42 protein-coding genes (1 of these 42 cut by a window edge) are annotated in these 40,527 nt (G+C 69.4%); 18 read left to right on the top strand and 24 right to left on the bottom strand.

Translation table 11 applies throughout. The annotated features are described in order from the left end of the window. Nucleotides 1-233 precede the first annotated feature (233 nt). Complete coding sequence (locus LWC35_RS19675; protein WP_232871615.1) at nt 234-428, top strand: hypothetical protein; 195 nt, start codon at nt 234-236, stop codon at nt 426-428. A 1,298-nt stretch (nt 429-1,726) separates the two neighbouring features. Further along, complete coding sequence (locus LWC35_RS41005; protein ID WP_372463070.1) at nt 1,727-2,044, top strand: hypothetical protein; 318 nt, start codon at nt 1,727-1,729, stop codon at nt 2,042-2,044. Between the two features lie 495 nt (nt 2,045-2,539). Here LWC35_RS41005 and LWC35_RS19670 read toward each other — a convergent pair whose 3' ends face one another. From LWC35_RS19670 to LWC35_RS19650, 5 genes are read right to left on the bottom strand one after another with little or no spacing between them, the layout of a single operon-like run. Next, complete coding sequence (locus LWC35_RS19670) at nt 2,540-2,683, bottom strand: hypothetical protein (RefSeq protein WP_232871614.1); 144 nt, start codon at nt 2,681-2,683, stop codon at nt 2,540-2,542. A gap of 35 nt (nt 2,684-2,718) precedes the next feature. Then, on the bottom strand, nt 2,719-4,137 hold the full coding sequence (locus LWC35_RS19665) for a phytoene desaturase family protein (RefSeq protein ID WP_232871613.1): 1,419 nt from the start codon (nt 4,135-4,137) through the stop codon (nt 2,719-2,721). 20 nt (nt 4,138-4,157) lie between these two features. Next, nucleotides 4,158-4,928 carry an SDR family NAD(P)-dependent oxidoreductase gene (locus LWC35_RS19660; protein ID WP_232871612.1) on the bottom strand — a complete coding sequence of 257 codons (771 nt, stop codon included), beginning with the start codon at nt 4,926-4,928 and terminating at the stop codon, nt 4,158-4,160. A gap of 34 nt (nt 4,929-4,962) precedes the next feature. Then, a complete protein-coding gene (locus tag LWC35_RS19655) occupies nt 4,963-5,733 on the bottom strand; it encodes an SDR family NAD(P)-dependent oxidoreductase (RefSeq protein ID WP_232871611.1) in 771 nt (256 codons plus the stop codon). Then, nucleotides 5,730-7,205, bottom strand: coding sequence for a class I adenylate-forming enzyme family protein (locus tag LWC35_RS19650; protein WP_232871610.1), 1,476 nt, complete (start codon nt 7,203-7,205; stop codon nt 5,730-5,732). Before LWC35_RS19650 ends, LWC35_RS19655 begins: the two co-directional genes overlap by 4 nt. A gap of 145 nt (nt 7,206-7,350) precedes the next feature. Between LWC35_RS19650 and LWC35_RS19645 the strand changes: the two genes are divergently transcribed. Together LWC35_RS19645 and LWC35_RS19640 are read left to right on the top strand one after the other, a co-directional pair. Next, nucleotides 7,351-8,589, top strand: coding sequence for a PucR family transcriptional regulator (locus tag LWC35_RS19645; RefSeq protein WP_232871609.1), 1,239 nt, complete (start codon nt 7,351-7,353; stop codon nt 8,587-8,589). A gap of 269 nt (nt 8,590-8,858) precedes the next feature. Next, nucleotides 8,859-10,670 carry a DUF3556 domain-containing protein gene (locus LWC35_RS19640; RefSeq protein WP_232871608.1) on the top strand — a complete coding sequence of 604 codons (1,812 nt, stop codon included), beginning with the start codon at nt 8,859-8,861 and terminating at the stop codon, nt 10,668-10,670. 884 nt (nt 10,671-11,554) lie between these two features. Here the strand turns inward: LWC35_RS19640 and LWC35_RS19635 are convergent. Beyond that, nucleotides 11,555-12,079 (bottom strand): TetR/AcrR family transcriptional regulator, encoded by a 525-nt coding sequence (locus LWC35_RS19635; protein WP_232871607.1) that lies wholly within the window; start codon nt 12,077-12,079, stop codon nt 11,555-11,557. Between the two features lie 158 nt (nt 12,080-12,237). Between LWC35_RS19635 and LWC35_RS19630 the strand changes: the two genes are divergently transcribed. Further along, on the top strand, nt 12,238-12,975 hold the full coding sequence (locus tag LWC35_RS19630; protein ID WP_232871606.1) for an SDR family oxidoreductase: 738 nt from the start codon (nt 12,238-12,240) through the stop codon (nt 12,973-12,975). A 543-nt stretch (nt 12,976-13,518) separates the two neighbouring features. Here the strand turns inward: LWC35_RS19630 and LWC35_RS19625 are convergent. Both LWC35_RS19625 and LWC35_RS19620 read right to left on the bottom strand, forming a co-directional pair. Beyond that, the gene (locus LWC35_RS19625; RefSeq protein ID WP_232871605.1) at nt 13,519-14,379 is read right to left on the bottom strand and encodes an EamA family transporter; all 861 of its coding nucleotides are present in this window, start codon (nt 14,377-14,379) and stop codon (nt 13,519-13,521) included. Continuing rightward, complete coding sequence (locus LWC35_RS19620; RefSeq protein ID WP_232871604.1) at nt 14,379-15,254, bottom strand: MurR/RpiR family transcriptional regulator; 876 nt, start codon at nt 15,252-15,254, stop codon at nt 14,379-14,381. The genes LWC35_RS19625 and LWC35_RS19620 overlap by 1 nt, the downstream gene beginning before the upstream one ends. Before the next feature lie 23 nt (nt 15,255-15,277). Here LWC35_RS19620 and LWC35_RS19615 point away from each other — a divergent pair, with 23 nt between their 5' ends. Continuing rightward, nucleotides 15,278-16,174: an oxidoreductase gene (locus tag LWC35_RS19615; protein ID WP_232871603.1), complete on the top strand. Its 897-nt coding sequence runs from the start codon at nt 15,278-15,280 to the stop codon at nt 16,172-16,174. Nucleotides 16,175-16,277: 103 nt separating this feature from the next. Here LWC35_RS19615 and LWC35_RS19610 read toward each other — a convergent pair whose 3' ends face one another. Then, a complete protein-coding gene (locus LWC35_RS19610; protein ID WP_232871602.1) occupies nt 16,278-17,195 on the bottom strand; it encodes an alpha/beta hydrolase family protein in 918 nt (305 codons plus the stop codon). A gap of 144 nt (nt 17,196-17,339) precedes the next feature. Between LWC35_RS19610 and LWC35_RS19605 the strand changes: the two genes are divergently transcribed. Continuing rightward, nucleotides 17,340-17,930, top strand: coding sequence for a TetR/AcrR family transcriptional regulator (locus LWC35_RS19605; protein ID WP_232871601.1), 591 nt, complete (start codon nt 17,340-17,342; stop codon nt 17,928-17,930). 378 nt (nt 17,931-18,308) lie between these two features. Here the strand turns inward: LWC35_RS19605 and LWC35_RS19600 are convergent, their stop codons facing one another. From LWC35_RS19600 to LWC35_RS19550, 11 genes are all read right to left on the bottom strand, one after another. Continuing rightward, nucleotides 18,309-18,623, bottom strand: coding sequence for an LLM class oxidoreductase (locus tag LWC35_RS19600; protein WP_232871600.1), 315 nt, complete (start codon nt 18,621-18,623; stop codon nt 18,309-18,311). A gap of 406 nt (nt 18,624-19,029) precedes the next feature. Next, the gene (locus LWC35_RS19595; RefSeq protein ID WP_232871599.1) at nt 19,030-20,046 is read right to left on the bottom strand and encodes an LLM class flavin-dependent oxidoreductase; all 1,017 of its coding nucleotides are present in this window, start codon (nt 20,044-20,046) and stop codon (nt 19,030-19,032) included. Beyond that, entirely contained in the window at nt 20,043-20,768 is a 726-nt protein-coding gene (locus LWC35_RS19590) for an ABC transporter ATP-binding protein (protein ID WP_232871598.1), read from the bottom strand. Before LWC35_RS19590 ends, LWC35_RS19595 begins: the two co-directional genes overlap by 4 nt. After that, on the bottom strand, nt 20,768-21,523 hold the full coding sequence (locus LWC35_RS19585; RefSeq protein WP_232871597.1) for an ATP-binding cassette domain-containing protein: 756 nt from the start codon (nt 21,521-21,523) through the stop codon (nt 20,768-20,770). The genes LWC35_RS19590 and LWC35_RS19585 overlap by 1 nt, the downstream gene beginning before the upstream one ends. Then, nucleotides 21,516-22,532 (bottom strand): branched-chain amino acid ABC transporter permease, encoded by a 1,017-nt coding sequence (locus LWC35_RS19580; RefSeq protein WP_232871596.1) that lies wholly within the window; start codon nt 22,530-22,532, stop codon nt 21,516-21,518. Before LWC35_RS19580 ends, LWC35_RS19585 begins: the two co-directional genes overlap by 8 nt. Beyond that, nucleotides 22,529-23,404, bottom strand: a complete 876-nt coding sequence (locus LWC35_RS19575; RefSeq protein WP_232871595.1) for a branched-chain amino acid ABC transporter permease — start codon at nt 23,402-23,404, stop codon at nt 22,529-22,531. Before LWC35_RS19575 ends, LWC35_RS19580 begins: the two co-directional genes overlap by 4 nt. 37 nt (nt 23,405-23,441) lie before the next feature. Continuing rightward, nucleotides 23,442-24,659, bottom strand: coding sequence for an ABC transporter substrate-binding protein (locus LWC35_RS19570; protein ID WP_232871594.1), 1,218 nt, complete (start codon nt 24,657-24,659; stop codon nt 23,442-23,444). Nucleotides 24,660-24,773: 114 nt separating this feature from the next. Further along, nucleotides 24,774-26,786 carry an oxidoreductase gene (locus LWC35_RS19565; RefSeq protein WP_232871593.1) on the bottom strand — a complete coding sequence of 671 codons (2,013 nt, stop codon included), beginning with the start codon at nt 26,784-26,786 and terminating at the stop codon, nt 24,774-24,776. After that, complete coding sequence (locus LWC35_RS19560) at nt 26,783-27,592, bottom strand: NAD(P)-binding domain-containing protein (protein WP_232871592.1); 810 nt, start codon at nt 27,590-27,592, stop codon at nt 26,783-26,785. Before LWC35_RS19560 ends, LWC35_RS19565 begins: the two co-directional genes overlap by 4 nt. A gap of 19 nt (nt 27,593-27,611) precedes the next feature. After that, the gene (locus tag LWC35_RS19555) at nt 27,612-27,863 is read right to left on the bottom strand and encodes a nuclear transport factor 2 family protein (RefSeq protein ID WP_232871591.1); all 252 of its coding nucleotides are present in this window, start codon (nt 27,861-27,863) and stop codon (nt 27,612-27,614) included. After that, a complete protein-coding gene (locus tag LWC35_RS19550; protein ID WP_232871590.1) occupies nt 27,860-28,036 on the bottom strand; it encodes a nuclear transport factor 2 family protein in 177 nt (58 codons plus the stop codon). The genes LWC35_RS19555 and LWC35_RS19550 overlap by 4 nt, the downstream gene beginning before the upstream one ends. 360 nt (nt 28,037-28,396) lie before the next feature. Between LWC35_RS19550 and LWC35_RS19545 the strand changes: the two genes are divergently transcribed. Together LWC35_RS19545 and LWC35_RS19540 are read left to right on the top strand one after the other, a co-directional pair. Next, nucleotides 28,397-29,350 (top strand): SDR family NAD(P)-dependent oxidoreductase, encoded by a 954-nt coding sequence (locus tag LWC35_RS19545; RefSeq protein WP_232871589.1) that lies wholly within the window; start codon nt 28,397-28,399, stop codon nt 29,348-29,350. Nucleotides 29,351-29,697: 347 nt separating this feature from the next. Continuing rightward, nucleotides 29,698-30,879: an LLM class flavin-dependent oxidoreductase gene (locus tag LWC35_RS19540; protein WP_232871621.1), complete on the top strand. Its 1,182-nt coding sequence runs from the start codon at nt 29,698-29,700 to the stop codon at nt 30,877-30,879. A 69-nt stretch (nt 30,880-30,948) separates the two neighbouring features. On the opposite strand, the gene LWC35_RS19535 is transcribed toward LWC35_RS19540, so the two are convergent. Next, a complete protein-coding gene (locus LWC35_RS19535; protein WP_232871588.1) occupies nt 30,949-31,635 on the bottom strand; it encodes a GntR family transcriptional regulator in 687 nt (228 codons plus the stop codon). A 204-nt stretch (nt 31,636-31,839) separates the two neighbouring features. Between LWC35_RS19535 and LWC35_RS19530 the strand changes: the two genes are divergently transcribed. The 9 genes from LWC35_RS19530 (at nt 31,840) to LWC35_RS19490 (ending at nt 39,063) form a co-directional block, all read left to right on the top strand. Beyond that, nucleotides 31,840-33,099: a cytochrome P450 gene (locus tag LWC35_RS19530; protein WP_232871587.1), complete on the top strand. Its 1,260-nt coding sequence runs from the start codon at nt 31,840-31,842 to the stop codon at nt 33,097-33,099. 4 nt (nt 33,100-33,103) lie between these two features. Further along, entirely contained in the window at nt 33,104-33,307 is a 204-nt protein-coding gene (locus LWC35_RS19525) for a ferredoxin (protein WP_232871586.1), read from the top strand. Between the two features lie 111 nt (nt 33,308-33,418). Beyond that, the gene (locus LWC35_RS19520; protein ID WP_232871585.1) at nt 33,419-34,474 is read left to right on the top strand and encodes a zinc-dependent alcohol dehydrogenase; all 1,056 of its coding nucleotides are present in this window, start codon (nt 33,419-33,421) and stop codon (nt 34,472-34,474) included. A 71-nt stretch (nt 34,475-34,545) separates the two neighbouring features. Beyond that, nucleotides 34,546-34,965 carry a cupin domain-containing protein gene (locus LWC35_RS19515; protein ID WP_232871584.1) on the top strand — a complete coding sequence of 140 codons (420 nt, stop codon included), beginning with the start codon at nt 34,546-34,548 and terminating at the stop codon, nt 34,963-34,965. Next, on the top strand, nt 34,962-35,387 hold the full coding sequence (locus LWC35_RS19510) for a hypothetical protein (RefSeq protein WP_232871583.1): 426 nt from the start codon (nt 34,962-34,964) through the stop codon (nt 35,385-35,387). Before LWC35_RS19515 ends, LWC35_RS19510 begins: the two co-directional genes overlap by 4 nt. Beyond that, nucleotides 35,384-36,559, top strand: coding sequence for an NAD(P)/FAD-dependent oxidoreductase (locus LWC35_RS19505; protein ID WP_232871582.1), 1,176 nt, complete (start codon nt 35,384-35,386; stop codon nt 36,557-36,559). The genes LWC35_RS19510 and LWC35_RS19505 overlap by 4 nt, the downstream gene beginning before the upstream one ends. Before the next feature lie 155 nt (nt 36,560-36,714). Next, on the top strand, nt 36,715-37,509 hold the full coding sequence (locus tag LWC35_RS19500; protein ID WP_308194599.1) for a fumarylacetoacetate hydrolase family protein: 795 nt from the start codon (nt 36,715-36,717) through the stop codon (nt 37,507-37,509). Between the two features lie 13 nt (nt 37,510-37,522). Continuing rightward, on the top strand, nt 37,523-38,446 hold the full coding sequence (locus LWC35_RS19495; protein WP_232871581.1) for a VOC family protein: 924 nt from the start codon (nt 37,523-37,525) through the stop codon (nt 38,444-38,446). Between the two features lie 329 nt (nt 38,447-38,775). Further along, nucleotides 38,776-39,063, top strand: a complete 288-nt coding sequence (locus tag LWC35_RS19490) for an AMP-binding protein (protein WP_232871580.1) — start codon at nt 38,776-38,778, stop codon at nt 39,061-39,063. 198 nt (nt 39,064-39,261) lie between these two features. On the opposite strand, the gene LWC35_RS19485 is transcribed toward LWC35_RS19490, so the two are convergent. The 3 genes in view from LWC35_RS19485 to LWC35_RS19475 are tightly spaced (at most 46 nt apart) and all read right to left on the bottom strand, a layout consistent with a single transcriptional unit that may run on beyond the window. Beyond that, on the bottom strand, nt 39,262-39,420 hold the full coding sequence (locus LWC35_RS19485) for a hypothetical protein (RefSeq protein ID WP_232871579.1): 159 nt from the start codon (nt 39,418-39,420) through the stop codon (nt 39,262-39,264). Nucleotides 39,421-39,466: 46 nt separating this feature from the next. Next, nucleotides 39,467-39,955 (bottom strand): hypothetical protein, encoded by a 489-nt coding sequence (locus LWC35_RS19480; protein WP_232871578.1) that lies wholly within the window; start codon nt 39,953-39,955, stop codon nt 39,467-39,469. A gap of 10 nt (nt 39,956-39,965) precedes the next feature. Continuing rightward, nucleotides 39,966-40,527, bottom strand: partial view of an N-acyl homoserine lactonase family protein gene (locus LWC35_RS19475; RefSeq protein WP_232871577.1) — the 3' portion only. 212 nt of this gene lie beyond the right edge of the window; the window shows 562 of its 774 coding nt (coding positions 213-774); its start codon lies off the right edge, out of view — the gene reads right to left on this strand; it ends in the stop codon at nt 39,966-39,968.

Here is a 40,527-nt window from a genome sequence, read left to right as displayed (position 1 = left end):
AAGCAGCTCCGCCGCGGAGTGCACAAGAACCTGCACGCCCTCGAACGTGACATCCGAGCCTGGATCTCAGCCTGGAACGACCACCCGCGCCCGTTCGCCTGGACCAAAACCGCCGACGAGGTCCTGGAACGACTCGCCGCATATCTTGACCGAATTCCTGGCGCAGGACACTAGAACGCGCCGGTATCCGCGGGCTCTACCGCGTCGGCGACTGCTGGGCTCCCCGACAGCAGGTGGCCGATGCCATCTTCGACGGCCACCGACTGGCCCGCGAGATCGACTCCGACAACCCCCGCTGGGCCCTCCCCTACGTACCAGAGGAGCGAATCCTCCGCATGACCGACGCGGGCTACGACGCCATCATCGACGCACACCGCGATGATGCAGCCCGCACCACGCTCCTCAAGAATGATCGGTTCGCGTACTAGGACGTGTCCATAAAGGTCTTCTGGCGAGGGCGCGGAGCCAGATGTTGATCGCGGCGATGTGCAGGGTGGCCTCGTAGCGCAGGGCGAGCTTGTCAAAGCGGGTGTTGATCGCCCGGTGCTGTTTGAGCAGGTCGGTGCCGCACTCCACGGCGTGGCGCGCCGGTAGACCTCGGGGTCGAACGTCGGCGGGCGGCCTCCGGCCGAGCCGCGGGCCTGCCGGTGGGTCTGCTGATCGGCCTTGACCGGGATCGTGGCAGCGATCTTGCGCCGGCGTAGGTAGGCGCGGTTGGCCCGCGAGGAGTAGGCCTTATCGGCCAGCGCCCGGTCCGGTCGGGTCTGCGGCCGCCCACCCCGAGCCGGGGCACGCGGATCGACTCGAGCACCGGGATGAACTGCGGGCTGTCCCCGCGTTGGCCGGCGGTCAGCAGCGCGGCCAGCGGGCGGCGGCCCTGCTTACAGGCGAGGTGGATTTTCGTGGTCCAGCCGGACTTTGACGATCGCGGCCGTCATTCTCTTCTTTCAGCGCAGGCGCGATGCGCGCGTACCGGGCCCTGGACTCGGAGTGCGACATGGTCCTCACAGCCCCACCTCCGCTCGACGTACGTAAAACTGTACGCGTCATGGGGTTGAGGCGCCGGCAGGATTCCCTGTCCCGCGACCGCGGGCCTGCGGATCGTGACCGTGAACGGTTTACCCTCAGCGGGTCAGCCGGAGTAACCAGCTGCGATGGTCCGGAGCACCCAGGCCCAGTAGCGGGCGACGGACCGCCGACCGAGACTTCCTGGACGGACAGACTCCGGCGCGGTTCAAGGCCCACGGCTTCCAGTCCTCCTCGCTCCTCGGGACCGTCGCGGGGGATGGTGACCGCCGCCCGTCTGCGGCGGACGGACGTGGACACCGCGCTCGACGCCGTCGGGCTGACCGAGAGCCTCGCGTCCGGGCTGATGGAGTTCCTGGAATCCGGCGATGACGCCAAACCGCTGCAGGTCGAGTGGGCGGCCCAGTCCGCACTGTTCGCCCTGGACCTCGCGCTCGCGGGCCGGCGGGCCGCCCACGGTGCTCGCGGGCCGCTTCGGCATCTTCCGCTCCTTCGCGGGCCACGAGCTGGCAACCCGTCTCGACCCATGGCACGGCTACTCCGTGCTCGGGCTCGCGATCAACCCCTACCCCGTCTGTCACGGCATCCACGGCCCGGCCGACCTCTGGGCCGAGATGGTCGGCGAGCTGCGCGCCCGGGATCGACCCCGTCGACGACGTCGCCGAGCTGACCTGCGTGGTCGCCCCCCTTCACGGCCCGCCTGACGCTGGACCCGATCGAGCCGAAGAGGCGCCCGTCGACCTCGCACCAGGCGCGGTTAAGCATGCCCTACTGTCTCGCCCGGATCGCCCTCGACGGCGTCCTCGACGTGGCGAGCCTCGCCCCTGAGGCCGTGCGGGACCCGCGAGCGGCCGCCTTCTCCGACGGGTCAGGTTCGAGGTCGCCGAGGACGCGCCGCCCGGCACGATACACACCCGGTTGCGCGTGCGGACGACCTCGGGCGAGACCGTCGAGCGCGAGCTGGTGCGCAGTCACGACAGCCGCCCGGGCCTCGTGGGCCCGGCGGAGCTCGGGCTGAAGTTCGCCAGCAACGTGGCGACGAGGTGGCCGGGGACCGCCGGGGCCGCCAGCACCGCCGCCGCCGAGGCGGTGTGGGACGGCGACGAACACTCGCCGGGCTCGGTGATCCCTGCCTTGCGGTGGACCTCACGGCCCGTACGGCGCGCCGCGTCGGTCAGCAGCCGGCCACCCGCCGTTGAGTCGCGTGGTGGCCTGACCCCATCTGCTGATCACCGCGCGGGGCAGAGCGCCCGGCGCGCGGCCCCTGTGAGTGGTCCACGGGACTGTCGAGCGAGGCTCTATCTGTCGGCGGCGGGTCCGACCGGCTCGTAGAAGCGCAGGATCGGGCCTTGATCCCCCATACATCGATGGCGTCGGTCAGGTCGAGGGTGCCGTCGCCCAGGGCCTCGGCCAGCCGGGCCGCGAGTGCGGGCAGGTCGTCCGTCCGCAGCTCGTAAACCGAAAGGTAGCGCCGGGTCGGCAGTTCACCCTCGGGGACGAGCTGGGGCCGGAGTCAGCCGACAGCGGTTGCCGCCGACCACACCCGGGCGCGTTCCACGGCCTGCGGGATGTGGATCTCGTCGTACCACCTGTTGAAGGCATCCTCGTGCTTCGGGGAGGTGGGCGGCACGTAGCCGAGTAGCTGGGCACCGGGCATAGGTCTCTCCTGCGAGGCAGTGGGATGTGCGGGGTTCAGGTGGAGGCGCCCAGGTGAGTGAGCGCCCGACGCGCGGCATGGGCGCCGCACATGCCGTGCGCGCCCGGCCCGGGCGGGGTGGCCGCCGAGCACAGGAAGTGCCCGGGGACCCCGGTGTCGTACGGATACAGCGTGGGGCGTGGCCCGAAGACCAGCTGCGGGATGTCCTTGGCGCCGGTGAGGATGTTGCCACCCACGAAGTTCGGGTTGGCCGCGAACGCGGCCGGGTCGGTGACGAGCGTGCCGATGACGCGGTCCCGGAATCCGGGAGCGAAGCGCTCGATCTGCGCGGTGATCACCTCGGTGGCGTCGCCCGCGTAGCCGCGCGGGACGTGGGCGTAGGCGTAGACGGGGTGGATGTCACCCACCGAACGCCCCGGGTCGGCCAGGTACTGCTGGCCCACCAGCACGAACGGTCGCTCGGGCATGCGTCCGGCGTGCACCTCGCGCTCGGCCAGCGTGTTCTCCGCCGCCGACCCGACGACGTGCACGGTGCCGGCGCGGCGGGCGGGCTCCGCTGTCCAGGGGATGCCGCCCTGCACAGCGAAGTCGACCTTGTATGCGGCGGGCCCATAGCGGAAGCGTCGGTAGGCCCGCGCGATCCGGCCCGGCAGCCGGTCCCCCAGCAAGGACGGCAGCTGGTCCGGGCCGACGTCCCAGACCGTGACGTCCGACGGCGGGAGCTCGGCCGCCGACCGGACGAGGACTCCGGTCTCGATCTTCGCGCCGTGGTCGGCCAGAACCCCGGCGAGAGCGTCCACGATCGCCTGCGACCCGCCCTCCGCGACACCCCAGCCGTGCCTGTGGCCGGCGGTGAGGATGCCCATCCCGATCGCCGAGGACAGCGGCCGGTTCAGCGGGCGGAATGCGTGCGCGGCCGTCCCGAGGAACAGCGCCCGCCCGCGCTCCGTGCGGAAGGCCCTGGCCAGGACCTCCGCGGGGAGCGCGGTCGGGGCGCCGAATCGCGCGAGCAGAAGCGGATGGCGGGGCACGCCGAGCAGCGGCCCGAGGATGTCCTCGGCGAGTGCGTCGTAGTGCCGCGACGGGCTGTCGAACAGTGCCCGCCACAGCCTGCCGTCGGCGCCGAGCCCGGCCGCGGTGTCCTCGACGGAGCGGTACAGCACCCCCGCCTCGCCGTCGTCGAGCGGGTGGGCGCAGTCGACCTCGGACAGCCGCCAGCGGAGCCCGTACCGGTCGAGGCCGAGCTCGCGCAGGACCGTGGAACCGACCGCCATTGGATGCACGGCCGAGCAGTGGTCGATCACCAGCCCGGGGACGATGCCCTCGACGGTGCGGGTCCCCCCGCCGATCTCCGGGCCCGCCTCGAGCACGGTGACCTCGACCCCTGCCCTCGCGAGTACGGCCGCGGCGACGAGCCCGTTTGGGCCCGCCCCAACGACGGTCGCGGTGCTCATACGTCCTCCCGTGCCCGGGCTCAGCCGACAGACAACAGGGTGGAACCCCCGCCGTCCAGGTTGTACTCCGACCCGGTGATGTACTCGGCCTCGTCGGACGCCAGGAAGGTCAACAGGTTTGCGACGTCAGCGACGCCGGCCAGCCTGCCCAACGGCGAGAGAGCCGGGCCGAGCTCGTCCACGGTGGTGCCCAGGGTCTGTGCCCCGTAGTCCGCCATGGCCGTCTTCACATACGTCGGGTGCACTGAGTTCACCCGCACGTTCGCGGCGGCGTACTCGGCCGCGACGTCCTTGCTCATGGTGCGGACGGCGCCCTTGCTGGCCCCGTAGAGGGTGTGGCCCGCGACGCCGACGAGCCCCGCGATCGAGGACAGGTTGAGCACGGCCCCGCCGCCGGTCTCGGCCATGCCGGGCACGACGTGCTTCATCCCGAGGAAGGTACCGGTGACGTTGACCGCCATCAGCCGGTTCCAGTCCTCGACCGTGGTCTCGGCGAGCGGCGCGATGATGTAGATGCCGGCGTTGTTGACCAGCACGTCGATCCGGCCGTGCGTGGCACGCACCTGGTCGGCGAGCTCCCGCCAGCGGTCCTCGCTCACCACATCCTGCACGTGGAACTCGGCGCGGCCGCCCGCCACGGTGATCCGTTCGACGACGGTCTTGCCGCCGAGCTCGTCGACGTCGGTCGCCACCACGACCGCGCCTTCCGCGGCGAACCGCTCCGCCACCGCCGCACCGATCCCGGTGGCGGCACCGGTCACCAGCACGACCTTGTCCTGCAGTCGGGTCATCTCTCTCGTTCTCCTCGTCGACGGGGATGGGACATCAGATGAGCGAGGCGTCCAGGCCGCCGTCGAGCACCAGCGTGCTGCCCGTGCAGAAGGCGGAGCGGTCGCTCGCAAAGAAGAGTGCGGCCTCGGCCACGTCCTGCGGCGTCCCGTAACGGCCCTGCTTCTGCTCGATCAGCCCGTCGAACCCGCCCGCGGGCAGACCGAGCGCGGCCTCGAAGTCGGGGGCGGCGGCGGTGACGAGGTCGGTGGCGATGAAGCCCGGCAGGAGGGCGTTGACCCGCACGCCGTGTGGGCGGAGCTCGGTGGCCGCCGTCTTGGTCAGGTTCACGACCGCCGCCTTCGCCGCGGCGTAGTGGCCGATCAGCGGCGAGCCCGTCGTCGCGGTGACCGAGGCGAGGGTGACGATCGTGCCGCCGCCGGACGCGATGATCGCGGGCGCCGCGTAGCGGATCGAGAGGAAGACGCCGTCGAGGTTGACCGAGGTGACGGCCCGCCAGGCTGCGAGGTCCATCGCCAGCAAGGCCTGCGGCCGTCCGACGCCGGCGTTCGGCACCATGATGTGGAGGCTGCCGTGCTGTTCGAGGGTCTGCGCCACCAGCGCCTTGACCTGCTCCTCCTCGCGGACGTCGCAGGCCAGGGCCGTGGCGCCGGTGATGTCAGCGGCGACCTTCTCGGCGGCAGGCAGGTCGATGTCGGAGACGACGACGGTCGCCCCTTCGGCGCCCAGCCGTTCCGCGATGGCCCGGCCCAGGCCCTTGCCTGCGCCGGTGACGATCGCGACCTTGTGGTCCAGTGCGGTGCTCATGGGCTTCTCCTCGTCGAGAATGCGGACGAGCGGGTCGGCACTGCCGACCGGCGGAGGGTGGGCTTGTCGATCTTGCCGACGGGGTTCTTCGGCAGGGCCTCGACGAGCAGGACGCGAGCGGGGACCTTCATCCGGGCGAGCCGCCCAGCACAGTGGTCGATCAGCTGCTGCTCGGTGGTGTCGCTCCCGGGGTACAGGGCGACGTGTGCCACTGGGACCTCGCCGAGCACAGGGTCCGGGGCTCCGACGACGGCCGCCTCGAGCACCGCGGGGTGGGTGTGCAGGGCGTTCTCGATCTCCTTGGGGTACAGGTTCTCCCCACCCCGAATGATCATGTCCTTGATCCGGTCGACCAGGACGAGGTATCCGTCCGCGTCGAACCGCCCGACGTCACCGGTGTGCAGCCAGCCGTCCCGGATCGTCTCCGCGGTCGCCTCGGGCTGGTTCAGGTAACCGCGCATCACGTTCGGTCCGCTGACCACGACCTCGCCGGGGCCCTCGTCGAGCAGGGTGCCGTCCGGCCCCATCAGCGCGACGCGCTGCCCCGGCAGCGGCAGCCCCACGGTGCCGGGTCGGCGCGGACCGGCGGCCGGGTTCAGCGTCGAGGCGCACGTGCCCTCGGAGAGCCCGTACCCCTCCAGGACCGGCACGCCGTACCGCTCCTCGAACCGGTGGATGAGCTCGGCGGGCATCGGCGCGGCACCACAGATCGCCCGACGCAGGGACCCGGTGTCCGGCACCACGTCCGCGGGCAGCGCGGCGAGCATCGCGTAGATCGCCGGGACCGCCGAGAAGTAGGTCGGCCGGACTCCCTCGACGACGTCGAAGAAGCCCGACGCCGAGAACCGTCCGGCGATCGTGGCGCGGCCACCCGCGAGCAGCGGCGAGAGCACCGACACCACGATCCCGTTGACGTGGAACAGCGGCAGGACCAGCAGGCTGTGGTCGTCCGCGGCCAGCCCGATCCCGGCGACGATCATCTCGGCCATGGCGAGCAGGTTCGCCTGGGTGAGCATGACACCCTTGGGTCGCCCGGTGGTGCCGCTGGTGTAGATCAGCAGCGCCAGCAGCTCGGGGTCCGCGACCGGCTCGGGGACCGGGCCCGCGCCCGTGCCGAGGTCCGCGATGTCGAGCGTCACGAGCTCCGAGGAGCCCTTGTCCCCCACCACGACCAGGGCTCCGGCATCAGCGATCTGGAACCCCGCCTCGTCGGCGGTGAGACCAGGGTTGACCGGGGTCACGACGGCGCCCAGCCGCCAGGCGGCGAACAGCGTGACGACGAGCTCGACCCGGTTCGGCAGCACGACCGCGACCACGTCGCCACGCCCGACGCCCGCGCCGTGCAGGGTCGCGGCCGCGGCCTCGACCCGGGCCGCGAAAGCCGCGTTGTCCAGCGAGGTCACGTCGTCCGCGAGACACGGCGCCGCGGGTGCGGTACGCGCACGCGCCTCGGGGAGCACAGCGATGTGCATCGAGTTCCTCTCCTCCGACAGGGCTGAACAGGCCCCGAAGTTAGGAGCCGGCCCCGGGCTACGACCATGGGTGTTCGCGATGAAGTCCTGGCCGGTCGTTGTGCCGCCAGCACAAAGGGTCGAAGACGGAGGTAGGTTCTCCGCCATGCTCGCCGACGCCGACGGGGCGGACGTCCTGACGATGGTCGCGGCCGTCGCCCGCGACATCGACGCCCGCCTCCCGGGGCTCACCGTGGAGATGACCGACTGGTTCGCCGAGGTCATCCCCGAGTTCCGACACGACGAGACGGTCCGCCGGCTGATGGTGGCCAGCACCTCGGCCAACCTCACCGAGATCGTCGACATGCTGGCGCACTCGATCCCCCTCGAACAGATCGCCGTGCCCGCGGCAGCGGCCGAGTACGCGCGCCGCTTCGCCCAGCACGAGCTGTCCCTGGAGGCGCTGCTGCGGGCCTACCGGCTCGGCGAGCAGATGTTCGGCCAGTGGGCTCTGGCCAGCCTGCGCAGGCTCGGCCTCCACGACAGCCCATGCGTGCTCGACGCCGTCGCCGAGCTCAGCAGCCGGACGAACCGCTACATCGACCAGGTGATCGAGGCCCTGATCGACATCTACGAGACCGAGCGCCGGCGGTGGACCACACGCACGGGGGCGGGCCAGGCCACCCGGGTGCGGATGGTGTTGGAGACCGAGCAGCTGACCGACGAGGCGGCAAGCGAACTGCTCGGCATCCCGATGACCGCCTGGCACCGCGCCGCCGTCGTGTGGACACCAGCGCCCGCCGACGCGACCTTCGACGACACCGTCCTGCAGGTCGGCGCCCGGGTGCTGCAGGAGGCCTCGGGCAGGTCACCGCTCGCGGTGCTCGCGGACAGCCGCACCCTGTGGGTCTGGCTGTCGGCCGCAGAGCCCCCGCCGCTGGACCTGGACCTGCTGCGGGCCCGGACCCCGGCCCGGCTGCGCATCGCACTGGGGGCGCCCTCCCGCGGGCTCGACGGGTTCCGCGGGTCGCTCGCCGAGGCCCGGCGCGCCCGGACGGTGGCCGAGACCGCCGAGGACCGGCCCGTCGTGACGGACTTCGACGACGTCGCCGTCGCGGCTCTGCTCACCGACCACTCGGGCGACCTCCGGCACTGGGTCGACCGGGTCCTGCCGGGCCTGACCGGGGACGACCCCGGCATCCGGCAACTGCGGGAGACGCTGCAAGTGTTCCTGGAGTGCAACGGGAGCTACACCCAGGCCGCGGCCCGGCTGCACCTGCACAAGAACACCGTGCACTACCGGGTCCGCAAGGCCGAGGACCTGCGCGGCCGCCCGGTGGGCGCAGACCGGCTCGCGGTCGAGGTGGCGCTGCGCGCGGCGGCCCAGCTACGCGGCAGGCTCTGACCGCCGTTGTGCCCCGGGCACAAGCCCGAATGGCCGATTGGTGGCGCTGTCCCATGGCGCCGGTCACAGCACCGTTCCTAGGGTTCCTCCCACGTCGTCGTGCGGCCGCGCTGCCGCCGGCGTCGTCGGGTCCGCACCGGTGCGGGAGATCCCCGCGCTCCCGGTCCGGGAACACCCGCAGACCAGACGCGCACCAGACCGACCGGCCCCGTTCCGGGTCGGTCGGTCCGTTTCCACCGCGCACCGCGCGGAGGAGAGGGGACTGAACGATGGGGTTCAAGACGGGGGCCTTCCCTCCGGTCGATCTCGAGACCTTCTTGGACAAGCCGCTGTTCGAGCGGATCAGGGCTCTGGCCCTGCACTGGGTGGAGTACGGCTTCGGCTCACCGAAGATGATTCCGGCGACCTACGTCGTGAAGCTGCTGTTCCTCTACATCCTCGTGGGCACCACGATGATCACCTGGACCTCCGGCGTCGGCCCGTTCTGGGACGTCGCGGGCTGGTGGAACCAGCCGGTCGTCTACCAGAAGCTGGTCCTCTGGACCGTGTTCCTGGAGGCGCTGGGCGTCGCGGGCTCGTGGGGCCCCATCGCGGGGAAGTTCAAGCCGATGACCGGCGGCGTGCTGTTCTGGGCGCGCCCGGGCACGATCCGGCTACGCCCGTGGAAGGCGGTCCCCGGCACGAACGGGGACACGCGGACCGTGTTCGACGTGGCGATCTACCTGCTGTTCCTGGCGTCTCTGCTGCTCGCGGTAGTGCTCCCGGGCGTGCCGAGCGCGTCGCTGTCGGCGGTACTGCCAGAGAACACCTCCGGGCTCGTGGCGCCGTGGCTGATGATCGCGCCGATCGCGCTGCTGATCCTCTGCGGTCTGCGGGACAAGACGCTGTTCCTCGCCTCCCGCGGTGAGCAGTACCTACCTGCGATGGTCTTCTTCGGTCTGCTGCCGTTCGTCGACCTGATCATCGCCGCGAAGCTGCTGATCTGCATCGTCTGGATCGGGGCCGGGGTGTCGAAGTTCGGCCTGCACTTCACCAACGTGGTGCCGCCGATGGTGTCCAACAGCCCCTGCATGCCCGGTCGCTGGATCAGGCGCGCCCACTACCGCGGCTTCCCCTCCGACATCCGCCCGTCGAAGCTCGCGGCCTTCATGGCCCACGTCGGCGGGACCACCGTCGAGGTGATCACCCCGCTGGTGCTGCTGTTCTCCACCAACCACTGGGTGAGCCTCGCCGGGGTGGTGCTGATGGTGGTGTTCCACCTGTTCATCACCTCGACCTTCCCGCTCGCGGTGCCCCTGGAGTGGAACCTGCTGTTCGGCTACCTCGCCGTGTTCCTGTTCCTCGGGTTCCCCAACCAGTCCGGGTTCGGCATCACCGACATGAGCTCGCCGTGGCTCACGATCGGCATCGCCGCGGCCCTGGCGTTCTTCCCGGTCCTGGGGAACCTGCGCCCCGACCTGGTGTCGTTCCTGCCCTCGATGCGCCAGTACGCCGGCAACTGGGCCTCGGCACTGTGGACGTTCACCCCCGGTGCCGAGCAGAAGCTCAACACACTGGCGCACCGGCCGACGAAGAACCAGGTCAACCAGCTGCAGGCCATGGGCTACCCGCCCGCGGTCGCCGAGATCACGATGCAGCAGACGATCGCCTGGCGATCGATGCACTCCCAGGGCCGTGGGCTGTTCTCCGTCCTCGCCGCCCGGCTGGACGACCTGGAGTCCCGCACCATCCGCGAGGGCGAGTTCGCCTGCAACTCGATCATCGGCTTCAACTTCGGCGACGGCCACCTGCACAACATCGACCTGATCAACGCCATCCAGCGCCGCGTAGGCTTTGCACCTGGCGAGTTCGTCGTCTGCTGGGTCGAGTCACAGGCCATCCACTCGCGCGTCCAGCGCTACCAACTCATCGACGCCGCCCTCGGCGTCGTCGAGCGGGGCGAGTGGAAGGTGGCCGACGCCGTCGAGCAGCAGCCCTGGCTGCCGAACGGGCCGATCCCGCTGAAGGTGACCTGGCGGGCCCCCCACCGGGTCACGACGTCCGTCGGCGACCCGGCCGGCGAAATCCGTCAGGGCACCTGACGGCCAGTGCTCCCCTGGCCCCGCCGTCCTGCGGTGGGGCCAGCTCCCTCGAACATCGGCGAGTCCTCGGCCCGCCTCCGGTGGAGCAGGTGGCGGCCGTCCCGGGGATGGTCGCGATGATCGCGGCCGGTTCTCAGAGGTTCTTGGTGCCATCCTTGTCATGCCGCCAGCCCACTCGGGCTGTGCGCGGGCGGGTCGACTGGCGCGATTGTGCGAAGCGCATTCAACGCAGCCGGTTTGCAGCTCGGCGGGCGTCGGTGAGCGCACGCAGCGCGAACGGCGAGAAGGTTTAGACCGATGGCACCGAGGGCGAAGACCCACCGCCATGCGCTGGGTCCCGTAGGAGCGATCAGCGCTGCGATGATCGACGTTCCAGGCGCACCAAGGGTGCCAAAGAAGACGAACATCGCGAAGAATCAGCCGCGCGAAAGTCCCGGGAACATCTCGCTGCGTAAACGAGTACGGCCCGGTTGTCGCATGGAATCCGACTCTGGTTAGCACTCTGCACTGCGAAGAGGATCGCAAAGTTCGGCGCGACCACACAGATCACTCTGACTGCAGAGTAGGCGAGAGATGCCCAGATTAAGACCGTCCTGCGTCCGACCCGGTCGACGAGACGGCCTCCCACCGCGGCGCCAATCGCCATACCGCAGAACAGGCTGAAATCAGCACGCCAACTTCCGGGATGGATCGGCCCAACTGCAGGCGAATAGCTGGAGCGAGGTATCCGAAGATAGTATTGTCGAAGGTCTTGATGAGGTAGCCAGCGCCGAGCAGGAGGACCCGCATGATGTGCGTCCGGGTGGTTGGAGGCCGATCCATCCGGCACGAGATCATGTAAGGACATCCGGGACTTGATCGGCCCGGGGTCCCAGGGTTCAGCGCTACTCATGATGGACATCCCGGCATGGCGCGGCTTGCTGGTGGGGGCGGCTGGCCGTCAGCCCGTCCATGACAATGTCCAGCAGGTGGGGGATCCGGGCGTGCTGCCGAGTGTCGAGGTGCCACAGGAAACTGACGAGCGGCAGTAACTCGTCTGCGCGGACGTCCTGACGTATCTCCCCTCCGTCCACGCCTGCCTTCAGGAGACTCTCGATGGCGGCCAGGATCCGGTCGTAGTGCTCACTGTGTAGTTCCTCGCGTGTAGCAGCCTCCAGTACCTCGGCAAGTGCGCGCTTCTTGCGACCGAAGACCGCCAGCTCGTCGAGCCACCGACGCAGAGCGACCGACGGACGAAACCCGTCAATCAGTCCTTGCGCGGCGTTCACTAACTGAGAGAAGTCTTCCTCATAGACCTCGAGCAGCAGAGATTCTCGTGTTGGGAAGTGCCGATACAGCGTTCCCTGACCAACTCCCGCAGCCTTCGCGATCGCTTGGAGAGTCGTCTCGCCGGAACTCTCAAGCGCCACTCTGGCCACCTCGAGGAGGCGGCGCCGGTTCTGCTCGGCGTCCGCACGTCGCTGCCGCCTCCGCGGACCAGCACTGGATTGCGAAGTGGACATGTGTCCGCTAACCTCTCCGTCGATCCGGACATGTGTCCACAACAGCGTACGGTAGAGGAGCTCGGATGGATGGGGTTGCAAACAAGGTCGTGGTAGTCGCTGGGGCCAGCAGTGGCATCGGCGAGGCAACGGCGGTGCAGCTGGCGCGGCGGGGGGCAAGGCTTGTACTTGGGGGGCGGCGAGTGGAACTCCTCAATGAGCTGGCTTCGCGGGTCGCAGATCTCGGCGGGGTAGCCGTCCCCGTACAGGCTGACGTACGGCGAGGAGAGGATGTCGCCCAGCTTGTGAGTGCCGCTCAGCAGGAGTTCGGTCGGTTGGACGTGATGTTCAGCAATGCTGGGAGCATGGCGGTGTCGAGCTATGACGAACTGCGCGTCGATGACTGGGAGCTAATGGTCGACACCAACATCAAGGGGGTGCTCCATGGCATCGCAGCTGCGCTCCCCGTGTTCCGCAGCCAGACGACCGGGCATTTCGTCCACACAGCATCTACGGCGGCTTACAAGGTTGTCCCATCACAAGCCGTGTATGCAGCGACGAAGTCGGCAGTGAAGGTTCTTACAGAAGGTCTCCGTCAGGAAGCTGGGCCAAACCTCCGTGTGACTCTGGTGTCACCGGGCTTCACCCACACAGAGGGCATCGGCAAAGGGGGCAGCCCGGCGACGGCCACGGACCTCATCGCCATGCGCGACGCGATCGCCATGCCGCCGGATGCGATTGCCCGTGCCGTCGCATTCGCGATCGAGCAACCGCCTGGTGTCGACGTCGGCGAGATCGTCGTGCGACCGACTGCGCAGGGCTGATGGTGCAAGTACGACGCTGGCCGGTGCTTGTCGCGTGCGAGCGCGATCTACCAGGTGCCGGTTGATCGCGAGCGGAGAGGGGACCGAGCACTGATGATCTCCTGTATCGGGTCACCTCGAGTAGTGGCTGAAGGCTTCGCGTGCGCAGAGAGCCCGAGGTGCCACGACGGCGAACTCTATTTCGCTGACATGTACGGCCGCAGTCGTTGCTGTGACCGAAGCTGGCCGTGCCTTATCGTCGCCGAGGCCGCTGAGCGTGCCGCTGTTCACCGGGTACGGGCTCAGCGGTGGGGCGTTCCTCAGCTCCAAGGCGGCCGCGTCGCTCCTGCTCTACAGAGCGAAGATGGTGACCGTCGGATCTCCGGCGCGCTGACCACGCAGGTCGTGACGAGGGCCTGCTGATCGGCGTGGCCCTGCTGACGGGGTCGCTGGGCGCCCGCCGGATCGTGCGCCGCCTGACCCCAGCGACTTCGCCTGTCTGATCGGCGGCGTCCTCGTCGTCGCCGCCGCGGGATCGTGCTCGGCTTGGCGACGTGACGTGGTTCAGATGCAGATCGCCGCGATGCCGGCCAGGACGATCGCGGTGCCTGCGAGCTTGCGTGCGAGGTGACCCTCGCCGAAGAGCCGCCAGGCCAGCAGCGACCCGACGACGATCGAGGACTCCCGCAGTGGCGCGACGAGGGCGACGGGCGCGCTCTGCATGGCCGTCAGGACCAGGATGTAGGCCAGGGGGGAGAGGACCGCGACGGCGAGGACGGGCCACCGGTCGAGGCGCAGGGAGCCGGGGACGTGCTCGCGCCTGCGGAGGGCGCCCGGGGTCAGGAGCAGGCTCTGCACCAGGTACGTACCCAGGAAGTAGGTCACGGGCGCCAGGTGCAGCGTGGTGACCGAGTGGTCGTCCCAGAGGGTGTAGCCGGCGATCGTGGCGCCGGTCGCGGCGCCCCAAAGGACACCCCGCACCGGACGGTCGCCGTCGGTCCGCCCGGGGTTGCCCGCCACGACAAGGATGCCCGCGACCACCGCGACCGCGCCGAGCGCCACGGTCACGCCGGGACGCTCGGCGAGGAGGAGGACGGCGAACAGCATCGTCAGGAGCGGTCCGGTTCCGCGGGCGACGGGATAGACAATCCCGAGGGCGAAGCGGTCGTATCCGGTCTGCAGGATCATCGAGTACGCCATGTGCAGCACGGCCGACACGAGCGACGCGGCGAGGAGTGACCAGGTCAGCGGCTGGGAGCCGGTCAGGACCGGCACCAGGCCGACCGGGACGCAGACCAGCGCCATCGCACCGGTGTAGGCCCAGACGAAGACAACCGTGTCGCCTTGCTTGTACTTCGAGACCGTGTTCCACACCGCGTGCGCCACCGCGGCGACCAGGACCAGGGCGACCGTGCCGGCCGGCATCAGACGATGTCGGGGAGATCGATCCCGGCATGCTCGGCCCGCCGGCTGCGATCCGGGTCCCGGAGCGAGAGCCCAGTCACCAACGCGTCGACGACGACGAGGTGGGCCAGCCGACTGCCGCCCGCCGCCACCTGGGTAGACAAGGGGGCGCCCCCGACGACCAGGGCGATCCCGGCGAGGGCCGCGAGGGGGGTGTCGTACTGGTTGGTGATCGCGACGAGCGTCGCTCCGGCGGAGGTGGCGGCGTCGGCCACGGCGAGGGTGGTGGCGGTGCGGCCCGTGGAGCTGACGGCGAGGACGACGTCGCCGGACCCGAGCAGGCGGGTCGCGATCATCGCCGACTCGTGGTCGGCGATCCGGACCACCCGCACGCCGAGCGTGCGCAGCCGGAAAACGGCGTCGGCCGCGACCGCGGCGGAGGTGCCCGCCCCGGCGACGAGGACCTGGCCCGCGCCCCGCAGCGCGTCGACCGCGGCCTCGAGGGCCACAGGGTCGAGGGCCCCGACGAGGGCGGTCAGCGCGTCTGTGCCGGACCGCACGGCGGTCTCGACCACCGTGGCCATCGGGGCGTCCCGAGCGAGCTCCCCAGGCGGCGCGAAGAACTCGGTCGTCCCGCGGGCCCGGGCGATCTCGAGTTTGAGCTCGGTGAACCCGCTGAACCCGATCGCGCGCGCGGCACGCACGACGCTCGGCGCTGACACCCCGGCGCGGTCGGCGACCTGCGCGGTGGTGCTCGTCCCGACGAACAGCGGGTCGGTGAGCAGCAGGCGCACGACCTTGGACTCGCTCGCGGGGAGGTCAGCGCTGCGGGCCTGGACGGTGCCGAGCCAGCGGGTGAGCGCTGTCGAAACCTGGTTACTCAGATTGCTGCTCACCTGAAATACGATAACATTCGACCATGGTGTCTGCAGAACCCTTTCAGAGCGTGGCGGTCGTGGGCCCGGGAGCCATCGGGACCACCGTCGCCGCGGCGCTGCACGAGGCGGGCCGGACACCCCTGATCTGCGGCCGGACCGCGCGGGACCGGCTCGAGCTGAGCACGGATGACGGCGACGTCGTGGTGCCGGGCCCGGTGCGGACGGATCCCGCGACGCTGCCGGGACCGGTGGATCTCGTACTCCTCGCCGTCAAGGCCACGCAGGTCGAAGCGGCGACGCCGTGGCTGACGGCGCTGTGCCACGAGGAGACCGTGGTCTGCGTGCTGCAGAACGGCGTGGAGCAGGAGGCGATGGTCGGCCCGCTCGTGCCCGGCCCGGTCCTGCCGTCCGTGGTCTGGTTCCCAGCCCAGGCCCGGCCCGACGGGTCGGTGTGGCTGCGGGCCGCGCCGCGCCTGTCCGTGCCCGACGTCCCGGCCGCCGCGATCGTCGTCCGGGCGATGCTCGGCACCAGGTGCGCGATCGAGGCCGCAGCCGACTTCAGGACCCTCGCCTGGCAGAAGCTGCTGCAGAACGCGGTCGCCGGGCTGATGGCGCTCAGCGGCCGGCGGGGCGGCATGTTCCGCCGGGACGATGTCGACGAGCTCGCCCGCGCCTACCTGCGGGAGTGCCTGGCCGTCGCCCGCGCAGAGGGCGCTGACCTGCCGGACGCGGTTGCGGCGGAGATCGTCGGCCGGTTCCGCAGCGGCCCGCCGGACATGGGGACCTCCATCCTCGCGGACCGCGAGGCCGGGCGGGCGCTGGAGTGGAGCGTCCGCAACGGGGTGATTCGCCGGCTCGGCCGGGCTCGTGCGATCCCCACCCCGGTCAGCGACGTCGTGGTGCCGCTGCTCGCCGCCGCGAGCGAGGGCCCCGGCTGATCCGCCGTCAGGACACTGCGACTGCATTTCCGGCGCGCTGAACACCAGCCCTACCGCCGACCGGCGCACATTCGGGAGCTGAGGGCCGCCACGAGCCGGGTGTTCACCTTGATTCGACGGCAACCTGCGGATCGTCGGCCAGCGCGGCGCGGACTGCGGGCCACGCGTTGTCGTCGAGTCCTAGGGCGGTGCGCAGGTACGCGGTTGTCGCCTGCTGCACGATCGCGACGCGTTCGGGGCTCTCGTCGGTGGTACGAGTGTCGTGCGCGCCCTGGATGCCGCCGAGGCCGTGCTCGCCGCCGGCCAGGGTCACCAGGTCCGTGGCGCCCGGCGCGAGGCGGTAGCCGTCGGTGAACCACTCTGGCCCGCGCACCGACAGTGGCGACTGGTCCTGATCGCCCGCGACGATGAGGCTGGGCGCCTTGAGATCAGTGAAGTCGGGGCTCATGAACGGGAAGTACTCCGCCCCCATCGGGGAGAGGTCGGCACCGCCGGTCCCCGGCAGGCACAGCAACACCGCCGCCCGCACTCGGGGATCGGTCATGCTCTCCCCCGCCACCCCCTGGGAATCGAGGACCCGGGCACCGACGAGCGTGCTCGCGGTCTGTGCGCCCCAGGAGTGGCCCGCGACCGCAATGCGGTCGCGGTCGACACGACCGTCGAGCCCAGGCACGGCGGCCTCGATGACGTCGAGCCGGTCCAGGATGCCGGTCAGGTCGTCGGTGCGGATGCGCCAGATCCGCGGGGTGCGCGGATCCGCGGGCGCGAGCCCGAGCGAGTCGAGGTGGGTCGGTTGGACGACCACGAAACCACGCGCGGCCCAGTAGGCGGCCAGCGGCACGTAGTCGTCCTGGGTCAGGGTCATGCCGTGCGAGAACACCACGACCGGCAGGCCGTCACCGGCCGCCGGGACCGTTACCCGCACCTGCAGATCGTCGCCGCGCTCCGGCGCCGCGATCGTCACCGGGCTCATCGACAGGACCGGAGCGGGCGCGGGCAGGACCTCATCGGGATGAGACATTTCTTGCTCCTCGAGAGTGGTGGAATGGCCCACGCCTGCTCAGGCGGGGGGCAGTATGCGAGCATCGGAGAGCGGATCAGCGATCCGATAACCAATATACGGAGCACCGTTCCGCTTCGCAAGTGTGCGACGGGAGGAGGCGCAATGCCCGGGAAGACACCGGCGACGAGCGGAGCAGGACCGAGGAAGCGGTCCGACGCCCGGCGCAACGAGCAGGCCCTGCTCGACGCGGCTGCCGCCGCCTTCGTCGCGACCGGTATCGACGCGACCGTCCGCGAGATCGCCTCGCGGGCCGGCGTCGGCATCGCCACGATCTACCGCCACTTCCCCACCCGGGCCGACCTCGTCGTCGCCGTGTTCCGCCACCAACTGGACGCCCTCGCCGCCGCGTCGGACGGAGCCGATGGTGGGACGCCGCTCGACGCGTTGCGCTCCTGGGTGGGCAGGTTCGCCGACTTCCTGATCACCAAACACGGCCTGGCCGAAGCCCTGCACTCCGACCAGGCCGGATTCGAGAGTTTGCACGCCGAGTTCGTCGACAGGCTGCTCCCCGTCCTCGACGCCTTGCTGCAGGACTGCGCCAAGAACGGGCAAGTCCGTGAGGACGTCCGCGCCTACGACCTCATGCTCGCGATCGGGAACCTCTGCATCGGCGCCGACACCTTCCCCGACTACCGCTCCCGGGACATGATCGACCTGCTCCTGACCGGCCTCACCGCACCGGGCGGCCACTGACCCGATCGACCGGGCACGATCACCCGCCATGCGCGACCTTGATCGAGGCCATCGCGTCAGTCGCGTCGACGGCCTCAGCCCCGTGCTCGACCGCCCACGCCCGGCGGTGATCGATAGGGTCCGCCGCCAGCACCCGGCACCGTCCCCTCCCTGCCGAGGCCGTAGTGGACGTCCTCCCACCCTCTGCCGGTGGCTGAGCCAGAGGTACCAGCGTGCGACTGCCAGGCGCCTGTTGCCCACAGCGGGCGTGGGAGACCAACTCGTCCAGCTGTTCCTCGAACGGCTTCGCGGTGCGCTCCGCCGCGGGCCGGACGCAGTCGACTACTGGCTGTCGCCCTCCGAGAGCTCGACCTAGGTGTGCTGTCCGGGATGGAAGGCTCACAACATGCCGAACTGCTCGGCCAGCACCAGAGACGAGTGGTTCGGTAGGAGCACGCCACCGGAGCGAGGACCCTGATCCGCTCGGTCAGCGAGACGATCCGCTTCGATGATCACGCTGGTTGCCGAGCCGGCTACTCCCGGCATGCCGTGATGCCCCGGGACCCAGTAGCGCCGGTAGCCGAGTCGGCCCGCACGCTGCGCCAGGTCGAGCGTATTCGCGAGGGCTACTCGGGCAGTCGATCCCTCGACGATGGGCACGGTGTCGAGCACCGAGCGCGGCACGCTAACCGGTCGCGGGAAGATCACCGGCACCCTCCTCCACTTCGCCGGCGCTGGCCTTTTCGAGCTCGCGGCCGACCCTGGCACGAGAGGCCTTGCCCCTTTCGGGGCCTCCGCCGTGCTCGAGCCCGGAGCCCTACAGCCCGCGACGTCCTCCGGCTCGTGGAGCAAGCACGCCGGTCGACTCGCTGCGATTCATCACGAGCGCGTCCGCGGCACCAACCGAACTGCCCTCGCGGAGGGGCTCGCCGTCAGCAGCGACACCTGGCCAGGATTCCACCGTGCTCGGCTCCAGTTCTGGTCCTCGGAGACCTTGGCGGGAACACCTTCGACCTCGGCATGTCGGGAGATCGCCACGCCGAGGCCGTCAAGCTCAGGCTCGCTTACGACCGGACACCGACGCAGTCACGAGCCGCTGAGGATGCCGTGGAGAACCCGGTCAAGCGAGGCTCTCTGCGATCGCAACCACATTCGCTGAAATCTCGTCGGCCGATGCACCCTCCGTCGGCGTCATCAGCGCCAAGGAGTCGACCACGCCGTCCCACCGGCGGATCGCTCGGCGTACGTCGTCAGGCGTCCCCGCTAGCGAGAACGTCTCAACCATCTCGTTGGAGACCGCGGCCACCGCGCCGTTGGGGTCCCCTCGATCCCACGCCGCGGAGATTACCGCGGCCTCCGCGCCGAAGCCGTGCATCTCGGCGATCCGAGCATGGGCGGGGAGACGCGCGTACCAGGCGATGCTGCGCCGAGCTCGCTCCCGGGCCGCTTGACGGTCGGAGTCGATCGAGCAGCGGGCCACTGCGACCGTCCGGACCGGATGACCGGCAGCCGCTCGGGTCCGCATGAGCTCGCGATATGGCGGATGGACGACGTCTTCGGTGTACCGCGGTGTCGCCGAGGGACTCAGAACGACGCCATCAGCACCGGTGAAGGCGAGCCTGACCATCGCAGGTCCCATTGCCGCCAGTAGGACGGGCGGCATCGGGTGTCCGGCGAGGTCGGCCCCGGAGAAGTTCTGCACGTTGAAGGAGTGGCCGTCGAACGACAGCGGCAGGTCAGCGCTCGCCCGCCAGGAACCCTGGACTATCTGCAGGTACTCCCGCATCCGACCGACGGGCCGGGAGTACGGCGTGTCGTGGTGGTCGCGGCTCGACGCCTCGGTCCCGACGCCGAGGCCGAACACGAAGCGTCCGCCCGACCACCTTTGGATCTCCGCGACACGCATCGCCGTCGCGACGGGCGTGGAATGCCACAGCGAGACGCAGGTACCGACATCGATGCGCGTCGTGTGCTGCGCGACGCACGCAGCGCGGACCTGCGAGTCTCGTGACAGCTCGTAGCACCAGATGGTCGAGAAACCCGCGTCCTCGGCCAGCCGGGCCGCGCGGATGTCCTCGTCGACCGGCTGGTCATCCGGGAGGACGAGCCCGAGCTTCGGAGCGCGCGGTCCGGTCATTCGGGTCGCCCCTGCTCCACGGGGGAGTCCAGGCCGAGCAGTGCGCGGTACTGATCGCCCAGCGCCTCGTGCCCCTCCACGAGGGTCGTCCGGCCGCGGAGCATCACGGCGCCGTGCGCGACCTCGTCGGGGACGGCATGCATCGACGGCTCGACGATCAGCACACCGACGCCGTCGTCCTGGAGCGCGACGATCGTCCTGAGCAGCTCACCGACGATCACGGGCGCGAGCCCCAGCGTCGGCTCGTCGAGGACCAGGATCCGCGGTCGGCACATCAGCCCGCGCGCCAGGGCCAACATCTGTTGCTCGCCTCCGGACAGCACTCCCGCGAGCGCACCGTGCCGGGTACGCAGGATGGGGAAGCGATCGAGGGCCTCGTCAACCACTCCCCGGTCGAGGCGCAGGGCGTCCGCGATCACCTTGAGATTCTCGACGACGGTCAGGCGCGGGAACAGCTGCCGTCCCTGCGGCACCAGCGTCAGCCCCAGCCTCGAGCGCTCGGCGACCGAGAAGCCTCGTAGGTCCTCACCGTCCAGCGTCAGCTGCGTGGCCTCTCCCGGGACAGCCCCCACCAGGAACCTGACCAGTGAGGACTTCCCCGCACCGTTCGGCCCGACGAGTGCGCACAGATCCCCGGCCCGCACCGTCAGCGTGGCCCCGGCGACCGCCCTGGCGCGTCCGTAGGTCACGGTGGCGCCGGTGACGCTCAGCTCCGCACTCATCACGCGACCCCGATGTAGCGATGACGGAACACCTGACTCGCCATGCAGTCCTCCACGCTCCCCTCGATCGCGACCTCGCCCTCCGCGATCAGCACCAGCGAGTCGGCGATCGAGGCGACGATGTCGACGTTGTGGTCCACGAGCAGCACGCCCTTCCCCTGCGCGCTCAGCTCGCGCAGGGCCGCGAGCACGCCCGCGACGCCGTCGTCGTCGACGCCCGGGAACGGCTCGTCCAGCATGATGAAGTCCGGTTGCTGCACCAGCGCGCGAGCCACCTCGGTCAACCGGAGATCGCCGAAGGACACCGTCCCGGCCGCGCGCTCGAGTCCGGACAGTCCGATCGACCTCGACACTTCCTCGACCAGGCCCCAATCCGTGGTGTCGTGCACCGCCGAGTGGAACCATTCGGCTGCGAGCCGGTAGGGCGACCGGAAGCGGGGTGCGGCGAGGCCGCACGCGATGTTCTCCCGCAGTGACAGGTCGTGCGCGACCTGTGGCAGCTGGAAGGTGCGTGAGATGCCCGCCCTGGCCCGCTTGGCGGGTCCGCCGCGGACTTCGGCGCCCCTCAGGTGGACCGCGCCGCGCGACTGGCGGGTGTTGCCGCTGATGATGTCGATCAGCGTCGACTTGCCTGCTCCGTTCGCGCCGACCAGGCCGACGATCTCGCCCGCGTCGACCGCGAGGTCGATCTTCTTCAGGGCCACGACGCCGCCGTAGAGCTTCCCGATGTCACGACACGCCAGCAGCTCAGTCATCGAAGCTCCCCCTCGACCGCCTCGCCCATGTCGACCATGTCGTCGCCGCGATGCCGAGGAGCCCGCCCGGCAGCAGGATGAGGATGAGCAGCGACGCCCCACCGAAGATCAGCGGTCCCGGCCCCTCGAGGAGTGACGAGGCCTCGTTGAGCAGGACCAGCAGGGCCGCACCGATGACGGCGCCCCAGGGGCTGGCGATGCCGCCGAGCATCGGCAGGAACAGGATCAGGAAGACGATGTCGTGGGAGAACGAGTCGGCCAGGATGAACTGGTTCATCAATGCGATGAACGTCCCGCCGAGGGAGGCGATGGCCGCCCCGGACATCAGCGACATCAGCTTCATGGAGCGGGTGGGGACCCCGGCGGCCTCCGCCGCGGCGGGCGACGCGCGGTTGAGCCTGACGGACAGACCAGGCAGTGCCCGGCGGAACCGGCTCAGGCACAGCGCGACCAGCCACACCGCCAGGAAGCCCACCGCGACGAGGAGCTCCCGGTCGAACTCCACCCCAAGGACCTCCAGCCGCGGGATGCCGCCGATCCCGTCCGCTCCGCCGGTGATCTCCGCGCCGGTGCTGCTGATCCACCGGTAGACGGCCAGGCCCGCCAGCATCGTCGCGAGGGCGAGATGGAATCCGGACAGATGAGTCGTGGCGAGGCCCACGACGAGCGCGAGCACCGCAGCGATTAGAGCACCGATCGGCACCGCCACAAGCAGCGGCAGGTGCGTACGGGCACCGACCAGGGCGACCGAGTAGGCCCCGGCCGCGTAGTAGGCGTTGTAGGCGAGGTCGATGTTCCCGCCGAGGAACAGCGGCACGTACATGCCCAAGGCCAGCAGCGAGTACATCGTGAAGGTCATGGCGATGTCGAGCCGGTAGGGCGAGGTGACCGCAAACCCGAAGTAGGCCAGGGCGAGGGCCGCGAGAGCGACGGCCGCTACGGTCCAGGTCTGAACCCCGAGCACTCTTCGGTCGCGCGGAAGAGCCGTCGCGATCTGCGTGGAGGTCATGTGGTCCTCACTCTCGTACTGAACAGTCCTTCGGGTCTGATCGCGAAGACCAGCAGCACAGCCGCCAGCATCAGGTAGTCGCGGCTCGCGCTGCCGAAGATCAGCGACGCCCCCGCCTCGAGGACGCTCAGCACAATCCCGCCGACCAGCGGGGCGTAGGCAGTGCCCGTTCCTCCGATCACGAGCGCGATGAATCCCACGATCGACAGCGTGACGCCCGACTGGATGGTCAGCCCGGCCTGCGGCGCGGCCAGCGCGCCCGCGAGCCCGGCGATCCCGCCTGCGGTGCTGGCCGTGAGCATGCGGATTCGCTGCACGGGGATCCCGAGGGCCCTCGCGGCGTCCTCGTTGTCACCGATGGCACGCGTCATCCGACCCGAACGGCCACGGGCGACCCACAGTCCGACGAGCACGACGACGGCCAACGACAGCACGATGGTGATGACGTCGTGCACACCGACGGTCTGACCCGCCACGGTGAAAGCGGAGTCCGTGAGCGGCCTCGCCACGACGGCCCGTCGGCCGAAGAGCATCCCCGCGAGTTGCTGCAGAACGAACAGCAGCGCCGCGATGGCCAGGACTACCACGAACTCGTCGCGGTGCCGGGCCGCGATGGGTCGGATCACAAGTGCCTCGGTCAGGCTGCCGAGTGCCGTCGCGACCACCACGGCCGCGACCAGCGCCAGAACCGGGGGCACGCCCACTCGGGTGACGACGCTGCCGTAGAGCAGACCCGCAACCATCGCATAGCCGCCGATCGCGAAGTTGATGGTGCCGGTGGTCCGCGCGAACAGGAAGTATGCGAGCGCCAGCAGCGCATACATGAGGCCCACCCGCACGGCCGAAAGAGCATCGATCCAATGAATGGCCATGAACGACTCCTTTGTCTGGGCCTGGAAGCGCTCCGCCCTACTGGGGCATCTGTTCGTCCTTCGCGACGACGGTGTGCTCGTTCTCGAAGACGACCGGGACGATTGCCCGCGCACTGGCGCCGTTGTGGTTCTCCGCGCTGAACGAGACGGTGTAGCCGGGCTGTCCGTGGGCGACCGGGAAGTCGCGGATGCCCTCGATCTCCTGGACCACTCGCGGCCCCTCGTCGGTGCCCGCGCTCTCGAACGCCCGCTTCAGCAGCATCACGGCGTCCCAGTGGGTCAGTGACGTCCAGGCGAGGTGACTGTCGCCACCCTGCGCCCGGGCGAATCCCTCGGCGACCTCCGTGGAGTACTTGTTGTCCGGTGACCGGAGATCCGCCGCCTTGGCCCCGTTGATAGCCGGGCCTGCGATCTCCACTGTCTCATCGGCCAGGGTCAGGTTGTTGGTGCCCCACTTAGGGGTCGTCGCCAAGCGGTCGCCTGCGTACTTGTAGAACAGGCCCTCCTCGGGCGCTGACGAACAGGTCGTGAAGACGACGGCGGGTGCCGCCGCGGCCACCCGTGACACCTGGGCCGTGGCATCCGTGCTGCCGACCGGGATCACCTCCTGCGCGACCACGGTCATCCCGGCCCCCTCGAGAGCGGCACGATAAGCGTCGGTCACTGCCTTCGACGACGGAGTGCTGTCGGCGACGAAGGCGACAGTCCGGTAGCCCTTCGCCTTGAAGAAGGAGCTGTAGACGGCCGCAATGAGCGTCGAATTAGGGGAGATCGTGAAGACGAAGTCGGCGTTCGGGTTCTTCACGATGTCCGCCGATGCGTTCGCCGACGCGATGCACGGAATCTCCTCCTCCTGACACACGACGCGTGCCTGGATGGTCGAGGCCGAGCTCGACGTGGTGATGATCGCCTTGGCGCCTGCACCGACGAGCTTGCGGGCTGCTTGGACCGCCCGGTTGGGGTCGTTCCCGTCGTCCTCGGTGACGAGCTGGATCGGTCGGCCTGCGACACCTCGGCTGTTGGTACCGAAGAGAGCCGCGATCTCTGCGGGGTACTCGCCCCGGTTCACCTGCTCCGCGGCGTACTCGATCATCCTGACGCCCTGTTGGGAGTAGAACGACGCGGCGCCCGAGGTGTCCTCGATGACGCCGATCACCAAGGGGTCCCCGGTGAGCCCTTCGGCTCCGGCGGGACTCGGTGACGCGCCGCAGCCTGCCAGCACCGCGATGGACGATGCCAGGGCCCCGACGAGCACCCACAACCTGTTTGATCTCATGATTCGGCCTCTTTGCCTCTCGCTGTGCCCCGGCGCGACTGTGGAACCACCCGCCGACGGCGGGCGGCGACGTTCACGGACTACGGCGCTGCCTCAGGACGGCACGCGATCTGCAGTTCGAGTCACCGTCGTCATGTGGTCGACGGCGTGGAAGCCGTCCCAGATGGCGTTGTCGAGTCGACGAGGCGCCAGACAGTCGCCGATGCGGACGACGCGCGGGTCGTCGCTCATCTGCCGATACAGGTCGTCGTTGACGACGTTCCCCGTCGCGAGGACGACGGTGTCGAACTCACCCAGGTCGACGGTGTCGCCCGCGAAGACGTCGTAGGCGTGCACACCCCGGTCCTGGATGGCCGAGATCCACGTATGGGGCCTGAGTTCGATGCCGGCCCGGCGCAGACGCTTGTACAGGAACTCCTGGTTGGGCCCGCTCCACAGGCCGACCGACATCGACCTCGACACAACGGTCACAGCGCGCCCGTGCTGGGCGAGGAACTCGGCCGCGGTAGTCGCCTGCCCCTGGAACTCGTCCTCGACGACGAGGACCCGAGCCCCGACCAAGTCCGGTGCCTCGAGGACATCCCATACGGACTTCACGTGGGGGAGATCATGCCCCTGCAGGGCCAGGACATCGGGGCGGGCGGTGGAGAAGCCGGTGCGCAACGGCCGCGATCCGGCCGCCAGGAGTACATGGTCGAATACCCTGAGGTCTGCGACGGTGGCGGTGACACCCAGCCGCACGTCGACCCCGAGGTCCGCCAGCCGACGGCTGAGGTGCTCGACGATCAGGTGGAGCTCCGCGCGGCTCGCGCAGCGGGAGGCGAGTTCGATCTGTCCGCCCAGTCTCGGACCGGACTCGAAGAGCACCACCTCGGCACCGGCCTCGGCGACCGTGACTGCCGCCTTGAGACCCGCCGGTCCCCCGCCCACCACCCCGACGGACCGATGCGGGAGGGCACCGTGGAACGGTATGTCCTCGAAGCCCACCCGTGGGTTGACCGTGCAGCTCATCGCCGCGCCCATCGCGCTCCGACCCACGCAACCCTGGTTGCAGCTGATGCACGGGACGGCACTGCTGAGTCGCCCATCCGCGATCTTCTTCGGCAGTGTGGGATCGGCGATCAGTGCTCGGTTCATCCCCACCAGGTCGGCCTCGCCGTCGGCCACCAACCGCTCAGCCATAAGCGGGTCCTTGACACGGGTAGCCACCATCACCGGCAGCGACACCGCATCTTTGATCATCTGCGCAGCGCTGACGAAGAGTCCGGCGTCGTGGGACATGTCGGCGATCCACAGGGGATAGTTCTCGTTGCTCGCCCCGCTGACGTTGAGGTAGTCGACCCCTCCCACCTGCTCCAGCAGTCTCGCGGTGATGACGGCATCGGCCGGCGTGACACCACCGGGGATCATGTCGTCGCCGTTGATGCGCACGCCCACGAGGAAGTCCGCAGGGACGGCCGTCCGGATGCGGCGCACGATCTCGCACACGATCCTCGCCCGACCCTCGTGCGACCCGCCCCACCCGTCGGTGCGGCGGTTCATCTGGGGCGAGACGAACTGGGCGAGACCGTAGCCCTGGGCGGCGAGGAGCTCGACGCCGTCCCAACCCGCTTCGGCCATGAGCCCGGCCGACCGCGCGAAGCTCGCGATCATCTCCTCGATCTCGAACGCCTCGAGCTGTTTCGGAGTCTCGCGGACGACCGGATCCGGAAGCGGTGACGCCGACAGCAGGGGCAGTCTGCTCTGCAGTGACGAGCCCTGACGTCCGCCGTCCCAGAGCTGTGCGACCATCAGCGCGTCGTGCGCCTGCACGGTCTGTGCGAGTCTACGATGCCCTTCGAGCGCCTCGGGGGCGAAGGCGTAGTTCTGAGCGCCACCGGTCTTCGAGCGGTCCCATGCGGCGAAGTTCCCCGCAACGATCATGCCGACGCCACCGGCGGCGCGTTCGGCGTAGTAAGCGATCTGGCGGTCGGTGACCAGGCCGCCGGCGGCGAAGTAGGTGCCGTGGGGCGGCGAGACGATGCGGTTCTTCACGGCGCGCGACCCGATCCGCGTGGGGCTCATCAGGTGCGGGAGCACCGTCCCGTCCCGCCATTCCTCGATCATAGCTGGTCTCCTTCCGACGTGGCGCTCAGCAGCGCACGTGCTGCGACGACCCTCGGCTTGATCTCGTCGACGCTCATGTCCGCGAACGGCGAACCCATCAGCTCGTCGCTGAGCAACTGCAGGTCCTTCACCAGCAGATCCACCTGGTTGTCCGAGAGCACGGCCAGACCGTCTCCGATCACGCTCGATCCCGAGGACGTCCGAATCACGCTGCACGCGACCGACGCGTCGATTCCACCCTCGTGCGCCGTGGCGAGCGCGACCGCTGCGGCCAGCGCATTGTGGGTCGCGAGACCATTGTTGATCAACTTGAGCAGGGAGGGCTGACCGACCGCATCGAGAGTGAAGGTCCTCGCGAAGAGATCACGGAGGAGGTCGCGCTCGAACTCGTCCGGCTCTGGGCCGGCGAGGAGACCGGTGAGCTCCCCCTGCGCCGCCTTGACCTCTCCGCCCGAGACGGGGAGCTCGAACAGGCGGAGACCTGCGGGCCCGCCGCCGATCACGGCACGTGCTGCGGACGGTGTCATCGTGGTGACGATGAAGACGCTCGCCCCGTCCACGAGGACCGAGGACACCTCCGGGCGGGAGAGCACCGATTCGACCTGCGGTGCCGTACGCACCGCGATCACGACGCAGCGGACGGTCTGCCAGTCGATGTCCTCGAACACGGAGACTGCGGGAGTCCCCGAACTCGCGCTCCACGCGCCGGCCCGCAGGGCGTCGACATCGAGTCCGACGACGTCTCTGTCGCAGTCGGCGAGCCGCCGGGCCATTCCGCCGCCGATCCCTCCGAGCCCGACGACCACGATCCGGGTCCGGTCCACGTCATGATCGTCCGTCAACGAGCACTCCCTCTCCGCCTCCGCGTCGAGGCGCTGCCTGCGGATTGATGTAGTCCTGTAGATGCGTGACCTTGCCGTTCCGACGGGTGATGAACCAGATGTAGTGCAGGACCACAGGCGTTCCGTCGAGGAGCCTGTGGTGGCCGGTGGCGCGCACGACGGTGTCGTCGCCAGCCTGAAGGGTCTGCACGTCGCGGAAGGTCCCGATCTCGAGGCGTTCGGCCAGTCGACTCATGTGGCGCGCATCGCCGCGTGGCCTTCCAACCTGCGAACTCGATGCTCGGGCGCCCACGGCAGTTCGTGGACGCCGTCCGGGGCGAACATGGCCAGCCATCCGTCGAGATCGCCGCCCGAAAGGGCGTCGATCGCCGTCGCGAGCCATCCCGGAAGTGTCGATTCCGTACTCATGACGGCCGCGCTATTCGGCGGCAAGCGCTTCGACACGCTCGCTGTGGAAGCGGATGGCTCGCGAGTGGTACCGGATGAGCTCGTCCGACCTTGCCCTCGAGACTCGCCACCTCAGTGACCTCCGTACGGACACCGCAACGTGTCCTCGTCGGGATGGGCGCGCCCGGGACTGGGCCCGGGGACGCGGCCGAGCGTCATGCTCAGCGGATGTAACCAGTGAGTTGGCAATCCAACTGCTAGGTCAAATTAGGGTGCGGCTCGCGCTCCTGTCAACAGCCGCAAGCGGACGACGGGCAGCGTCTTGACACCCCCCGCGCCCCGCATCACGATGACCAACCACGCGTTCAGTAAGCCGACCATGTGGTCAAAATCGGCCGGGCCGGGCTGAACGCGTTCGATCCCGCCACACCGACGAGGGAGAGCGCGGTGCCAGGTCGCCTGGAAGGCAAAGTCGTCGTCATCACCGGAACCGGAATCGGGATGGCCAGGCAGGTCGCCCTCCGCTGCGTGGCCGAAGGCGCGTCCGTCATCGGATGCGACATCCTGGGCGAGGACGCCCAGGAGACTCTCGACATCGTGCGAGCGGCCGGAGGAAGGATGGAGTCACTCCATCCGATCGACCTGACCAACGAGCAACACGCCCACCACCTACTGGAGTTCGCCGCCGACAAGTTCGGTGGCGTGGACGTCGTGCATCACAATGCAATGCAGATGAGACTGGGAGCAGTCGAGGACTCGAGCCTGGACGATTGGCAGTTCACGATCGACCACACCCTGCTGATCCCCTTCCTCGTCTCCAAGCACGCCATTCCTCACCTTCGGGCGCGCGGCGGCGGCAGCATGAGCTACATGGGCTCCGTCGCCGGCGCGAACCTCGGCACCGGCTACCCAGGAAACCTGCCTCTTCATCCCGCCTACTCGGTGGCAAAGGCCGGGGTGATCCGACTTGCCTCCTACCTGGCGCACGAGCTGGCACCATGGAACATCCGGACGAACACCATCTCCCCCGGGTGCGTCGCCACGCCAAGAGGCCTGAACTTCTACGGCGCAGAGGGAACCGCCGACCGCCAGGTGGTCATGAACGCCCACCTGACCAAACGCCTCGGTGAACCCGACGACATCGCGAGCGCCGTCGTGTACCTGGCTTCCGACGAGGCGTCCTGGATCAACGGCCTGAACCTCGCCATCGACGGCGGCCACCACACCTCCGGAGGCGCAGGAACAGCAGACCCGAACGACGTGGCCGTCTACGCCCCGAAGATGAAGGCGTGGTCGACAGTGGACCACTGGGAGACGTCGGGCAAACGCGCCTAGCGGAACGACGCATGACACCGAGTCCGAAACCCCAGAAGCAGTCCCATCGCTGAGTCGAGGATCGAGTCAGCTGATCAAGATCAGCTGACTCGGCCAGGTCGACCGCAGCGATACGGCGGCGCGTCGACCAACTTGCGAGGCAGGCTATTGAGTCCGTCACGCGGCTGGTTCCGGTGGCGCGAAGGACCCGGAGACCTCCACCTTAGACTGACTGATCAGTTGGTAATCCTACCGGATGGTCGCCCTCTTCGGCATCACGACGCTGCAACAGAGGTCGACCTCCCGCGGAGCCCCGACGAGCACTGGGCGGGTTGCCGGGCAGTCAGAACACTGCTAACTTGACGATTATGCACAATGCGTCAATGGTAGACGCCGGTCGGCAGCGCACCTCCGCTCACCGGCCAGAGAGCGACGCCGAGCTGCGAGAGTTCCGGCGGCAGACCCTGCCGCTCTATAACGAGAACGCGCTCAAGCTCGGTGTCTTCGGGATGAACTGCAGCGGCGGGATGGCCATCTCTACCGCTGAGTCCACGTTACGGATCGAATGGGACCACCAACTGGAGCTGGCCCAGCTCGCCGACCGGTTGGGCTTGGAGGCGTACATTCCCATCGCGCGCTGGAAGGGCGCCGGAGGGAAGATCAACTATCTGGGCGAGAACTTCGAGCCGATGACCTTCGCCGCCGCGATCGCGGCGAGCACGAAGGAGATCATGACCTTCGCGACCGTACACGCCCCCGTCGTCTCACCCATCGCGGCAGCCAAAATGATCACGACGATCGACCACATCTCCGGCGGCCGGGCAGGACTGAACGTCGTCATGGGCTGGCTGACCCGGGAGTTCGACATGTTCGGGCTGACCCAGCGGGACCACCAGGCTCGATATGCCTTCGGTTCGGAGTGGCTCGAGATCGTCGACCGGCTGTGGAACGAGACCGCGGAGTTCGACTTCGCGGGCGAGCACTTCACGCTCAAGAATGCGGAGTCGGCCCCGAAGCCGATCCAGCCACGTCCGGTCGTTCTCAACGCGGGTTCGTCGCCGACCGGGGCGGAATGGGCGGCCCGCCACGCCGACTTCAACTTCGCCAGCTATGCCTCACCAGAGGCCGGCACGAAGTACGTGGCCGACATCAAGCGGCTCGCGAGGGAGAAGTACGAGCGCGACATCGGGGTCCTGACCTACGCGTTCGTGATCTGCCGCGACACCGAGGCAGAGGCCCGCCGCGATCTCGAGCGAGTCGTCGAGATGGCCGACGTCGAGGGCGCGGCGAACTGGATGTCGGCGCTCGGACTTCAGAGCGCGTCGTTCTCCGAGGACACGCTGAAGGGCGAGTTCGCCAGGTATTTCGTGGCCGGCGGGGGCGCCGCCCGCGTCGTCGGAACCCCTGAGCAGGTCGCCGCGCAGCTCCAAGAGATGAGTGGGACCGGGCTCGACGGCGTCATGCTGGGCTTCCTGAACTACAAGGAGGAGCTGGCCGACTTCGGCGAGAAGGTCATGCCACTGCTCCGCGAGGCCGGCCTGCGCAAGTAGCTCGCCCGCGATCGGCCTCCAGGACGACGACGGCCCGGGAGCCGCCGAGGTGACCCGGGCCTCGTCGTCTCAACCTCGGTCCGTGGCCGCCCCGACACTCCGAAGGTGTGCCAGTACGGTCTCCTCGTTGTGGCGAATGTGGTGCGCGACAGCTTCAGCAGCTCGCTTGGGCGACCGTGCCCGCAATGCGGCGACGATCTCTTCGTGCTCCTCCTGTATGGCGCACGCATACTCCGCCGTGAGCATCGGCTGGGCGAACTGCGTGTGATAGGCCACCGACGCATCACGCAAGGATTCGATCATGGCGTTGAGCCGTGGCCGCTTGGCCGCTCCATTGATGACTGCATGGAACCGTGGGTTGAGCTCAGCCGAATGCATGTCAGGATCCTCGACGAGGGCGATCTTCATCCGCCCCAGCAAGTCGTCGAGCTCCGCCAAGGCGTCCTCACTGATGACCTCGGCGGCACGCTCCGCGGCGAGCGACTCGAGAGCGATCCGGATCTCGAAGTTCTCACGGATGTCCGCCACCGACGGCGCGAAGACGATCACGCCGCGGTGGGTGGACTGCCGCACGAGCCCCTCCCGGGCCAACGCGGTGAAGGCCTCCCGCACCGGCGTGGAGCTGACACCGAAGCGGTCGGCGATCTCCATCTGCCGCAGCCGCGTACCGGGCGCCAGCGCTCCGGACAGGATGAGCTGCCGCAGCTCCTGCGTGATCGCGCTCGCACGGGTGACCGGCATACCCACTGTTGCCATACCTGCAGATTACCAGGCTGTGCACGATGCACGAACCGGCGTGACGTCGCTCCAGGCAGCCAAACCTGGGCTTCGCGGCGCACCGACTGCAGTCTTGGCATGCCCGTACAGCACGGTCTGTCGCCCACCTCCCATGACATCAAGAGGTATTGCCGGTGACTTCGGGCACGTGCTAGCGTCCTGATTATGCACAATGCGTTAACGGTGACCAGCGTGCCCCCGGAGTACAGCATCAACTTCATGGAGCCGGAGCGGAACAAGAACCCGTTTCCCGAGCTGAACGCCCTCCGGGAGATGGCCCCTGTGGTGTACAACCCGGCCATCAAGACCTACATGGCTACGACCTACAGCGCTGCTCGAACGGTGCTCAGGGACGAGGCCCGCTTCAGCCAGGACGTCGAGTTCGGCCGCAGATTCCTGGGCGGGGAGACGCTGACCTCCACGAGCAAGCCCTTCCACACCCGGATCCGCGCCGTCCTCGGCCCACAGCTTACCCGCGGGTCGATCGACGACGCGTCGGGTTGGATGACTCGAACGGTCCATGAGCTGGTGGACCCGGTGATCGACCGCATGCTCGACGGCGAGACGGTCGACCCGGTGACCGCGGCGATTCACTACATCCCCGCGGCAGTCATCACCGAGATGCTCGGGTTGGAGCCGGAAGGTCGAGAACGGTTCCGGGCCTGGATGCCGGCGATCATCGGCCTCGCCGACGTCGACGGACAGGCCGATCCCGAGATTGCCGCGGAACTTCTCCGCAACGGCCTGGCAGCCCAGGAGGAGGTTAAGGAGTACTGTGGGCGGCTTCTCCGGGAGCGGCGGAGGAACCCGGGGAACGACCTGATCAGCACCCTGGCGACGTCGACGCTCGGCGAGGCCGACCAGCAGGGCGCAGGCGACGACCCCGACGCCGTCACCCATTTCACCGAGGCAGACTTCGTCGCGCAGATCTCACAGCTCATCCTCGCCGCACAGGACAACACGGCGCACCTGATGAGCAACATGCTTATCCTCTTGGCCCGCCACCCCGATCAGCGCCGCGCGATCGAGCACGATCGAGAGCTGCTCCCACAGGCGATGGAGGAGGCCAACCGCCACACCGGTTCCATTATGTTCCTCCCCCGCCTCGTCCGACACGGCGACGTGGAACTCGAGGGGTACCACATTCCGAACGGTGCTCGGGTCTGGTCGCTGCACGGTTCGGCCGACCGCGATCCATCTCGCTGGGAGCGGCCGGATGACTTCGACATCTTCCGCGAGTACAAGACAAACATCGGTTTCGGGTTCGGCGCCCACAACTGCATCGGCGTCAGCCTGGCCCGCAAGGAAGTCTCGCTCTTCCTCAACCGGTTCCTGGACCGCGCACCCGAGTGGCAGCTCGCCACCGAGGACTTCTCCTTCGGCAGCACCTTCATCTCCAGGGGCCCCGAGGCCGTTCCCCTCTACCACGACAAGCGACGGTGAGATCATGAACATCCAGGTCGACGCGGACAAGTGCATTGCCAGTGGAGCGTGCGCCCAGGTCTGCCCCGAGGTCTTCGATCTCGACGACGAGGGGGTGATCGTCGTTCTCGACGCCGCCCCGCCGGCCGAGCTGCGAGCGAAGGTCGAGGAGGCCGCGGCAGCCTGTCCGGCCGCCGTCATCGAGGTCCACGACCAGTCTCGGGTCTGAGGTGGTGGTCATCCTGATCAAGATTGCAGCCTGGTGTCCAGGGTAGTCCCGCCCAGGATGGAGGCGGCCCGCTTTCGCGGGCGCGGGAACGTGTGCGTCGAACAGGTGGACGTGCCCGTTCCGGGCCCGGACGAGGTGCTCGTCGCGCTCGCGTTCTGCGGTGTGTGCGGCAGCGACGTCTCCGAGTTCGAGAGCGGCCCGCTCAACGCCCACGTCGCCGAGCTGCCGCACCTGATCACAGGCCACACCGGTCCGGTGACCCTCGGGCACGAGATGTCGGGCTACGTTGTCGAGAGCCCCGCCGACGGCGGCCTCACTGTCGGCGCACTCGTCACCTCCTCCGGCGGTGTGACGTGCGGCGGGTGCAGGCAGTGTGCGGCCGGGCGGCCCAACCTGTGCGAGCGGTACCACATCGTCGGGATGCACCGGAACGGCGGACTGGCGGCCTATTGCACCATTCCCGTACGGGCTTGTCTGGACGCGACTCCGTTCAGGGTGAGCCCGTCCACGGCTGCGCTGGCTCAGCCGATGGCGATCGCCCTCCACGCCCTTCGCCGTGGCGATCCTTCGGCGGGTGGGCGGGTGGCCGTGGTCGGCGCCGGCGGGATAGGTGCCTTCCTGGTCTATGCAGCCGTGGAGAGCGGCGCCGACGTGTTCGCGATCGACGTCGACGACGACCGGATCGCACTTGCGCGCCGGCTCGGAGCAACCGCCCTGTCGAGCGGCCCCCTCGGGGGGCGGCAAGGGTCCACCGCGCAGGCCCGGTCCTTCGACGTCGTCTTCGAGACGTCCGGCACCCCGCAGGGGCTGTCGGCGGCCGTCGAGCTCTGTGACCGCGGGGGGCGCCTCGTCCTCGTCGGGATCCAGGCGCCGGGCGTCGGTGTCGAGGCGCGCGACATCGCCCTCGGCGAGCTCGACGTCCGGGGTTCGGTGTCCCTCGACCCCTCTCGTGATCTGCCCGAGGCGTTGCGGGTCCTCGCGACCCGAGAGGACGGGTGGGCCGACGTCGCGCCGACGGCGTTCCCGCTTCGTGACGTGGCTCGGGAGGGCCTCAGCCGCGCCGCGAGCCGCACGCGGATCAAGACACTCTTCGCCCCTGCGCTCGCCGAGCCCTGCGATATCACCCGCGCCGATGACCTCGTCGTGAGCCGGATCGGGCTGCGGTGACCCCGTCCGTCCCCACGACCGCACCCGCGACGTCACCGGACGCTCGCGCGGAACCGTAAGGAGAGTTCCCCATGCCACCCGACATCGCCTCCGCCAAGGTCCTCACGTTCGCCGACATCACCGAGATGGCGGTGGTGCCGCTGGGCTCGGAGGGCAAGCAGTGGAACCGGCACCTCTTCGACGCGGCCTCGTCCGGCACCCCGCAGCTCGTCGCTGACGTGATCAGGTTCGAGGCGGGCTTCGTCCACCACATGCATCGCCACTTCCACGCCGATCAGATCGTCGTCCCTCTGGAGGGATGGATCACCATGTACGACGAGCACCGCACCCCCACTGAGCTCCGTGTGGGGCAGGCCAGCCTGGTCCCCCGCCACATCTGGCACGAGGCCCGGAACCTCAGTGGCGCGGACTGCGTGGTGCTGCACCTGTTCGCCGGGGCTGGGGACTACTCCGAGGTCGGCTTCGAGGCGTGGCCGGGGGGCACGGCATGACGACGAGCCGGGCCGAGGCGGAGCGGGTGTCCGCGGCATTGACGGACGCCCTGCAGAGCGCCGACCGAGACCGGCTCGAGGCTGTCATCGACCCAGCTGCGACCCTCTGGCACAACACGGACCAGGTCGAGTCGACCGGCGCGGAGCTCGTGACGGCCGTGGTGGACATCGGCGCGGTCTGCAGCATCTCGCTCAGCGTCGGTCGGGTCGGGGTGACGGACACGGGTTTCCTGCAGACTCAGGAGTGGACGTTCCGGACGGCCGCGGGGGCAGCCCTCACCATCCACAGCTCCTTCGACATCACGCTGGGACCTGACGGCCGCGTGATCCGGCTCGACGAGTACGTCGACAGCAGTGCGCTCACGGCGCTGGGCGAACTCGTCGCGGACGGCGCACGACACGCCGCCAGCGCGGTCACATGACCCGCTCCCGGGTCGTCGTCGTCGGTGCGGGCGCGGCCGGCTGGTCCACGGTCGAAGCGCTACGACGGTTCGGCTTCGACGGCCGGATCACAGTACTGTCCGACGAGGTCCACCTTCCTTACGACCGGCCGCCCCTGTCGAAGCAGGTGCTCAGCGGCGAGTGGGAGCCAGGGCGCGCGCAGCTGGCCTCGGCCCACCGGATCGCCGAGGCCGACGTCGAGTGGGCGCTCGGGGTGACGGCGGCGGCGCTCCACAGCGCCGACCGGCTCGTGGTCACGGTCGACGGCCGTCCGTATCCGTACGACGAGCTGGTGATCGCCACCGGGGTACGTGCCCGGCGGCTGCCCGTCCTCGCCCGGGACGCCCTCGTGCTCCGCACCCTCGACGACTGTGTGGCCCTCCGCGAGCGCCTCCGCACGGCGCGTAGCCTCGTCGTGCTCGGAGCGGGCTTCCTCGGCCTCGAGGTCGCCGCCACTGCTCTGGCCCGAGGGGTCGCGGTGACCGTGATCGACCCGCAGCGGCATCCGCTGGCCGATCGGCTCGGCTCAGCCGCGGCGTCGTCGCTGGTCGCCCAGCACCGCAGCCGGGGCGTCCGGGTATTGACCGGGACAGCCGTATGCCAGACGCAGCGCGTGGCCGAGCGTGACTTCTGGCTGCTTCGCCTGTCCGACGACACGACGATCTCCGCAGATCTCGTACTGGTCGCGGCGGGGTCGGTGCCCGCCGTCGAGTGGCTCGCGGGTACCTCCCTCGAGGTGGACGACGGTGTGCTGTGCGACAGCGAGGGTCGCGCGGCACCCCACGTCTGGGCCGTCGGGGACGTCGCGCGCTGGTACCGGCCCGACCTCGGGCAGCACGTCCGGTTCGAGCACCGTACGAGCGCCGTCGAGCAGGGCCAGGCGGTGGCGCGCGCAATCTGCGGAGCACCCGCCACCGGCCGTGCGATCCCTTTCTTCTGGACCGACCAGTTCGACCTCAAGATTCAGGTCTGGGGCTCGACGTCGTCCGCGGCCGACGTCGACGTCGTGTTCGGGGATCCCGGCGGGCCCGCGTACGTCGCGGTCTTCCACGACGGCGACGTCGCGTCCCCGACCGGTGTCCTCGCCTGGAATGCCGCAGGGCCGTCCAGGCCCTACCGAGAGGCGCTTGTCCGGGAGCGGTCGACAGCCTGACGACGGTGTCGCCTACGGCGGCAAGACGTTCCGAGAGTACTGATCGCCCCAGCCTGCCGGCCGGGGCACGAGAGACATCCAGGAGGTGGCCGGTGCGACTGGCGACAGTGCGAGGCAGGGCCCACGTGGTGACCGATCCCGATCCGCTGAGGGGTGTGGACGTGGAGCAGGCGAGTGGAGGCCGGTTCTCCGCAGACATCGCGAGCCTGTACCCGGTCTGGAGTGACCTCGTCGCGTGGGCGGGGGACATCGACGACGCCCAGGTCGTCGCTCTCGACCGAGCGAGCCTCGGTAACCCGGCGCCACGACCGGCGCAAGTGTTCGCCGTCGGGCTGAACTACGCGGACCACGCGGCGGAGTCCAACCTCGCCACCGAGCGCACGCTCGTGCCGCCGACATTCACCAAGTTCCCGTCCTCGCTGTCCGGGCCCTTCAGCCCGCTCCGCCTCGCGGGACCGACGGTCGACTGGGAGGTGGAGTTAGTCGCCGTCATCGGCAGAACCGCTACCGGCGTGGCCGTCGACGAGGCGTGGTCCTCCGTCGCGGGCCTCGCGGTGGGCCAGGACTTCTCCGAACGGACCGTCCAGAGCGCGGGCCCGGCGCCGCAGTTCTCGCTCGGGAAGTCCTACCCCGGCTTCGGCCCGATCGGCCCCTGGCTGGTCACACCGGACGAGCTCGCCGACCCCGACGACCTGCTGCTGACCTGCGCGGTCAATGGCGAGGAGGTCCAGAAGAGCCGGACATCCCAGATGATCTGGTCAGTGCCGGAGCTCGTGTCGGTGCTCTCCGGCATCTGCACGCTGCACCCAGGGGACGTGATCTTCACCGGGACACCGGCGGGGGTGGGCGCCGCGCGCACCCCGCCGCGGTTCCTCACCCCCGGTGACCGGATCGTCAGCCGAGTGGAAGGGATCGGCGAGATCGAGCAGACCTGCCTCGCCGCCGACTAGAGAGGAGCTCATGATGTCACTGCACCGCCTCGCCTCCGTCACGATGGGGGTCCCGGACCCCGCCGCTGTCGGCGACTACTACCGCGATTTCGGCTTGACCGAGACGTCTCCGGGCCGTTTCGCGACCACTGACGGGGGCGAGCAGCTCACCATCGTCCGCGCCCCTGCCCGACGTCTGAACGCGCTACGGATCGAGGTCGACGATCCCGACGATCTCGGCCGCGCGGCGCGCAGCCTGCGGGACATGGAGATCCCGGTCGACCACCACGACGAGGACCGGCTCGAGGCGGTCGAGCGGGTCACCGGTCTGCGGGTGACCCTGAAAGTCGCGCCGCGTCGAGAGGTCGCCCCCGCTCCGGCCCCGCTCTACAACGGTCCGGGCCGGATTGACAGGCCCGACGTCCGCGCCGCCGCGGTCGAGCGCACCGAGCGGGTCCGCCCGCGAAAGCTCGGTCACGTGGTGATCGGGAGCCCCGACGAGGACGCCAGCCGACGGTTCTTCAGCGACGGTCTCGGACTCAAGCTCAGCGACCGGGTCCCCGGCCTCGCCTCATTCCTGCGGTGCTCGGTCGACCATCACAACGTCCTGGTGCAGGCCGCGCCGACGACGTTCCTGCACCACACGGCCTGGGAGGTCGACGACGTCGACGAGGTGGGCCGAGGCGCTACGGCGATGTTGGAACAGGACCCTGGAAGACACGTCTGGGGCCTGGGACGGCACCACATCGGCTCGAACTTCTTCTGGTACCTCAAGGACCCTGCGGGCAACTTCTCCGAGTACTACTCCGACCTCGACGAGATCGTCCAGGACCAGCTCTGGAGCCCGGAGACCATCGAAGGGGCACGCGGTCTGTACAACTGGGGGCCGCCTCCCCCTCCGTCGTTCCTGAAGCCGGAGGATCTCGCCGCACACATGGCCGGCACGCATTCGACGTGACGGACCGAGAGGGGGACGCCCAGATGCCATGGATCACCCACGATCGTCGTCATCCGGACGAGGCAGCCGCCACGGCGGTGGGCACCTCGGGATGACACCGCTCGAGCGCGACGATTCCACTCTCGGCGCCTTCACCCGGTGGTTGAGCCGCCACCGCCGGATTCGCCGACTACGAGCAACTCTGGCGGTGGTCGTTCAACGGCCTCCCCGGGTTCTGGTCGGCCGTGCACGACTTTCTCGACGTCTCGTTCCGCAACCAGTACCAGGACGTGCTGGACGCCGTCGTCATACCCGGCGCCTAATGGTTCCCGGGTGTCCAGATCAACTACGTGGACCCCTTGCTCCGTGCGTCGAGCCCCGATGCGCCCGCATTCGTCACCCACGACGAGACCAGGGCGGCCGAGGTCCTGACCTTCGAGGACCTACGACGGCAGGTGGCCGGCGTCGCCGACGCACTGCGCGGTCTCGGGGTCGGTACGGGCGATCGCGTCGTCGGCTATCTTCCCAACACGGCCGTCGGAGCGGTCTGGGCCTCGGTCGGTGCGGACTACGCACCCGAGGCCGCGGTCGACCGCCTCTCACAGCTGCAGCCGATGGTGCTCGTCGCCGCCGACTGATACCGGTTCCGCGGCGAGGACCGCGACCGCCGCAGCGCGGTGTTGGCGGTGGTGGCAGCTTTGCACCCCCGGCACACGGTGCTGGTGTCCCGTCGGGCTCGAGTCGCCGCCCGGGTGGCTGGACTGGAGGTCACCAACAGCGGGCGAGCCCGAACTCGACCCCGCCGCGGTCGACTTCGATCGAGTACGACCCGAGGGTCACGATGATGACCGCCGCTCGGAAGAGCCCGACGAATACACTGTTCGCCCCGTGAGGACCCCGACGGCGATGCCCGCGACCGCGACCAGGTACATGTCGAGGCCTTCGCCGCCGAGGACCGCGGTGGCGTAGAACGACGTGGCGTAGGTCCCGCCCACCGACGTTTCCGCAGGTGTTCTGCTTTGCGACACACCCCGTGCATGATCATTTCGATTCGAGGTGCTCGGCGGCGCGGTCCAGCCCCTGGGCGGCCTCCGCGCGCAGCGCGCTCTGCAGGGGCTCGGTCTCGGACAGGGAGGCGGAGAGGAAAGCGTGGACGGCGTGGAGCGCAGCACCCGCCGCTTCGAGGTGGTCGTCGGGCGCGCGCTCCCGCGCGCGAGCGAGTCGATGCACGAGCCGCCGCAGCGTCCACAGACACCACAGGACCTCACCCGTGCGCTCGTCGCGGGCGAGCATCCGGGTGGCGCGGAACGCGAGATCCTGCGCGGTGTCGAGCGCGGACTCGCCCCCGGCGGTGCGCATCACCTCCGCCGCGTAGAGGATCGCCTGTCCCTCCGCCGCGCCTGCGGCCACGCTCGCGACCTGCAGGCGATGGAGACCCCGCTCGCGCGGCTGGGCCTCGACTAGGTGGTCGAGGCCCAGCCGCTCTATCGCCTGCCGGAGAACATCCGTCGAGCTCATGCTCTTGGGCACGGCACGCTCCTCAGCTGTAGCAGTCGGTGCCGCCGAGCCGCGCCCAGTCGTCCGGGTCGTGCATGACCCAGATCTCCGCGTCGTGGGCGAAGGCGAGCTGGTTGATGCGGTGGATCGACTGCACGCTGGCCGAGGCGTTCATGTCGACCGGGCAGGGCATCACGGTGGCGAGCTGGTCGCGCGCGTGCACGGCGTCGGCGGTGATGAGGAAGGAGCGGGACGGCAGCTTCACCACCATCGACAGCTCGCCGTCGGTGTGTCCGGGTGTCCGGATGATCTGCACGCTGCCGTCCCCGAACAGGTCGAGGTCCCAGCTCAGCGGGTTCCAGGCGTACGCGCGGGCCCGGTCGAGGTCCGCTCGCCCGAAGAACTGCGAGTAGAGCGGGTCCGGCCAGAAGGCGTACCGGATGTCCTCGAGCGACATGTAGATCTGCGCATGCGGGAAGAGCCCGAGCCCGCCGGTATGGTCGAAGTGTCCGTGGGATATGACGACGTGGGTGACGTCCGCGGGGGTGAAACCGTGGTTGGCGAGCTGGCGGTCCAGCCGGTTCTCCGCGGGCAGGGTGAGCTTA

Origin of the sequence: Pseudonocardia kujensis, assembly GCF_021283305.1 — a bacterium.
In the GTDB taxonomy this organism is placed as follows: Bacteria; Actinomycetota; Actinomycetes; order Mycobacteriales; family Pseudonocardiaceae; genus Pseudonocardia; species Pseudonocardia kujensis.
The sequence above is the reverse complement of the archived record's forward strand: the minus strand, read 5'-3'. Positions and strand labels throughout refer to the sequence as shown.

What these genes read in the sequence shown, in the direction of transcription:
- LWC35_RS19670 (WP_232871614.1), bottom strand. Translation starts at nt 2,683, where the DNA reads ATGCCCGGTGCCCAGCTACTCGGCTACGTGCCGCCCACCTCCCCGAAG.
- LWC35_RS19665 (WP_232871613.1), bottom strand. Translation starts at nt 4,137, where the DNA reads ATGAGCACCGCGACCGTCGTTGGGGCGGGCCCAAACGGGCTCGTCGCC.
- LWC35_RS19660 (WP_232871612.1), bottom strand. Translation starts at nt 4,928, where the DNA reads ATGACCCGACTGCAGGACAAGGTCGTGCTGGTGACCGGTGCCGCCACC.
- LWC35_RS19655 (WP_232871611.1), bottom strand. Translation starts at nt 5,733, where the DNA reads ATGAGCACCGCACTGGACCACAAGGTCGCGATCGTCACCGGCGCAGGC.
- LWC35_RS19650 (WP_232871610.1), bottom strand. Translation starts at nt 7,205, where the DNA reads ATGCACATCGCTGTGCTCCCCGAGGCGCGTGCGCGTACCGCACCCGCG.
- LWC35_RS19645 (WP_232871609.1), top strand. Translation starts at nt 7,351, where the DNA reads ATGCTCGCCGACGCCGACGGGGCGGACGTCCTGACGATGGTCGCGGCC.
- LWC35_RS19640 (WP_232871608.1), top strand. Translation starts at nt 8,859, where the DNA reads ATGGGGTTCAAGACGGGGGCCTTCCCTCCGGTCGATCTCGAGACCTTC.
- LWC35_RS19630 (WP_232871606.1), top strand. Translation starts at nt 12,238, where the DNA reads ATGGATGGGGTTGCAAACAAGGTCGTGGTAGTCGCTGGGGCCAGCAGT.
- LWC35_RS19625 (WP_232871605.1), bottom strand. Translation starts at nt 14,379, where the DNA reads ATGCCGGCCGGCACGGTCGCCCTGGTCCTGGTCGCCGCGGTGGCGCAC.
- LWC35_RS19615 (WP_232871603.1), top strand. Translation starts at nt 15,278, where the DNA reads ATGGTGTCTGCAGAACCCTTTCAGAGCGTGGCGGTCGTGGGCCCGGGA.
- LWC35_RS19610 (WP_232871602.1), bottom strand. Translation starts at nt 17,195, where the DNA reads ATGTCTCATCCCGATGAGGTCCTGCCCGCGCCCGCTCCGGTCCTGTCG.
- LWC35_RS19605 (WP_232871601.1), top strand. Translation starts at nt 17,340, where the DNA reads ATGCCCGGGAAGACACCGGCGACGAGCGGAGCAGGACCGAGGAAGCGG.
- LWC35_RS19595 (WP_232871599.1), bottom strand. Translation starts at nt 20,046, where the DNA reads ATGACCGGACCGCGCGCTCCGAAGCTCGGGCTCGTCCTCCCGGATGAC.
- LWC35_RS19590 (WP_232871598.1), bottom strand. Translation starts at nt 20,768, where the DNA reads ATGAGTGCGGAGCTGAGCGTCACCGGCGCCACCGTGACCTACGGACGC.
- LWC35_RS19585 (WP_232871597.1), bottom strand. Translation starts at nt 21,523, where the DNA reads ATGACTGAGCTGCTGGCGTGTCGTGACATCGGGAAGCTCTACGGCGGC.
- LWC35_RS19580 (WP_232871596.1), bottom strand. Translation starts at nt 22,532, where the DNA reads ATGACCTCCACGCAGATCGCGACGGCTCTTCCGCGCGACCGAAGAGTG.
- LWC35_RS19575 (WP_232871595.1), bottom strand. Translation starts at nt 23,404, where the DNA reads ATGGCCATTCATTGGATCGATGCTCTTTCGGCCGTGCGGGTGGGCCTC.
- LWC35_RS19565 (WP_232871593.1), bottom strand. Translation starts at nt 26,786, where the DNA reads ATGATCGAGGAATGGCGGGACGGGACGGTGCTCCCGCACCTGATGAGC.
- LWC35_RS19555 (WP_232871591.1), bottom strand. Translation starts at nt 27,863, where the DNA reads ATGAGTCGACTGGCCGAACGCCTCGAGATCGGGACCTTCCGCGACGTG.
- LWC35_RS19550 (WP_232871590.1), bottom strand. Translation starts at nt 28,036, where the DNA reads ATGAGTACGGAATCGACACTTCCGGGATGGCTCGCGACGGCGATCGAC.
- LWC35_RS19540 (WP_232871621.1), top strand. Translation starts at nt 29,698, where the DNA reads ATGCACAATGCGTCAATGGTAGACGCCGGTCGGCAGCGCACCTCCGCT.
- LWC35_RS19535 (WP_232871588.1), bottom strand. Translation starts at nt 31,635, where the DNA reads ATGGCAACAGTGGGTATGCCGGTCACCCGTGCGAGCGCGATCACGCAG.
- LWC35_RS19525 (WP_232871586.1), top strand. Translation starts at nt 33,104, where the DNA reads ATGAACATCCAGGTCGACGCGGACAAGTGCATTGCCAGTGGAGCGTGC.
- LWC35_RS19515 (WP_232871584.1), top strand. Translation starts at nt 34,546, where the DNA reads ATGCCACCCGACATCGCCTCCGCCAAGGTCCTCACGTTCGCCGACATC.
- LWC35_RS19510 (WP_232871583.1), top strand. Translation starts at nt 34,962, where the DNA reads ATGACGACGAGCCGGGCCGAGGCGGAGCGGGTGTCCGCGGCATTGACG.
- LWC35_RS19505 (WP_232871582.1), top strand. Translation starts at nt 35,384, where the DNA reads ATGACCCGCTCCCGGGTCGTCGTCGTCGGTGCGGGCGCGGCCGGCTGG.
- LWC35_RS19495 (WP_232871581.1), top strand. Translation starts at nt 37,523, where the DNA reads ATGTCACTGCACCGCCTCGCCTCCGTCACGATGGGGGTCCCGGACCCC.